This is a genomic window from Desulfuromonadaceae bacterium (assembly GCA_019429445.1).
Classification (GTDB): domain Bacteria; phylum Desulfobacterota; class Desulfuromonadia; order Desulfuromonadales; family JAHYIW01; genus JAHYIW01.
On sequence record JAHYIW010000018.1, the window covers coordinates 1 to 57,671 of the forward strand.

Consider the following 57,671-nt stretch of genomic DNA (forward strand, 5'->3'; position numbering starts at 1 on the left):
CGGCGGATGCGGCTTTTCACGCTGCTACACTCCGTTATTTTAATCCGGTTGGCGCCCATGCGAGCGGATTGATCGGCGAAGATCCGAGCGGCATACCGAATAACTTGATGCCCTTCATCTGTCAGGTGGCGGTCGGCCGGCGTCCGTATCTGAATGTTTTTGGCAACGACTACCCGACCCGCGACGGCACCGGGGTGCGTGACTATCTGCATGTGGTTGATTTGGCCCGCGCCCATGTGTCGGCCCTTGAATATTTATTTCGAGCGGAGCGCAGCCTTCTGGTGAATCTCGGGACCGGTCATGGCGCCAGCGTTTTGGAGCTTGTTCATGCCTTTGCACAGGCAAGCGGATGTGCGGTGCCATTCAAAATTGCCGATCGTCGCCCTGGCGACGTGGCAATGTGCTATGCTGACCCGACTTTGGCGCAAAAATTACTCGGCTGGCGGGCCGAATACGATGTCTTGCGTATGTGTACTGATGCCTGGCGCTGGCAGCAACAGAATCCGCATGGATACAGCAAAAGTTGATAATTTCTGCGAATATCCATATAAGGTTAAGAGTCTTAAAGAACCTATTGAGCAGGCTGTTTGCGCTTTGAAAGATCTGGGTATCTGTTCACCGAAATTTGACACTTTCAAAGACATGAATTATTTATTATCAGTAACTTAGCGCAACCGACAACCACTTTTTTATACTACAACGCTGTTGGTCGGGAACTGTCTTGAATCTTTTTGATTGGCCTAATCCGCTGTTGTCCTGTTGTTGATTTAGTGGTATCTTCCTCCCCCAGCTTTCTAACCTGGAGGGCATATTGATGCTAAGAGAACAGGCTAAAGTTTTTAATCGTCTCTCGGTTTTTTCCGATTCATGTACTGTCCTTTGTGCATTTATTGTTGCCTATTATCTGCGCAGTTACTTCATTGGCAGTGATCACAACACGCTCCGGGAAAACCTGTGGACCATCTCTATTATTGTGCCAGTCTGGTGCTTTCTGCTCTTTCATCATCATCTTTATTCATCGATCCGTCGTTTAAGTTATTTTGACATCCTGGCCAAGCTGGTCAATGTTCACATTTTTGGTGGCATCGCCGTTACTTCCATTTTTTATTTGTTAAATTACGATTTTTTTAGACGAGGTTTCTTTTTGCTGTTTATTGGAACAGCCTTTGTGTTTTGCGTGATTGAAAAATGTTCGCTTAAATTTGTACTTAATCGCCTGCGAAAGAAGGGGTTCAATTCCAGAAATTTACTGATTGTTGGTTCCGAGAAAAAAGCAGAGACATTTATCTCTTTGGTCAAAGAACACGAAGACTGGGGCCTGAAAATTGTCGGATTTGTTCAAGCACAAAACGCCGGAGCCAAAGAGTTTATGTGTGGCTATCCGGTTCTTGGGCAAATAGGTCAGCTGATGGATGTTTGTAAGAGTCAAACGGTTGACGAGGTTGTTTTTTGTTTGCCGCGACCCAAGGAACTGACCATCAATGTTGAAGAATATCTACGAGACTTAGAGGTGCTTGGGATAACGGTTCGTATGGTATTGGGTGACTATGACGTTTATAAAAGCCGTCGTGAACTCAGCCTTTTTCACGAGCGCATCCCGATTCTGACCTTCCATTCCAAGGCGTTCGACGCACAGCAACTGTTTTACAAGAGAGTGCTGGATATTGTTGGCGCGTTGGTCGGGCTGACGATCAATCTGGTCATTTTTCCTTTTCTTTACATTGCAATTAAACGGGATTCCCCCGGACCGATCTTCTTCAGTCAGGAGCGGGTCGGCGTAAACGGTCGGATCTTCATGTGCTGGAAGTATCGTTCGATGTATATCGACGCCGAGGAGCGTAAAAAAGATCTCCTCGACCAAAATGAGATGAACGGGGCGATTTTCAAGATTGAAAATGATCCCCGCATTACAAAAGTCGGACACCTTTTGCGTAAGACCAGTCTGGACGAGTTGCCGCAGTTTTGGAATGTGCTTAAAGGGGAAATGAGTCTGGTCGGGACGCGTCCGCCAACTCCCGCCGAAGTTGCCGAGTACGAGGACTGGCACCGTAAACGCATTGTCATCAAACCAGGAATTACCGGTATGTGGCAGGTTAACGGCCGCAATCAGATCACCGATTTTGACGACATTGTCCGTCTTGATCTTAAATATATCGATCACTGGAGTTTTTGGCTGGACATTAAGATTCTGTTGAAAACAGTCAAGGTCGTGTTGTTCCGTGAAGGAAGTTGTTAGCGAAGTATGAAGGGATATTTTCGATGAAAATTGCCATTGTCGGCACTGGCTATGTAGGGCTGGTGACGGGCACCTGTTTTGCCGAGATGGGCAACACGGTCTATTGTGTTGACTCTGACCAGATGAAGATTGCCAGCCTCTGTGCCGGGAAAATTCCGATTTACGAACCGGGGCTGGATGCGCTGGTGATCAATAATCATGCGAACGGGCGCCTGAAGTTCACTACCTCCCTGCCTGAGGCGATGGCTGATGCAGAGGTTTACTTTATCGCGGTCGGCACCCCGCCAGGGGCGGCAGGCGCAGCCGATTTGTCTTTTGTGCTCGGGGTTGCCGCCGAGATCGGTCGTCACCTGGCCGGTTATGCGGTAATCGTTGACAAGTCAACCGTTCCGGTCGGGACGGCGGATCAGGTGCGCGTCGCGATTCAGCAGGAACTGGATCAGCGCGCTGTCGACATCGATTTCGACGTGGTCAGTAATCCCGAGTTCCTCAAGGAGGGGGCCGCAGTTGACGATTTCATGAAGCCGGACCGGATCATTATCGGTTCTGCCAGTAACCGCGCAACCGAGATCATGCGGCGTCTTTACGCCGATTTCTGTCGCAGTCATGACCGCATTCTGGAGATGGGGCTCCGCGACGCGGAGATGACCAAATATGCTGCCAATGCCATGCTGGCGACCAAGATTTCCTTCATGAATGAAATTGCCGGGCTCTGCGACAGCATGGGGGTCGATGTCGAAATGGTGCGGCGCGGGATCGGTTCCGATAACCGCATCGGCTATTCATTTATCTACCCCGGTTGTGGTTATGGCGGTTCGTGCTTTCCCAAAGATGTGCAGGCGCTGATTCATATGGCACAGCAGCAGCAGTTGCAGCCGCAGTTGCTGCAGGCGGTGCATCAGCGGAACACGGTTCAGAAAATGGTGTTGGTGGACAAAATTCGCACGCATTTTGGAGATTGTCTGGACGGAAAAGTCTTCGGACTGTGGGGGCTGGCGTTCAAGCCGGGGACGGATGACCTGCGTGAGGCTCCGTCGCAGGTGGTCATTGCCGCACTGCTCGCGGCCGGAGCCAGGGTCAAGGCCTACGACCCGGTTGCCATGGACGCTGCGCGTCAGGAGTTGCCTGCCGACTGGTTTACTTCCGGGGCACTGGAATTGTGTAATCATCAATATGATGCCCTCAGGGAGGTCGATGCGCTGGTGCTGGTGACTGAGTGGAAACCGTTCCGGCACCCCGATTTCGGGGCGATGAAACGGCTGATGGCAAAGCCGGTGATATTCGATGGGCGCAATCAATACGATCCTGATCTGCTGGTTGCCGACGGGTTTACTTACTACGGCATCGGTCGTGCGGGGAAAGGGGGCAATAGCGATGGTCGCGCCTGACCGTCTGTTTACGGTGGGTGCGGAGTGGGTCGGCAGCTATGGACAGCGCGCGTAAATCCGCGCCAAAACGGGGCAAACCGGCAAAGAAGTACAGCCAGGCGGCGCGCCTCCATGATGTCATCCGGATTCTGGAAGCGCGTTTCGGTGCTACGGTCGACGATCTGGCGGAAGAATGTGCCGTCACCCGGCGGACGGTCTATCGTGATCTTGACGCCATTCGTGATGCCGGCTATCCCCTCGTTGCGCAACGTGAAGCAGACGGGCGGATGCTGTACCGCTTTATTACCGGCTTCAGAAAAATCCCGCCGATCACTTTTTCCCTTGATGAGTTAATGACCCTCTCCCTGTGCCGGGGGCAGCTGGATTTTCTGCACGGCACCCCCTTTGCCGATGAACTCAACGCGATCTTCGGTAAAATCCATTCCAGCCTGCCGCCGCGCAGCGTCGCGCATCTGGAGCGGATTGCCCACAGTGCCGCGCCGCGCTACCAGGGGGCGCGTGACTACAGTGGCCGGCGGGAGGTGATTACCGAACTGCGCCGTGCCTTGCTCTTCCAGTATCGCTGCACCCTGCATTACACTCCGCCGCATCGGGCCGGCAGCGCGTATCTGGTCGATCCCTACACGTTGCTGGTTTATGACACGGCGCTTTACGTTGTCGGCTACGTCCACAACCGGGGTGCCAACCGCCTGTTTTTACTCGATCGTCTCGACCGCATCGAGGTGAGCGATCAACGCTTCGAGGTTCCGGAAGATTTCAGCCCCGATGCCGTAACCGGGGACGCTTTCGGCCTCATTGATGATGAAAAAGCGCTGACCATTCGGGTGCGATTCGGTCGGCAGGTCGCCCATTTGATTCGTGAACGGCAGTGGCATCCGTCGCAGATCATTGACGAGCAAACCGACGGGGCGCTGATCCTGACCCTGACCGCCGCGGGCGAAAAAGAACTCCTTTCCTGGCTCTATTCCTACCTTCCCGATGTCGAGGTGCTGCAACCAGAGTCTTTGCGCCGGGCGTTTTGTGCCGCTCTTGAGCACGGCTTGAAGGGGGCGAGAAAAGTCCGCCCCGTTGCGTCACGGTGGCTAAATGTATCGAAAAATCCCTGACAGCCAACTTGCTTTCGAGGCAGCAACAGAATCCGCATGGCTTTGCCTGACCTCGTCTTGACAATCTGTTTTTTTGGGTTTACATAAAGATACATGATTTGTAACTTTATGTGAACCTGGATGGCCTATGCAACCGCTGAAGCAACTGGCAAAAATTCTCGCAGAACTCGCGGATAATGAACATTACCTGTTTTCTCTTGTCGATTTGAAGGGTGCAATGCCCGAACAAAGCCAGGGGGGATTCAAGGCGCTGGTCTGTCGCGGGGTCAAAGATGGACTGCTCAAGCGCATCTGCCGGGGGTTATATTTGTACCCGCAGGTGGAATTTGCCAGCGGCCTGGTTCTGTTTCATGCCGCTGCCAGATTGCGCGCCGATGCCTTTAATTATATCAGTCTTGAGACGGCGCTCAGCGATGCCGGGGTGATTTCGCAGATCCCTGTCAACTGGATCACCCTGATGTCTTCTGGGCGCAGCCACATTGTAAATTGTGGTGATTTTGGTCGTATTGAGTTTGTTCACACCAAGAAACGGCCGAAAAATTTAAGCGATCAGTTGGCCTATGATGTTGATTGCCGTTTGTGGCGTGCATCCGTTGCCTTGGCGCTGAAGGATATGCAGGCAACTAAACGGAGTACCGCTTTAATTGACTGGAATGCCGCCAATGAATTTATTTGATCAACTGGTTCTTCAGGCGATGAAAAATAAGGCTGAGCTTGCGCCGTTGCGGGCGGTGGTTGAGAAAGAACTTCTCCATCATGATATTATGCGTGAAATGAATGCCGCTGGCTGTCTCGACACCTTGACCTTTATCGGTGGAACCTGCTTGCGTGCCTGTTATGGTTCTCAGCTGTTGAGTGAAGATTTAGATTTTACCGGTGGCAAAACTTTTGATCGTGAGACGTTGGGCGATTTGGCGACTATTCTTGTTGACCGGCTGGAAGCGAAATATGGTTTGCAGGTGACGGTGGATGAGCCGAAGAGAGAGGTCGGGAATGTTGATACCTGGAAGATGAAAGTTAACACCCGACCGGAGCAAAAATCACTGCCTGCGCAAAGAATTAATATCGATATTTGCGCCTTGCCCAGCTATGATCGGCGCCCTGTGATGGTGCGCAACCATTATGGCGTCGAGATGGGAACTGCCGGCCTGATCATTCAGGCGCAAAGCCGCGAGGAAATCCTGGCTGATAAGCTTGTTGCCTTGGGTTTGCGGCCAAACCGGCTGAAAAATCGTGATCTTTGGGATATTGTCTGGCTTAAACAACTTGGGGTCGAACTGCCGCTGGATTTGCTACCAGACAAGATTCTTGATCGTCAGCGGAGTACGGCGGAATTTTTGATTTTGTTAAATGAGCGTAAGTCTCAATTGCAACTGGATCCGGAATTTCAGCGTGATTTTAGTCAAGAAATGAAACGATTTCTGCCCGTACACATTGTTGTGGAAACGATTGAGAATGAAGCGTTCTGGCCGTATCTTGTGGGGGTTATTTGTGCGGAATGTAATCAGGTTAATCGGTCGCTCACAAATCCGCCTAAAATATACACATTTAAAATGTGATCCAAAATCTTGATTCAAGCTTGATGCCCTCGTTCCGATTTGATGCCCAGCCGGTTAAGAATCTCTTTTTCAGGGCATAGTGGTTCAGTCCTGCAGATGTTTTGTATATAATACAAAATGCGCTTGCCACCGGTCACAGGGTACTCGTCTACTGAAGACCTCCCTCCCCGGAAAATCACAGGTTTTGGAGGACGAAATTTCAGCCTGGTCATCCACTCCGTGGATTGCGCGTGTGACTCATTCTGTCACAGTTGTCTGGTATGGTTGGTTAAACACGCAACGCTATCAGGAGGCAGTTATGGTATGGATGACAATGACGGATGGTGACGGCCACGCACTCTATCTGCAAATTTCCCGGATTGAACCGCGCCGCGCTAATGGCGGGACAATCCACGCCGTGCAGGCCATTGTCGGTGACGGAGTCGATGAAACTGCGCTGTTGCTGGAGGTCGGCGATGAGGTTACAGTGACCTTTATTGACCGGTGGCTGGATGTTGCAACCTTCCGGCGCTTTATCAATCACTACGATCAGTTTCAGCTTGAACAGATTTTGCGCGAAACGGTGCAGTCGTTGACATTTTGCACCCTGCACCCGCCGGGGGAGGGGGCGGCTCAGGTGCTCGGTTACCAGTGTGCGGGGCGTTGGCAGACATTGCCGGGGATGAGTCGACCACACCCGTTGTGTCTGCCGCAGTTGATTGCCGAAGAACCGCCAGCCTGGAGATCGGTGGCTTGATGAGGGCGACGCAATCGACCTGAAAAGCGTTTGCTTTTCAGCTGAGGCTACGGTAAAACTGGACGCAACAGCCCACCGCAATTCAGCCGTTATCAACCGGCTGAAGACAAAGGAGTCCCGTTCTTGCGCACCGTTGTCCTTGCCTCAACCAGCCCCTATCGCCGTGAATTGTTGCGTCAATTGCGCATTCCATATACGTGTGCCGCACCGCGTTTTAAGGAAGCGATTTTACAGGATGTCGCACCGGAACTGCTGGTCAAACATCAAGCGCAGCAAAAGGCACTGAGTCTGCGTGATGATTATCCCGATGCGCTGATTATCGGTTCCGATCAGGTCTTTGTCGATGCCCGAGGGCGCACCCTGGGCAAGGCCGGCACTCCGGCGCAGGCGATCAAGCAATTGGCGGCAATGAGCGGCAAGACCCATACGTTTTTTACCGGTCTGGCGGTTGTCGATGCCGCTACCGGCCGCTGCGAAACAGGATTCACCACCTTTGCCGTTACTTTGCGGACGCTTTCCGAATCCGCCATCGCTGACTATGTTGCTCGCGAGAATCCCGTCGATTGCGCCGGTTCATTCAAGATTGAAGGGCTGGGGATTGCGCTGATGGAAAAGCTGGCGGGGGACGATTATACGGCGTTGATCGGTTTGCCGTTGATCAAACTGGTCACCCTGTTGGCAGAGTTCGATTATCACCTGCTGGGAGGCTCCTAGTACCCTGTAACCGATAGGATTTCGAGGGATTGCGCAGGGCTTTGACGTGTCAGCAAGGCGCGATTTCTGTTGCCTGGCCGTAGCTAAGCAGCTGAAATCGGAACGTAGCTGACGCGGCAAAGAACCAGCAAGATGCGAAAGATTATGGGTGACAGGGTACTAGAGCGTCTTGACGTTGCCAGTGCCCCGCTGATCATGCGGCTGCGCTGAGCCGATGCCGCTGCTGATCGTCTCTGTAACTGAACTGAAACACCACGCATGAAAATGGATTTTATGGAACACGCTCCCTTTGTACACCTGCACCTGCATACCCAGTACAGTCTGCTTGACGGTGCCATCAAGATTGATGATCTGATCAAACGTAGCCACGATCTCAAGATGCCGGCGGTGGCGATTACCGACCACGGCAATATGTTTGGCGCGATTGAGTTTTATACCAAAGCCATGAAGGCGGGGATCAAGCCGATCATCGGTTGTGAACTGTACGTGGCCCCGGAATCACGGCACATCAAGAGCAGCGCGCGCGGTGCGGCTGATGCGTCGTTCCATCTTGTTTTGCTCTGTCAGAACCAGGTCGGTTATCGCAACCTCTGCCATCTGGTCTCAGCCGCCTACCGCGAGGGGTTCTATTACAAGCCGCGGATCGACTGGGAATTGCTGCGTGAATATAATCAGGGACTCATTGCCCTGACCGCCTGTCTGGGTGGCGAAGTTCCGGTTTTGCTCAGAACCGGCCATGAAGATGTCGCTTTGCAGCGGCTGCAGGCCATGAGTGCAATCTTTGATGATGATCGATTGTATCTTGAATTGCAGGAGAACGAAATCCCCGAACAGACCCCGGTGAATGAAGGCTTGATCCGCATCGGTCGGGAACGTGGTTTGCCGTTGGTGGCGACCAACGATTGTCATTATCTGACCCGCGAGGATGCTTACGCCCACGAAGTGCTGCTCTGTATCCAGACCGGCAAGACGATGGATGATCCGAACCGGATGCGTTTCCATAACGATCAGTTTTATGTCAAAACGCCGCAAGAGATGGCAGAAATGTTCAGCCATGTCCCGGAGGCGGTGGCCAACAGTGTGGTCATTGCCGAGCGCTGCAACCTTGAGCTTAATTTTGACACCTACCATTTTCCCCAGTATGACAAGCCGCCGGATAAAACCCTTGATGAAGTTCTGTCCGCAGACGCTCATGCCGGGTTGAGCAAACGTTTCGCCGAAATCCGCAAAGTGCGTCCGAACTTTTCCAGCGCCGACGAACAGGCGTACCGGGAGCGGCTGGAAATTGAACTTGAATGTATCAAGTCGATGGGGTTCCCCGGTTATTTCCTGATTGTCGCGGATTTTATTGTCTGGGCCAAAAATCAGCAGATCCCGGTCGGTCCCGGACGGGGGAGTGCGGCGGGGAGCCTGGTCGCTTATGCGTTGCGCATTACCGATCTTGATCCGCTCCCCTATAATCTGCTCTTCGAACGCTTTCTTAACCCGGAACGGGTCTCGATGCCGGATATCGATATCGATTTCTGTATCTACGGGCGGGAAGCGGTGATTGATTACGTGCGCCAAAAATACGGTATTGACAACGTTGCCCAGATCATCACCTTCGGGACGATGCAGGCCAAAGGGGTGTTGCGCGATGTCGGTCGCGCCCTGAACATGCCGTACAATGACGTTGACCGGATTGCCAAGATGGTCCCGGCGGTCCTCAATATCACCCTTAAGGAGGCGCTGCAACAGGAACCGAAACTCAAGGAGCTGGTGGACAAGGATGCCAGGGTTGGTGAGCTGGTCAAGGTGGCGCTGGCGCTGGAGGGATTGACCCGGCACGCTTCGACCCACGCCGCCGGGGTCGTTGTTACTCCCCGGCCGCTGCCGGAATATCTCCCCCTTTACACCGACCCGAAGTCGGGGGGGCAGATCACCCAGTACGCCATGAAGTACGTCGAGCAGATCGGTCTGGTCAAGTTTGACTTTCTCGGCTTGAAGACGCTGACGGTGCTTGACAAGGCGGTGCGTCTGATCCAACAGGAGAAGGCTCCCGATTTTGATCTCAATCTGGTGCGCGATGATGATCCACTGACCTATGAACTGCTCTCGGAGGGGAAAACGACCGGGGTGTTTCAGCTCGAATCTTCGGGGATGAAGGATTTGCTGGTCAAGCTGAAGCCGAGTTGTTTTGAGGATATCATTGCGGTTTGCGCGCTGTACCGTCCCGGTCCCCTTGGCTCCGGGATGGTCGATGATTTTATCCACCGCAAACATGGACGCAAAGAGATTACCTATCCCTTCCCGCAACTTGAGCCGATTCTCAATGACACCTACGGGGTGATTGTCTATCAGGAACAGGTTATGCTGATAGCCCAGGTGCTCGGGAACTACACCCTTGGTGGTGCTGACCTGTTGCGCCGGGCGATGGGGAAGAAGCAGCCGGAGGAAATGGCGAAGCAGAAGGGCTTGTTCCTGCAAGGGGCTAAAGAGAATAAGCTGGACACTAAAAAAGCCGAGGCGGTCTTCGATCTGATGGAGAAATTTGCCGCCTACGGTTTCAATAAATCACACTCGGCAGCCTATGCCCTGGTGGCTTATCATACCGCCTATCTCAAAACCCATTACCCGGTTGAGTTCATGGCTGCGCTGCTCACCGAGGATATGGAGAATACCGATAAAATTATCAAAAATATCAACGAAGTGCGTTCCATGGGGATCGAAATCCTGCCCCCCGACATTAATGCTTCGGAACGCACTTTCACGGTCCACGACAACGCCATTCGTTTCGGTCTGGGGGCGGTTAAAGGGGTGGGCGCGGCGGCTCTTGAGTCAATCATTGAGGATCGCCGCGATGAGCCGTTTTCCTCTTTGCACGATCTGTGCGAACGGGTTGATCTGCGCAAGGTCAATAAAAAGGTTCTTGAGGCGCTGATCAAATGCGGGGCTTTTGATTCCCTTGATGTCAAGCGGGCCCAGTGTCTGGCGGTTCTTGATGAAGCGGTCGAGATTGGACAAAAGGCCCAGAAAGAAAGGGCCTCGGGACAGGAGTCGCTGTTCGGCACGGAAGAGGTCATGTCACTGCGCGGGAGTTCCTCCCGGCAGTTGCCCGAAGTGTCCGAATGGGCGGAGAATATCCTGCTCGGGTTTGAAAAAGAGTCCCTCGGGTTTTTTATCTCCGGACACCCGCTCGCCCGGCACAGTGCAACGATCAAGCGTTTTGCAACCTGCGAGACGTCGGCACTGATTGAACGGGCGGACAAGGAAGAGGTCCGGGTTTGTGGTATTGTCTCAGGGATGAAAGAGTTGACGACCAAAAAAGGGGAGCGCATGGCGTTCGTGACCCTGGAGGATCTGACCGGCTTCGTCGAGATCGTGGTTTTCCCTGAAGTGTATGCCGCAGCGGTAGAGTTGCTCAAGGGGGAGCAGCCGCTTCTGGTTTCCGGCGAACTCGACATCAACGAAGAATCGTGTAAATTGTTGGCCAAGGAGATTCTGGCGTTGAATGACGTACAGAAACGGGAGACCCGGCGGGTGCACTTCCGGATTACCACGCCGGGGCTGGCGGCGCAACAATTGACCGAATTAAGGTCGATTATCGAGCGCCATCGGGGGGAATGCCAGCCCCTCATTCACTTAGTAATCCCCAACCGGAGTGAAACGTTGATCAGTATTGATGAGCGTTTTCGGGTGGCCGCGAGCGACCAATTAATGGATGACACGGAGCGTCTGTTCGGCTACAATGTCGTCACTTTTGAATAGGCAGATGGTCTGACCACGCTTGTTGCGATGTGTGGTGCGTCATCGTGACCGTCACGGGAGTTAAAAAATGCAAGTCATTCTCGATTTTGAAAAACCGCTGGCCGAACTTCGCCAGAAAATACGTGAGCTGAAAGACTATTCGACCGACAAGATCGATTTTTCCGGCGATATTGTCAAACTGGAAAAAAAGGCCGAAAAATTACGTGACGAAATTTTTTCCAATCTCAGTCGCTGGCAGCGCACCCAGCTGGCACGCCACGTCGATCGCCCCTTCACGCTCGATTTTGTCAACACGATTTTCACCGACTGGTTCGAGGTTCACGGTGATCGCAATTATCGCGATGATCCGGCAATCGTCTCCGGCTTCGCCCGCTTTGATGGCGAGCCGTGTGCGATTATCGGCCACCAGAAGGGGCGCGATACCAAGGAAAAAGTCTATCGCAATTTCGGCATGCCGAACCCTGAGGGGTACCGTAAGGCTTTGCGCGTCATGCAGCTGGCCGAGCAGTTCGGTCTGCCGATCTTCACCTTTGTCGACACCCCCGGTGCGTTCCCTGGTATCGGCGCCGAAGAGCGTGGACAGGCGGAGGCGATTGCCCGCAACTTGCGTGAGATGGCGGCACTCAAGGTGCCGGTGATCACCACCATTACCGGTGAAGGCGGCTCCGGCGGCGCGCTGGGGCTTGCGGTTGCAAACCGGGTGCTGATGATGCAATATTCAGTTTATGCGGTCATTTCTCCCGAAGGGTGTGCGGCGATTCTCTGGGGGGACGGCACGATGGGACCACAGGCGGCCGATGCCCTTAAATTAACCGCAACCGACGTTGACAGTCTCGGGGTGGTGATTGACGGCGTTATTCCCGAACCGGATGGCGGCGCACATACCGACCGCGACGCGGCGTGTAAAAATGTTGCACTGGTGCTGCGTCAGCATCTGGCTGAGTTGAAAAAACTCAGTCCCGATGAGCTGGTTGAGCAGCGCTACCAGAAGTTCCGGGCAATGACGATCGTCAAAGACTGACCCCTTTCTCACGCAGTATCTTCTCACCCTCTCCCCCCTGACGGAGGGGGTGTTTTGTTTCAAGATGCTGCGGATAATGCGGATCGTGTGGTATGAGCAAAAAGATGAATCAATTTGATGTGGTCGGTCTTGGTCAATGCTCCCTCGACATTATCGGGCGCATCGATGACTATCCGGAAATCGACACCAAAACCGAGCTGAATGAAACGCTGATTCAGGGGGGTGGTCCGGTCGCAACGGCATTGGTGACATTGGCCCGGCTGGGCGTGTCGACCGCTTTTGTCGGCAAGATTGGCGACGACAGCTTTGGCCCACGGATTCGCAGCGGGTTGATTTCAGAAGGGGTTGACTGTGAGGGGTTGGTCACCGAGGTCGGGGCGCGCAGCCAGTTCGCATTTGTTGCCGTCGACCAGGATGGGCATCGGAATATTTTCTGGAAGCGCGGCAGTTACCGGCCGTTGGTCAAAAGTGACATTGATCCCAACATGATCGTGAACAGTCGTATTTTGCATCTCGATGGACTCCAGGTGGAGATCTCGGTGCTGGCAGCGAAGCTGGCGCGCAAGCACAAAATTACGACGGTTCTTGACGGTGGCACGCTGCGCCCTTCAATGCTTGAACTGATGCGTTATATTGACCACGCGGTGGTCAGTGAAAAATTTGCCTGGCAGTTGGTCGGCGACGAGGGGCCGAAGGCGGCGCTGGAAAAGCTGCTCGAATACGGCTGCGCGGCCGCGACGGTCACCCTCGGCGTCAAAGGCAGCTGGACGCTGACCGGCGCCGGGGAGTTCTTTCATCAGCCGATTTACAATGTCAAAGTGGTTGATACCACCGGCTGCGGAGATGTTTTTCACGGCGGATATATCTACGGTTTGTTACGCCAGTGGCCGGTGCAGGCGGTGGTGCGTTTCGCGACCGCCTGTGCGGCCATCAAGACCCGCAAACTTGGGGGGCGAACCGCCATTCCGACGCTCAAGGAAGTTGAAGCCTTTCTCCATCGCGGTGACTGATCCCGCTGCTATCGAAAGTCGTGATGTTGCGTAACCGTTGCTTTGTTATCCTCGTTCTCTGTTTGTTCTGTGGCGCCTGTGGCGCCCCGCAATATTCTTCCCGCGTGTTACATAATCCAACGAATCAGCATCTTAAAGGGCATCAAAAACCGTATAAGGTCAATGGCGAGCGTTATGTGCCATTACTCGATCATACCGGGTTTGTTGATGAGGGACGCGCGAGCTGGTACGGCAAGGATTTTCACGGCAAGCAGACCAGCAACGGTGAAACGTACGATATGCACGCGATGACCGCTGCACATAAAACTCTGCCGCTGGGGGTTTTTGTGCGCGTCAAGAATCTCGACAATGGCAAGGAAACAGTGGTGCGGGTGAATGATCGCGGCCCATTTGTGGTTGGCCGGATCATCGATTTGTCGTACGCTGCTGCCCGGCAGCTCGATGTGGTTGGGCCCGGCACCGCCCCGGTGAGGATTGAAGCGCTCGGGTATCAGATCAAGGGAGCGAGCGGCAAGGTCAGTTATCAGCAACCGAAGAGTTACGATTCCGGGGTTTTTGCCGTGCAGGTGGGCGCTTTTAGTGTCGAAGCGAATGCCCGGCGTCTGGCCGATGATCTGGGGCGACGTTACGGGCATTCCGGGTTGCGACGTGGGGTGGTTAACGGGAAGACGTTCTTTCGCGTTCATGCCGGGAAATATGAGTCGTTGGAGGAGGCACAGTCAGCGTTAATGGAGTTCGCTATTGACGGCTTTGAAGGGTTTGTGGTGGCGGTGGATTGAAATCTTTATCGGGTGCAAGGTAAACTGGTAGCTATTGGCCGGAAATTCGATAAACTTGCACATGTCGTATGCCAGTCGTTCGGTCATGGGTGCCGGGTCGCGGACAAGCGCAAAAAAAATTAACGAATGAGACAAATTTGATGCACGCGCGGGGGCAATATACGATTTTCCGGGAGGCTCGATGGATTTTTATCGATTATCGATTGACGAAATTTTTGCCAAGTTAGGCGTGACGCCAACCGGGCTGTCTTCCGCAGAGGTCAAGGCGCGGCTTGACCTTCACGGGACGAATGAGCTGGAAACCAAAACGGCGATCAATCCGCTGGTCATATTCGTCAATCAATTCAAAAGCTTTATTATTTACATCCTGCTCTTTGCAACGGTTTTTTCCCTGCTGATCGGCGAATACGTCGATACCGCCATTATCCTTGCCATCCTCATCGCCAATGCCGTGATCGGGTTTTTTCAGGAGCTGGGTGCGCATCGTTCCCTGGAAGCTTTGAAGATGATCAGTACGGTTCGGGCGACGGTACTGCGTGACGGCAAGCTGCGCACCATTGAAGCAAAAAACCTGGTTCCCGGTGATATTGTCCAGCTTGATGCCGGTGATAAAGTTCCGGCCGATCTGCGGATCATTGAGGCGGTGCGGCTCAAGGCTGAAGAATCAGCCCTTACCGGGGAAAGTGTTCCCACCGAAAAGAATTCCCTCCTTATTGCCGGGGAGGTTTCCCTTGGCGATCGCCGTAACATGCTTTTTTCCGCGACTTCGATTGTCACCGGTCATGCCCGGGCGATTGTTGTAAACACCGGCATGCAAACCGAACTGGGGCGCATTACCGCCTTGATCAGGGAGGCGGTTGAGGAGATGACCCCCTTGCAACGGCGCCTTGATCGATTTGGGAAAAAACTTGGTTACGCCATCATTGTGATCTGCGCGATTGTTTTTGCGCTGTGTTTTTCCAAGGCATATTGGTCTGCCACCTTGACGGTCGATGCTGTCGTGGCTTTTGCTTTTATCGCCATCAGCCTCGCGGTGGCCGCGGTGCCGACAGCTCTGCCCGCGGTGGTGACGATTGCCCTGAGCATCGGCGTTAAACGCCTCCTGGCAAAAAAAGCGTTGGTGCGCAATCTATCTTCGGTTGAAACGTTGGGCAGCTGTGACGTCATCTGCACGGACAAAACCGGCACGTTGACTGAAAACCAGATGACGGTGCGTCAGGCATGGACCATCGACAGTGAAATGACATTTTCCGGCACCGGTTACGCGCCGGTAGGTGACGTGACCGGGGCTGTTTCTGCGGAACTTTTGCGTTGCGGGTTGCTCTGCAATAACGCTTCTTTATTTGAAGAAAATGGCTGGCAGATTGCTGGTGATCCGACCGAGGTGGCACTGCTAACCAGTGCCGCCAAGGCCGGGATCCGCAGCGAGGCGCACAGACTTGACGAAATCCCCTTTGATTCAGAACGCAAATTGATGAGTGTGCGCTGTTCAGCCCCGCAAGGGGAAACCATCTATAGCAAGGGGGCGCTGGATATGGTCATTGCTCGCTGTCAACGGATTCAACGGGGTGACAGCGAGATGCCCCTGACAGCGGAGCAGGTGGCGATTATTGAACGTCAAAATGCGCTTTATGCCTCAAGGTCAATGCGGGTGCTGGCTTTTGCCAAAAAAAGTCTTGCCGCGACCGATGATTTTCGTGAGGATGACCTTTGTTTCCTTGGCCTGCAAGCGATGATCGATCCTCCACGTCCGGATGTGGTCGCGGCGATAGCCAAGACCACACAGGCCAAGATCCGGGTGGTGATGATTACCGGGGACTATGGCGAGACGGCGCGGGCGATTGGTCGGGAGGTCGGCATCAAGGGGGAGCTGTTAACCGGTGCGGATGTAGAGCAGATGGACGATGCCGCGCTCCAGCTGGCGCTGGAGGAGGGCACCAATATTTTTTCCCGCGTGGCTCCCGAGCATAAATATCGTATTGTCGACATGTTGCAGCAGATGGGGCACACTGTGGCGATGACCGGAGACGGAGTCAACGATGCTCCGGCGCTGAAAAAGGCGAATATCGGTGTGGCGGTTGGCAGTGGCACTGCCGTGGCGAAGGACGCAGCCGATTTTGTGCTGCTTGACGACAGCTTTTCCCATATTGTCAACGCCATCGAAGAGGGACGCGGCATCTACGACAATATTCAGAAGTCAATCATGCTCTTGCTTTCGGGGAACCTTGGTGAGGTATTGATCATCTTTCTGGCCGTGTTATTCGGCATGAATCTTCCTTTGACCGCCATCCTGTTATTGTGGGTCAATATGGTGACCGATGGTGCCCCGGCTCTGGCCTACAGCGTCGATCCCTACGGTCGGGATATTATGCAGCGGCAGCCGAAGTCCCGCGCCGAGGGGATTTTGCCGCGCCCAAAACTTGTTTTGCTCGGGGTGCTCGGCAGTGTCGGCACCGCCCTTGCTCTCACTCTGTTTCAGGCGTTTGGCGGTAATTCAGATTCACCGGTTGACTTGCTGCGCGCCCAGACCATGGTGTTCAATTTCGTTGTTCTCTATGAGGTGGTGCTGATTTTCGTCATCCGCAGTGATTATCAGGTTCCTTTTCTGGCTAACAAATGGGTATGGGCGGCAGCTGTGCTGTCCGTTGTCCTGCAGGCGATTCTCATGTATACCCCTCTGGCGGGAGTATTCAAGATCATCCCCCTGGGTCTTGCGGATGTCTCGATTCTGCTTGGTAGTGGCTTGCTGTTCATGCTCATCGCAATGACCTATCAGTGGGTCATGCGGAGAATGCTCCAGGAGCCTGCTCCCTGAATCCACTCCACATCAGATTGTCACATCGGGCTTGCGCAGACCTGTTTTGACATTGCAGTGAGTGACGGTATTGTCGGATATGTCTGTTCGTTTGCCTGAATAGGAGATTGTCCAATGAGTAATCCATTGATTCAGATCGACACCTCACGTGGAGAAATTATCCTTGAACTGTATGCGGATAAAGCGCCGTTATCCGTTGAAAACTTTGTCACCTATGCCCGCGACGGACACTACGATGGCACTGTTTTTCACCGGGTGATCAAGGGATTTATGATACAGGGCGGGGGGCTGACTCTTGACCTTGAAGAAAAACCGACCCGGGCACCCATCGTCAACGAAGCGAACAACCGGTTGAAGAATAAAGTTGGTGCTGTGGCCATGGCTCGTACTGCGGAGATCGACAGTGCCAGCGCACAATTTTTTATCAATACCGAAGTGAATAAATTTCTGGATTACAGCGGCAATAATCCCCAGGATTTCGGTTATGCCGTCTTCGGTGAGGTGGTTGACGGAATGAATGTGGTTTATACCATCGAACAACAGGCGACGACATGTGTTGGCGGATACGACGATGTTCCCGTTACGCCAATCGTGATCGAGTCGGTGACGGTTCTGGAATAAATATCATCCAGCGAAAAAAAAACGAAAAAAACACTTGCCAAAAAATGGATACTGATTATACTTCCTCTCGAACCTCACCCCTCGAGGTTCACCCATTGCGCCCAAGCCACCCCCTCCGGCTTGGGCGATTTTTTTTATTTTTGTCGTGTCAGGCGTGATTTGTTATAGTTCTCCCCTGCTCACTGCCGGAGACCGTTCGCCATGAAATTTAGTCTTGTCTTATCGTCTTTTGTCATGGTGTTTCTCCTGCATCCCGCCGGGGCTGTCGCGAAAGTGGATTTCGAACTGGGGTTGAGTGAAAGCTTGCGCGTCGATCAACTTGACTGGAACATCGGCGGGCGGAGCAACCCCGGAAATTATGTCAACATCCTGTCCGAACTGGTCTGGGACGATCTGCAAATCTGGCAGCTGGGTCTGCACGCGGAGGTGACGGAGCGCAGTGCAGACTGGCCGTTTCTGACCAGCGTGCTGCGTGCAGATATCGCGAGCGGCTTGATCTACGACGGGTCCAACCGTGACTCCGACTACGCCGGCAACGATCGCACGCTGGAATTCTCACGCTCGGAAAATAGCGCGGATAACGGGGAAACTTTTGATGCGTCGGTGGCCGCCGGAGTTTTGTTCGCGCTGGGGAAAAGCAACTTCAGCCTCGGCCCGTTCTGCGGATATTCGCGGCATGAACAAGAATTGCATATGACCGACGGGTGGCAGACCGTGAGTAATCAGTTTTATGCCGATCTGGCTTTTGGTTCGCAGGTGATTGAAGTGCCGGACACCGGTCCTTTTGCCGGTCTTGACAGCAGCTACGCCACAGTATGGAGGGGACCCTGGGCCGGTGTTGAAGCGAGTTGGCAGGTGTCACGACGCTGGCAACTGCGCGTCGCCAATGAATATCATTCTGTCGACTACAAAGCTGTCGCTGACTGGAATTTGCGCAGTGATTTTGCACACCCGCAAAGCTTTAAGCACACCGGTGACGGTTATGGCGTGGTGACCAGGGTGGAGATAAACGTGCAGTTCTGGCAACGACTCAGCCTGAGCGCGGGGGTGACCCATGGTTCATGGAAGATTGAAAACGGCCGTGATCGGACGTTCTTTGCCGATGGCTCGATCGCTGATACGCAGCTGAATGAAGTCAACTGGGACTCGACGGCTTTTCGTCTCGGGCTGGCCGGACGTTTTTGACACCGCTCTCCAGCGGATAGCCCGCTCTACAGTTGCTGCTAAATTACGTTGCTCCTGACACCGCTCCGTGGTAAAGTACGATCCGTCAATCTTATGACGTTTCATTTCACGGAGTGGACTTGTGCCTGCCAAGTATTCTGCAAAAATTCTCCTGGTCGATGATGATGATGGCAACCGTAAGGCGCTGACGCTACTGTTGCGCACCGCCGGTTACCGGGTCACAACGGTGGACAGTGGTGAGGCGGCTCTTGAATTGCTGGCTGAATCGACTTACGGCGTGGTGCTGACCGACCTCTTCCTTCCCGGTGTCAGCGGCATTGATATTCTCAAACGGATCAAGGAAGATTCCCCCGCGACGAATGTCATCCTGATTACCGGACACGCGTCGGCGGAAACAGCGGTAGAGGCGATGAAGGAGGGCGCCTTCGATTACATCACCAAACCGGTCGATTTCGAAAAGCTCAAGATTCTGGTCTCCAAGGCGGTGGATAAAAGTCGTCTGATGGCAGAGAACCTTTATCTGCGTCAGCAACTGCGCGGTAAATACAAATTTGACAACATGATCGGCAACAGTCTGGCGATGCAGCAGGTCTTTTCGCGGCTGGAAAAAATTCTCCATACCGATTCGACCATTATGATTCTTGGCGAATCGGGCACCGGTAAAGAGCTGGTCGCGCGCGCGATTCACTATAATGGACCGCGTAAGGAAAAACCATTTGTGGCGATTAACTGTGGCGCGATTCCGGCGGATTTGCTTGAATCGGAACTGTTTGGTCATGTTCGTGGTTCCTTCACCGGGGCGATTGCGGACAAATATGGCAAGTTTGAGGCCGCTGACGGGGGAACGATACTGCTTGACGAAATTGGGACGATGCCATTGCATCTGCAAATGAAACTGTTGCGGGTGCTTCAGGAACACGAAATTGAACGGGTCGGATCGAGTCACAAGATGAAACTCAATGTGCGGGTGATCTCAGCGACGAATGCTGACCTTGAACAACAGGTGGCCAGTGGACAATTTCGTGAAGATCTCTACTATCGACTAAATGTCATCCCGGTCGTGTTGCCGCCGTTACGTGAGCGTCGAGAGGATATCGCGTTACTGGCAAAACATTTTTTGCATAAGCAGCAGGTTGGAATGAACCGACCAGAGATGGTTCTTGAAGCCGACGCTCTGGAGGTTCTGGAAGAATATGACTGGCCGGGGAATGTGCGTGAGATGGAGAACATCATTGAACGGACCGTTGCATTAACCGATGGTGACCGAATTACTGCGGAAGATTTACCGTTGGCATTACGCCGCTGCAGACGTCGCCCGACGCAATCACCCGTTTGGCCAAAACTGGGGGAGAAGGGGATCGATTTGCCGCAAATGGTTGCTGAACTGGAACGCGACATGATTATCCAGGCCCTTGATTCTGGCAATGGCGTCAAGGCCCGCGCGGCCGCGTTGCTCGGCTTGAACCGCACCACGCTGGTGGAAAAAATCAGACGCCTGGGGATGGCTCGCGATATGGAAAAAGAGGCTTGATCATGTCCTGTATTGATATGCGTTCCCCGCTGGTGGCCCGGTTGCTGGTTTGGCTGGTCGTTGTTTTGCTGGCGGCGGGGCAAGCGGTGGCCGCTCAGACTGAACTTGATCCGTCGGTGCTCGACCCGTCAATCCTCAATCAGTACGAAAAGGTTCCGCGTTCAACTTCAGCCCCGCAGGCGACTGCGGCGGATGTCGAACGAGGCATTTTTGAACAGACGCAAAAGAGTTGGATGGTCGGCCTGGTTGATGCCTGCGGCTGGTCATTTGGTCTGCCCGACCAGCCGCGAACTGAAGATTATCTGGCGATTCTCAGCGGCACCCGGTTGTTGCGTGTCGAGGCGGAAGAGGCGAAACAGCAACTGGATTCCGTGTCGGTTAAAAATTTTCGTAACTATGGACGGTTCAGTGGCTCGGGCTGGGTCAGCGGGATCGCTGCCCCAACCAAGGTTCATTTGAATTTTCTGCTACCGTTAGCCGGAAAGTATCAATTGACGGCGAATCTGCGTCTGGCCGGGTTTCGCTTTCATATCGGCGCCAAGGTGTTGACCGCTGATGGCTCGCAAATGTTCAGCCGCGTGCCCCTTGGTGCGGTTGCATTGATGTCCGGGCCGCTGGAGGTGGTGGTTGATATCCCGCCGAATGCCTCGCTTGATTATCTGGAACTGGAAGGGGAGCATGCCCGGCGGATTGCTCCGCCACAAGGGTGGCAGGCAGACGCGCCGCTGACCGTCGGGGTTATCGCGCGCACCGCGGTACAGGTGGTGGGCCTTGAACAGCTGCTGCCCCTCAGTGATGAAACAATTCTGGTTGAGGCCGAGGTTATTGGCAATACGGATCGCGCAAAGATCGTTGACGCACGACACCTCGGTGCCCCGAGTGGTGGCAAATGGTTACGGATGGGCGCCGGAACGGCGCGGCTGGAATTGCCGCTGACGATTGAACGGGAGGGGCTCTATCAAGTCACCATGCGTGCCGCCGCGAATCGCCCCGTCAAGGTGACGGTGAATGGACGGGTGGAGCAAATGGTTGAGTTCCCGGCATATCTTGATTCGCGGGTGGTCGGGACATTTCGCTTCAACGCGGGGACCAACCGGTTGTCCGTTGACTTGCCGCCACGTGCCGGGATCGATCTTGTCACTCTTCAACGGCGTTCCGATAGCGACCGGGATTATCGCCAGCTGGCCGGACTGGCCGACGATGATCTGCCCTTGATCGACGCGGCCAACGGCACGTTAAAGATCCTTGCGGCGCTCGGCGTATCGCGCTGAGTCGCGCAATGTAACCGGCGATGAAGGGAGGTGGCCTCTGCCTTGCAGCTTATTGTTCAGGGCTTCTCCTGGGTGCCTGGGTTGAACCCCCTGCGCTGAGCTATCTGCTTCCGCTAGCGCCACTGCTCATTGGCTGGCCGTTGTTCTTGTGGCGGTCGCTGCGTTCCCATGCCTTGCTCGTGCTCCCCGCAATCACCCTGATACTGCTCGGAATTGTTCAATATCAGCTGTTTACCACCCCTTCTTCAGCAGATCATTTGCTCCTGGAACGCACCGGGCAGGTGATTGTTGTAGAAGGTGTCGTGACCAATGTCGACATACGCCACGACGGTCGCGTCCGTTGCGACCTGACGGTGTCCCGTTACTTTGCAGAGCGGTGGATGAAAGAGCTGGAGGGGGTCATTGTCCGTTTGCACATCTGGGACAACCCCCCATTGTTGCGGGTCGGGCAAACGCTACGCACGACGGCAAAATTACGCTCGCCGCGCAATTTTGGCATCCCCGGTGAGTTCGATTATGTCAGATATCTTGCCCGCCGCGATATTTTCGTCACTGGTTCCGTCGCTAACGGTGACGCGGTTGCCATATTAAGCGAGCCGCCAAAAAGCGGCCTTTCCTTTATTGCGCGGTGGCGTGAATTAACCGCTGCGTGTGTTGATAGCGCACTTCCACAGCCGGTTGCAGCGCTCACGCGGGCACTGGTCCTTGGCGACCGTGGTCAGGTAACACCGCAAGAGCAGAAACTTTTAGCCCGAAGTGGTGTTGCTCACCTGTTTGCGGTATCAGGTTTACATCTGGGACTGGTCTCCGGGTGGCTTTATGTCCTGTTGCTATTTTTCTGGCGCCGCTCCACATATCTGTTGCAGATGGTGCCACCGCGCCGCTATTTGCCCGTGGCAATGATCCCCTTCCTGGGCATCTATCTCATACTGGCGGGTTCCGGGATGTCTTTGCAGCGGGCATTTCTGATGTTTTCCGGCGCGGCTCTGCTCCTCGCGATGTACCGCCGGACCGCGCCGCTGCAACTGTTGATAGCCGCTGTTTTGCTGTTGTTGCTGATCGACCCGCTGGCACTCTTTGAACCATCGTTGCAGTTGTCTGTGGCTGGTGTTGCGGGGATTGTTGTAGCAATCCCCCGCTGGCGATCACGTTTTTCCTGCCGTTTGAAACTGGTGCGGTTGATGACTGATCTGGTGCTGGTGACGCTGGCCGCGACGTTGGCCACTGCTCCTGTGGTGCTCTGGCAGTTCCATCAGTTGTCATTCCTTGGCATCGTTGCGAATCTTGTTGCCGTCCCCTTGATCGGTGGAGTGGCGATTCCATTGGCGTTGATCGGCGTGTTGGCCGTTCCGGTTGCACCGTCCCTTGCCGCGGTCGCTGTTACCGGCTGTGGGGTGATGCTGACCGCCATGCTGGTGATCGTCGAGGGGCTATTAAATATCTTTCCCGCAGGCGCGTTTTCCTGTCAGGTCGCTGCATGGCACGTTGTGCTCGTTGCCATTTTTTGCTGGGGCTGGTTTTTGCCAGCCAGCCTGCGCATTAAAGGTATTGTGGTCGGGGTGCTGATCGCTGCTGTGCTGTATGCCAACCCGATATTACCTGCTGGAGATTTAAATCTGACCGCATTCAGTGTCGGGCAAGGGGAGTCGCTGCTCTTGTCGCTTCCGGACGGGACGCATTATCTGATTGATGGCGGCGGTCTTTACGGAGATACCTTCGATGTCGGTGAGCGTCTGCTCGCCCCGGCTCTCGGGCGGCTCGGGGTTCAAAAGTTAAGCGCGGTGATTTTGACACATAATCATCCAGATCATTACAAGGGCCTGTTTTATGTGCTGGAAAACTTTCCGGTTGAAGAATTCTGGCACGGCGGTGTTACCAGCCAACTTCCTCGAGGTTTGGCTGAAATATTAGGACAGAAAAATATTCCCCGACGTATCTTCGGTTCCGGCTGGGATTGGTTGACAGTTCACCAAGACCTCCGCTTTGGTATCTGGGGGCCGCCTTTTATTGCTGAAGATGAAAACGATCGTTCACTGGTGGTGTATGCAGCGTTCGGCGCTGACGGGGTGTTGCTGACCGGTGATCTTGGTTCATCGGGGGTTACCGCCTTGATGCAGGGAGGGATTGACGGGCCGGTAACGCTGCTGCAGTTGCCCCATCATGGAAGTCGTTATTCCCGACCGCTCGATCTGATCTCTTTTTTATCTCCGCACATGGTCTTTGCCTCGGCCGGTTTTGGTAATCGTTACGGACTGCCTCATCCGGAAATTGTGCGGGCGGTGGCAGAACGTGGTCTGCTCCTCTATCAAACAGACCAGCATGGAACAACGATCTTTTCTTCACAAGGGCGAAAATGGCAGGTGAAATACTCGAAAAAACAGGCTTTTTATTGACAAAATATAGATCTCCTTGCTAATGTCGTCAATTATGAAGGTAAGCTTCGGACAAGCAGCAAAGGCTGCGGTTTTAGTCGTCGATGACGAAATATTTTTTCGGCGCCTCTTTAGTGAGGTTCTGAGTGAGGACGACTATTGGGTGGAGACCGCAGCTTCAGGCTCTGCAGCGCTCAAACGAATTAACGAAGGGGGAATATCCGTGGTTGTGACCGACATGGTCATGCCCGGATTGAGCGGCCTGGATCTGCTGAAACGTATTCGTTCTCTGGAAACCCCCCCTGACGTCATCTTTGCAACCGGGCATGCTACCCTCGATACGGCCATCGAAGCGCTCAAAAATGGCGCCCGCGATTATCTGATCAAACCATTCAACCCCGACGAACTCCGCCACCTCGTTCGCACCTGTTTCGAACAACAGCGACTGGTGAGTGAAAACAGCCTGTTGCGTTCACAGCTGGAACTTTTTCGCAAGGGGCAGAATCTGGCCTCGTTGCTCGAAATTGATCGCCTGTTGCCGATGGCAATGAAAGTCCTTCTTGCTGAGGCAACGAGTCAGCGCGGCTTTGTTTTTATGTACGAAGACGGCGCGATTTATCGTCTCAACGCTGTCGTCGGTCTTGAAGAGGCTGACGCCATGGTTGTGGCCCAGGCACTTGTGCCGCGCTTGCCTGAACTGATTGATATGCATTTTTTTGATGCCGCTGAATTGACCCTGAAAAGACCGTTGACGGAGGCATTCCAGCGGCTCTGTGTTTGCCCCCTTTATTGTGAAAAGACCTTGCGCGGCAGTCTGGTGCTGTTTAATCCGCCAGGCGCTGATTTTTCTTCATCATCCTTCGATAATATATTGTTTCTTGCCGAACAGGCCGGTCTCGGTTTTGAAAATGCCTACCGCTTTCAGGGCGCCCGTGATCTGATGTATGCGGATGATCTTACCGGTCTCCATAATTACCGTTTTCAGCAAATTGCTCTTGATCGTGAGATCAGTCGGTCTGATCGTTATGGGCTGAACTTCTCCCTGATTTTTATCGACCTTGATCATTTTAAAGAGGTTAACGATACCTACGGCCATCTCACCGGCAGTAACACGCTGGTCGTCGTTGCCGAGCAGCTGCGGCAGAGTGTTCGTGAGGTCGATTCGCTGTTTCGTTACGGGGGGGATGAGTTTACGGCCCTTCTCGTGGAAACAGATGCCAAGGGAGCGGCGGTTGTTGCCGAGCGGATTCGGGCGGCGATCGAAAGTCATGTTTTCACCTCTGATTGCGGCAGTCCCTTCCGTGTGACCGCTACCGTTGGTTATGCCACCTATCCGGAAAATGCTACCGATATGCAGATGATTATTGAGCTGGCTGACCGGGCCATGTATGACGGAAAAAAAGAGCGTAACGTTATTCGCGGTGCCTGGGAGATTGCTGGTTGATAGTGTCAAAAACCATTCTTCTGGCCTGTTTTTTACTTTTTCTGGCTGTTCCTGGACTTCAATCCCCTTCTTCTGCCAACACTGCTGAACAACCGGTCATCTCTTTGGTGGATCGCTATCGGCGCGCGCTGGAGGTTGACCCTGACAATCTCAAATTACGCTATTATCTGGGGGTTGCTCTGCTCGGCCGGGGGCAGACTGCCGACGCTTTGATCGAATTGCGTCTTGCCTATCCGGCATTTCAGGATTCGGTGGAGGCCAACTACAACCTCGGGATTGCCTGTTTGCAGGCTGGTGACAACGACAGTGCGGTGCTCCACCTGGAGCAGGCTGAGGCCCTCGGGGCGACAGAAAATCCGGATATCTACCCCCTGGTTGATGCCTACTATAATCTGGCCGTGATCAACTTTGAACAGGATAAACGGGAAGAGGCCATCCGCTTGTTCAAGCGCGTTCTCGCGATGAACCCGGAACGGCGTGAAGTTGAGCGATTACTCGGTGACATGTACGCCCGTAACGGGCAAGACGACCTGGCGCTGGCAGCCTTTAACCGCTATCTGGGGGCATTCCCCGATGATGTTTCGATACGGGAGTACGTCTTTTCCCTGCACTTCAATTACGCTATGAAAATGCTCGAAAAAGAGGATCTGGTTGCTTCGCGAGAGGCGTTGCGTCACGCACTGGGAACTTCACCTGAGAGCCCTCTGGCCCAGTATTATCTTGGTTATATCGATTATCGTGAAGCACGTCTGGACGCTGCTGTGACGATATTGCACCGTGCCTATCGTTGGGCTGAGGGGGATGTTCGTCAAGGCGTCCGCGAGCTGTTGTATAACGTTGCCCTGCAACTTCTTGAACAGCGCAAGGCAAAGTCTGCTCTTGATGCCTTGAGAGTAATTCTGGTTGCATCTGATGTTACCGCAGAAGAGTTGTTCCTGGCGGGGAATATCCATCTGTTGCTGAGTGAGTTCGTTGCCGCGCGTGACAGCTATGAGGCGGTTTTGCGTAAAGACCCTGTGCATCAGGGGGCGATATTGAATCTGGTAACCGCAGAGGCCGGTGCGCTTGACGCATTGTTTGCTGACGGCCGCCGTTGTTATGACCAGCAGGACTATCGGGCCGCCTTGAGCCGCTTTGAAGAGATGTTGAAAATCAATCCCGCCGACCCCCGGGCGAGGAACTATAGCGAAGACTGCCGTTCTGTACTGACACGTCAGGCGGAAAGTTTCTTTGCTGCGGCAACGGCGTTGATTGCGCAGAATAAACCGTTACCGGCACTTGAAGAAGTGCGTCAGGGGCTGCGGTTGATTCCCGCCCATCCGACCGGTTCAGGACTTGAAAAGGAAGCCTTGGTCGCCTTGCGGGCGCAAATTGAGGCGACCCTGGCCAATGCGGATGCGGCGTTAGCCGACCAGCGCTTTGCTGACGCTGAAGCGGCATATCTCCAGGCGCTGCAACTGGAACCGGAGAATGTGCGGGGCAAGGAAGGTCGACAAGCGGTGGCACGCTTGCGATTGGCTTACGCTGAAGAGCAGGTCAGGCAGGGCGAATCCGCTTTGGGGGAGGGCAAGCTTGACCTGGCGCGGCTGGCTTTTGTCGCGGCGCAACTTCTTGAGCCTGCCCTGCGCGGCGCCGAGGAGGGGTTGGCCAAGACCGATGCCCTGGTGTCATCGCTGGTCATCGAAGAGCTGCGCTGGGCACGTCGTGCTGGAGAAGCCGGTCGGTTGACCGAGGCTCGGAAGCATTTCCACAAAGCGCTGCAATTGCGTGAAGATCCGGAGATTCGCGCGGAACTTGCGGAACTTGATGCAGGGTTTAATCGTAAAATCACCGCTTTGGTGCGCACGGCAGGGCGTTATGCCGATCAACAGGAATTTCAGCGCGCGCGAAATATCTACCGCCAGGTCTTGACCCAGGTTCCCGATCACACCGAAGCAACGTTGGGGCTGGCGCAGCTTGAACAAAGAGCGACGCAGATGGTCACCGAAAAGCTCGCCGTTGCCAGGGAGCTGTTGCGCGACAATCAGTTCCGCCAGGCGATGGAGTCTTATCGTCAGGTGGTTGATATTGAACCGGGGAATACTCAGGCGATCAGCGGTCTTGAAGAGTGCCGGACACGCAGTCAGGCGCAACTGCAAGGGCTGCTGACAAGTGCCGATACAGCCTTGCAAGGGCAGGACTGGTCGCGCGCCGAAAATTATTATCAGCAGGTTCTCAAGCTTGATCCTTATCAGCGCCAGGCAAAGGCGGGAATCGAAAAACTTGACGTGTTACGTCGCAAAGGGTTGCAGGCGGTTGACCTTGACACACTTTACCTTGACGGAATTAAATATTATACCGGTGGTCAATATGCCGAGGCCATCACCGCCTGGCAGCAAGTTTTGCAACTGAACCCGGAGCACGAAAAAGCGCGCCGCAACCTGGAAAAAGCGCAGCGCAAACAACAATTCATCAAGGACCGTCACGATGGCTGAAATCAGGATATTTTCCAGTTTGCGCTTCAAGTTTGCGGTGTTGCTGGCTCTTTTCAGTACCTTGATGATGCTCGGTGCGATGGTCCTGCTCGAAAAGGATATCCGTTCATCATTGATCGATGAGAACATTCGCAAAGGGGTCGGTATTGCCCGCGGAGTGGCGTTCAATGTCGAGGACCCGCTGCTGACCGGTGACGATATCTACCTCTTTTCGGCGGTAAAAACGGCTATCAAGTCAGCCGGTATTCGTTATGCGTTGATCCTTGATGAAAAGGGTGTGGTCAAGGCTGCCGACAATATCGACCGGGTCGGTGAACATTTTCTGTTGCCCCCCGGCAGCCGTCCGGAGTTCATTGCCGATGATGATTATCGCGTCTTTCGGATCCCCGGCAAGGGGGTGGACGTCCTTGACCTGAGCGTACCGATTGTTACGCTGGCTGACCGGGATATCATCAAGCTGGGTGAAATCCATCTCGGACTTTCCGAGGAGATCATCATTCAGGCGATCAATGCGATGCGGACGCGGATGGGGTTTTTTATCGCTATTGTCCTTCTGTTAGGCGGTTTCTCGGCGTATTTTCTGGCGGCCATTTCGGTGCGGCCCGTTGATGCTCTGGTTGCCGGGGCCCGCGCTATTGGCGAGGGCAACTTTGACCAGCGGATTGAGCTGCGGCGGCGCGATGAGTTCGGCCTGTTGACTGACGCATTCAACGAGATGGCGACCAGCCTGCGAGAGAAGGAGTTTATTAAAAACACCTTCGAGCGCTATGTCAGCAAGCCGTTGGCGGAACAGATTCTTCAGCATAAAGATGAGCTGAAACTGGGCGGGGAGGAAAAAGAGGTTACTATCCTCTTCAGTGACATTCGTGGTTTTACCTCACTGGCCGAAGATTTATCCCCGCCTGAAGTGGTTGAGTTTCTAAATCGTTATTTCAGCGATGTTGTGCGGGTTGTCGGGGAATACGATGGTATGGTGGACAAATTCATGGGGGACGCGGTCATGGTGCTCTTCGGCGCGCCGTTGTCGATCGGTTCGGAGCCGGAGCGGGCGGTCAGGTGCGCGCTTGAGATTCAGTTGATTGTGGATGAAATTAACCATGAATTGACGCTGCAAGGGAAAGCACCGTTGTCGGTGGGGATCGGCATCAATAGCGGGCCGGTCGTTGCCGGGAATATCGGTTCACAGAACCGGATGGAATACACGGTTATTGGTGACAATGTCAACCTCGCCTCCCGGCTGGAAGGGTTGAACAAGGCGTATGGCACCAAAATTATCGTCAGTGAATCAACGCGCCGCGCGGTGGGTGATCATTTCACTTTCCGCGAACTGGATTTTGTGCGCGTCAAGGGGAAGAAACGACCGGTGCCTATTTTTGAACTCATTGAAGGGCAGGGTGCGTTGCAGGCATGCTACGAAGAAGCCCTGATGCTCTATCGGCGCAAGGAATTTTCTGCCGCGCGGGAGCGGTTCGAATCAGCGGCGCTCACATATAACGATCAGGCGTCACGTGTTCTGGCCCGGCGCTGTGATATTCTTATCGAAAACCATCCCGCCGCAGATTGGCAGGGGGACTTTGTGTCACAAGTTAAATAGCTTCTTGCTCATCCAGTTTCAACGATGATGGCGTCGCAAAAAGTCCGCCCTACTGCGTTACGCTGATTTTTCAGGACCTCGACCTACCTGATGTAGGTCTTCGCCCCTGAAAAACCACCAGGCCTTGGAGGACGAAATTTTTGCTTAGCCATCCCATGAGTTTTTGCGAGAGCATCAAGGATGGTACACTCGCAAAAAAAAAAGACTCAGATGGCCAGGCCATCAAGGATGATCTGTAACGTTCCGTGTGCGGAGCGTGCGGGCGTCCTTTTTTATTGAAAGGAACCAGTGCACCGTGGCAATCACCGGTATTAAAGGAATGAATGATATTTTGCCCGCTGAAATAGCGGTCTGGCAATATCTTGAAGCAAGCGCACGGCGGGTTTTTGGCTGCTACGGATTCAATGAAATTCGGGTTCCGGTGGTTGAAAAAACCGAATTGTTCAAACGTTCGATTGGTGAAACGACAGATATCGTTGAAAAGGAGATGTACACCTTTGCTGATCGCAGCGATCATTCATTGACCCTGCGCCCCGAGGGGACCGCACCGGTGATGCGCTCATTGATTCAACATAAACTGTTCAACCTTGATCCGTTGACCAAACTCTATTACATGGGACCGATGTTTCGCTATGAACGTCCGCAAAAAGGACGTTACCGTCAATTTCATCAGATCGGTGCCGAGGTTGTCGGCGAGGATGATCCCCGGATTGATGCCCAGGTGCTGGTCATGTTGTGCCATTACTTTGCTGAAGTCGGGATCACCGATGTCTCTTTGCAGATCAATTCCTTGGGCTGCAAGGAGTGTCGCCCGGCTTACCGTGAAGCATTGATCAGCTATCTTGCGACCCGAATTGACGCGCTTTGCGAGGACTGTCGACGGCGTTTTCTGACCAACCCGCTGCGGGTTATCGACTGCAAGGCGGTCGGCTGCAACAGCGCGACCGCAGACGCTCCGGCAATGATTGACCACCTCTGTGATCATTGTGATAACCATTTCCATGCCGTGCGGCGGGCGCTGGATGATCTGGAGGTCGATTATGAGATCAATCCCCGGATGGTGCGCGGACTCGACTATTACACCAAAACCACGTTCGAGATGGTCACCAATAATCTGGGTGCCCAGAACGCCGTCGCGGCCGGAGGGCGTTACGACGGGCTGATTCAGGAACTCGGCGGGCCAGCGTTGCCGGGGATTGGCTTCGCCATGGGGGTCGAACGTCTGGCGCTGCTGAAAGGGGAGGACCGCCAGCTGGTCGAGAAACCGGCGCTCTTTATTGCGGCCCTTGGTGAAGGCGCTCAACGGGCCGCATTTATATTAATGACCCGTTTGCAGCGGCGGGGGGTAAGGGTCGAGATGGACTATGCCGGGCGCAGCTTGAAAGCCCAGATCAAGCGCGCCGACAAGTTGAGCGCAGCCTATACCTTGATCATCGGCGAGACCGAACTGGCCGCTGGTGCCGGGGTGTTGCGCGACATGACAAGCGGAGACCAGGAACCTCTTGCGCTGTCCGCTGCGGAAGATTTGTTGGTACAACGATTGGTTTGCTCACGGATTGCCCTTGACGGCGCTTTGACGACGCGTCTATAATTCGCGGCTACGAAGCGAACCGATCCCATTTTATTGATTATAAAAGGAGACCTCTCTTGAACGATATCCTTGGAGACTGGAAACGAACACATTATTGTGGTGATTTGCGCGCCGCCAATGTTGGGCAGGAGGCCTGTCTGATGGGCTGGGTGCATCGCCGTCGTGACCACGGTGGTCTGATCTTTATCGACCTGCGTGATCGTGAAGGCATTACCCAGCTGGCACTTGATCCCGATCGTGATCCCGCCGCGCACTTAAAGGCAGAGCGCGTGCGTGGCGAATTTGTCATCGCGGCCAAAGGCGTCGTTTCACACCGCCCCGAGGGGACGGTCAACGCCAATATGTCGACCGGAGAAGTCGAAGTCGAGATTCGTGAATTGCGCATTCTGAGTGTTGCGCAGACACCCCCTTTTATGCTCGATGAATTTACCGATGTCGCGGAAAACCTGCGTCTTAAATATCGCTATCTCGATCTGCGCCGCGAATCGATACAGAAGAACCTGATAATGCGCCACAAGGTTGCACAAACGGTGCGTAACTACCTGACAGTGAATAATTTCCTCGAAATTGAAACCCCGATTCTGACCAAAAGCACCCCCGAAGGGGCGCGTGATTATCTGGTGCCGAGCCGGGTCAATCCGGGGAACTTTTATGCGCTCCCCCAGTCCCCGCAAATCTTCAAGCAGTTGTTGATGGTTGCCGGATTTGATCGTTACTTCCAGATTGTCAAATGCTTTCGTGATGAGGATCTGCGTGCCGATCGGCAACCTGAGTTTACCCAGATCGATTGCGAACTGAGTTTTGTTGATCGTAATGACATCATGGATATCATGGAGGGGATGATCGCGGAAATTTTTAGGTCAGCACTCAATATCGAGCTTGAACTGCCGATGCCGCGAATGAGTTATGCCGAGGCGCTTGATCGCTATGGCGTAGATAACCCCGACCTGCGTTTTGATCTCGAACTCAAGGAAATTACCACTATCGTCAAGGGCTGCGGTTTCAAGGTCTTTGCCGATGTTGCCGGACGTGGTGGTATGGTCAAGGGCCTTAACGTCAAGGGAGGCGCAACCTTCTCCCGCAAAGAGCTCGATGACTTGACTGCTTTTGCTGCGATCTATGGGGCCAAAGGCATGGCCTGGGTCAAGATTCAAAACGACGGAACCTGGCAGTCCCCGATCGCTAAATTCTTTACCGCCGAGGAACTGGAGCAAATCGCAGCACGCTTAGCTGCCGCGCCGGGAGATCTGTTGCTGTTCGTGGCGGATACCGCATCAGTTGCCAACGAATCGCTGGGCCGGGTGCGCGGGCATCTGGGGCGCAAGCTGGGGTTGGCCGATCCGAACGTGTTCAAGTTTTCCTGGGTGACCGATTTCCCGCTGTTCGAATGGGATGCAGAAGCAAAACGGCACATGGCGGTACATCACCCCTTTACCGCGCCGCTCGACGAAGATGTTGTGTTGCTCGATACTGATCCGGGGAAGGCGCGCGCCAAAGCCTATGACCTGGTTCTGAATGGTTCCGAGATCGGTGGTGGCAGTATCCGTATTCACGACCAGACGGTGCAAAGCCGCATGTTTGAGCTGCTCGGTATCGGTGCCGAAGAAGCGGAAGAAAAGTTTGGATTTTTGTTGAGCGCGCTGAAATACGGTGCGCCCCCCCATGGCGGAATCGCTTTTGGCCTTGACCGGATCATGATGATCCTGACCGGCGCTGAATCAATTCGTGATGTCATCGCCTTTCCGAAGACTCAAAAGGCAACCTGTCTGATGTCTGAAGCGCCGAATGCGGTTGACCAGAAGCAGCTTCAGGAACTGGCAATTCGCTCTACGGTTAAACCAAAAACTGCTGACTCAACGAATTAATGAGATTTCCTGTGCCGGGTTTTAAGGTTGATGCACTCGCCAAAACTCAAAGGATGGCTCAACAAAAATTTCGTCCTCCAAGGCTTGGTGGTTTTTCCGGGGCGAAGACCTAGATCAGGTAGGTCGAGGTCATGAAAAACCAGCGTAACGCAGTAGGGCGGACTTTTTGCGATGCCAGTAAGGTTAAAGTGAAAATTATTTTCTCTAGTATATTTTTGTTTCTGCTTTCACTTTGCGCCGGTTGCTCGGGTACCGTTGCACCTCCACCGCAGCCGCGTGATACCACCCCGGTTGCTGCACCCTCTGCTGAAGAGGGCTCGCCGGTTGTTGCGTCGCTCGACCCTGCTTCGCAGCAGCCCCCTCCCTCATTACCGGAGATGGAGATGTCAGCAGATCGGGAGGTGGCGACAGCTGCTCCCCCCCGAACCGGGGCCGTGACTCAATTGCCCGTTGACACGAGTCCGGCTTCATCCGTTGTCGAACGCCGCACTGAACTGCTCACCAAAGCCTATGTTGTCAAGGCGGGCGAAACGTTGTGGACGATTGCTGCCGAGCCTGAACTGTACGGTGATGCCCTGCTCTGGTCATTACTGTATCAGGCAAACCGCGATCAAATCAAAGATCCTCGCACCATCTATCCCGGACAAGTTCTCAGCGTGCCACGCAACCTTTCGGTTGAAGAACTCGAAGCGGCGCGCGAGTGGGCACGTAAATCTGAAGTTTTCCCGGTTCATAACGGCACGACCAGATCCCCTTGAGCGTCTTCTTGCGCGAGCTTTTCCCTTGACAGCTTTTGGGCGCTTGTATACTGTATACAATCTTTGGCGCGGTGCACGGTGACACCAGCGCCAGGGGATTCAGACTCTGACAGGGCGAATTGATGTTCGTCTTTTGTTTATGTATCTGGTCATACCGAAACTATCGAAGGAGAGAAAAATGGCAAAAATTATCTGGACCAAAATTGATGAAGCACCAGCCTTGGCGACTTACGCTTTACTGCCGATCGTTCAGGCGTTCTGCAAAGGCACCGGCGTAGATGTCGAGACCATGGACATTTCGCTGCCAAGTCGGATCCTGGCGAACTTTCCGGAGAATTTGACCGCAGCGCAGAAGGTTGCCGATAACCTGGCGGCTCTGGGTGAGCTGGTGCAGAAGTCGGAAGCCAACATTATTAAATTGCCGAACATCAGTGCGTCGGTTCCTCAATTGCAAGCAGCAATCGCCGAGCTTCAGGCAAAGGGGTACAAAATCCCTGATTATCCCGAAGAACCGAAAAATGATGCAGAAAAAGCACTGCAAGCGCGTTTTGCCAAGTGTCTTGGCTCCGCTGTTAACCCGGTTCTGCGTGAGGGTAACTCTGATCGTCGCGCGGCGGCTTCGGTTAAAAAATTCGCCCAGAAGAACCCGCACCGCATGATGCAACCGTGGCCCGCGCCCGGCACCTCCAAGTGTCGCGTTGCCCACATGGACGCTGACGATTTTTATGGGACTGAGACATCAGTTACACTGGACAAAGCAACTGACGTGAAATTCGAATTCGTCGGTGCTGATGGTGCTGTTACTGTTCTTAAAGACAAGCTGTCCTTGCAAACAGGTGAAGTTCTTGATTCATCTGTCATGCATGTTGCTGCTCTGCGTGATTTCTACCGCGCAACAATCGCAGAAGCCAAAGAGAAAGGCGTTCTTCTTTCTCTGCACCTTAAAGCAACAATGATGAAAATTTCTGATCCAATCATGTTTGGTCATGCCGTTTCAATCTATTTCAAGACCGCTCTCGATAAGCACGCAGAATCTATTAAAGAAATTGGTGCTAACATCAACTTCGGTATCGGCGATGTGTTGTCAAAGCTGAATCGGCTTCCGGCCGCCAAACAGGCTGAAATTGAAGCAGATATCAATGCCTGTTACGTTGAGATGCCCGCTCTGGCGATGGTTGACTCGCGTAAGAACATCACCAACCTGCATGTTCCTAATGACGTTATTATCGATGCTTCGATGCCGAACGTTGTGCGTGATGGGGGACGGATGTGGAATCGGCAGGACGAACTGCAAGATACCATCGCGATGATTCCTGACCGTTGTTATGCAACTATTTATCGTGAAATTATTAAAGACTGTAACATTAACGGCCAGTTTGATCCCTCCACCATGGGGAGTGTTGCCAACGTTGGTCTGATGGCTCAAAAAGCTGAAGAGTACGGATCCCATGACAAAACCTTCCAGGCCCCTGCCGCAGGTACGATTCGTATCGTCACCTTCGCTGGTGAGACATTGCTTGAGCAGCAAGTTGCTGAAGGCGATATTTTCCGCGCTTGTCAGGCGAAAGACGCACCGATCAAGGACTGGGTCAAGTTGGCAGTAACCCGTGCGAAAGCTTCCGGTGAGCCGGTCGTTTTCTGGCTCGATGAAAACCGTGCACATGATGCACAAATCATCAAGAAGGTTAACAAGTATCTCCCTGAGTTTGATGTTGCCGGTTTGGATATCAGCATTATGGCACCACAAGATGCGATGAACTTCTCCATTAAGCGGGTTCGTAGGGGTGAGAACACTATTTCGGCAACCGGCAACGCGCTACGGGATTACCTGACCGACCTGTTCCCGATCCTCGAACTGGGGACCTCGGCCCGCATGCTCTCCATCGTTCCTTTGCTGGCTGGTGGTGGTCTGTTCGAGACCGGTGCAGGTGGTTCTGCTCCGAAGCATGTTGAGCAGTTCCTCAGAGAAGGCCACATCCGCTGGGACTCTCTCGGCGAGTACTGCGCCCTGGTTCCGTCTCTGGAACAGGCTGCTGCAGCCGACAATAACCCGAAGGCTGCAATCCTCGCCGAGACCCTCGACGCCGGAATTGGCCAGTATCTTGAGAACCAGAAACTGCCGTCGCGTAAGGTCAGGGAAATTGACAATCGCGGAGCCAGTTTCTACCTGGCTCTCTACTGGGCAGAGGCTCTCGCTGCCCAAAACAAGGACGCTGATCTTAAGTCCCGTTTCACCGGAGTTGCCGCTGAGCTCAGAAAGAACGTCAAAAAGATCGATGCTGAACTGATCGACTGCCAGGGTTCCCCGGTTGACATCGGCGGGTACTTCTATCCCGATCCTGTTAAAGCTGACAAGGCGATGCGCCCGAGCGCGACCTTGAACGCAATAATCGACGCCATGTAATCCATTGCTGTGTCAAAAAAAGGGCTTGGGCGTTCACGTCTTGGCCCTTTTTTTCTGATTTTTCAATTGAGGAGAACAGTTGTTTAAAACGCAAATGGATAAAATTATTGCAAGGCGCAAAGGGTCTTGACAGCCAAAAGTTGTTTGTATACTGTATGCAATGTTATGAGGTTTTGATAATCTGGGATCGTTTGAGGTTCCGTCGCAGCCGGCAATTGTAATTCCGGCAAAATTTATTCCGTATAAAAGGAGAGAGAAATGGCTAGATCTAAAATTGCTCTGATCGGTGGTGGACAGATTGGTGGCGTTCTTGCTCAACTGGCGGCTCTGCGCGAGTTGGGAGACGTTGTTTTATTCGATATCGTCGAGGATATGCCGCAGGGCAAAACTCTCGACATCGCCGAGGCGTCTCCGGTCGACGGTTTTGATGTCAGTGTGACCGGAACCAACAGCTACAAAGACATCGCCGGAGCTGATGTTGTTATCGTCACCGCCGGACTGCCGCGTAAACCGGGGATGAGCCGTGATGACCTGATCGAGGTCAATTCCAAGATCATGACTTCCGTCGCCGAAGGAATTCGTGACAATGCACCGAATGCTTTCGTCATTGTTATTTCCAATCCGCTTGATGCCATGGTGACCCTGTGTCAGAAGGTCACCGGCTTTCCGCCGGAGCGGGTCATGGGGCAGGCCGGGGTGCTTGATTCCGCCCGTTTTGTTTCCTTTATTGCGTGGGAACTCGGTGTTTCCATTAAAGACGTGACGGCAATGACCCTTGGTGGTCACGGCGATACCATGGTGCCGCTGGTGCGTTATGCCAGTGTGCAGGGGATCCCGGTCATGGAACTCCTTGAGCAGAAGTACGGCAGTGCCGCCAAGGCTCAGGAAGTGATGGACGCCATGGTTGCCCGGACCAAAGATGCCGGTGGCGAGGTTGTGCGTCTGCTCAAGACGGGCAGCGCTTTCTACAGCCCGGCTTCATCGGCGATTGCCATGGCGAGCGCGATCCTCAAAGATCAAAAACGCGTACTGCCGGTTTGTGCACTGCTGCAAGGCGAATTCGGGGTTAACGGTTTTTACGTTGGAGTCCCCTGTGTGCTGGGTGCCGGTGGCGTTGAGAAGATCCTTGAGTTCAAACTCGATGCGACCGAGCAGGCTCAATTTGATCATTCGGTTGCCGCAGTTAAAGAGCTTGTTGGAAGCATGAATTTGTGATGTTTTAAGGTTCGCCAAATGACTAGAAGGGCAATGGTGACATTGCCCTTCTTTCTTGGCTGAAATCATTTATTTTTCTTCTCCTGATCGTTTAAATATTATCCGAGGTTAAGTTTTTTAAGGTTTTTTTAGCTCGACTGTAAATAGCGAAGTTCTGCATTAATTAACTTGATTAAAATTCACCGGTTATGTTACCACTTCAACGTTTATTCATGTCATCTTTGACGAAATATATACAGTAAAGGAGAAAACCCGGAATGAGCAGTCCTAAAGCTAAACTGGAAATTATTGAACGCTACTGTAAAGGGTGCAGCATTTGTGTTGAATTCTGCCCCACTAAGGTGTTGGCAATGGATGCTTTCGTGGTCAAGGTTGAGAACCCCGAAGCGTGTATCGCTTGCATGCAGTGCGAACTGCGGTGTCCCGATTTTGCCATTAAAGTCCACAAGCTGTAATTGAAACAGGAGGTTAATTCGTGGCTAAAAAAGTAGCTCTTATGCAGGGCAACGAGGCGTGTGCTCAAGGCGCACTCTATGCTGGCTGTAGTTTCTTTGCTGGTTATCCGATAACCCCGTCAACCGAGGTTGCCGAGGTTATGTCGATTGAGCTCCCGAAGATCGGCGGTAAATTTATTCAGATGGAAGACGAAATTGCCGCAATCGCTGCCCTGATCGGTGCTTCATTGACCGGGGCCAAGGTGCTTGATTCAACGTCCGGCCCAGGGATGTCCCTTAAGCAGGAACTCATCGGCTATGCCTGCATTGCCGAAGTCCCTTGTGTCATTGTCAATGTTCAGCGTGGTGGCCCGTCAACCGGGATGCCGACTGGTCCTGGCCAGTCTGATATGCAGCAGGCCATGTGGGGCACGCACGGTGATCATGCCGCAATTGTTCTGACTCCGGCTTCTTGTCAGGAAATTTACGAAGAGACAGTCCGAGCCTTTAATCTGGCTGAAAAATATCGTATGCCTGTACAGATTCAGATCGATGAAATTTGCGCGCATATGCGCGAGCGTGTTCAATTCGCCGAGCCTGGCGAAATGGAAGTTATCAATCGCGAAGCCCCATCCGTTGCTGTCGAAGACTACAAGCCCTATGACGCCAGTAAAGGGCTGATTCCCCCTTTAGCCGCTTTTGGTAGCGGCTATCGTTATCATGTGACCGGCCTGAATAAAGCAGAAGATGGCTTCCCGACGACCAAGGCTGAGTTGGTTGATGCTGAAGAACGTCGTCAGATCGACAAGGTCATGTTGAATTTAGCTGATATTCTGAAAAATGAAGAGTATTTGCTTGAAGATGCAGAGATCGTGCTCTTTGCCTATGGCTCAACAAGCCGCAGTGCGCGTTATGCCGTCAACGAACTACGGAAGGAAGGTGTCAAGGCCGGAATGTTTCGTCCGCTGACCATGTGGCCTTTCCCCGATGCACGGGTTGCCGAGCTGGCGGTACAAGCCAAGGCGATTATCTGCCCGGAAATGAATCTGGGACAGATGGTGCGTGAAGTTGAGCGTGTCGCCAAAGGAAATTGTGAAGTGGCCCATATCGGGCGTGTCGATGGTGAGCCGATTAATCCCGGCCAGATCATCGACAAGGTCAAGGAGGTTCTCTAATGGCTTACGATTACGAAAAATCTATCCGCCCCGGCAAGTTGCCTCATATCTGGTGCCCAGGCTGTGGCCATGGAATCGTTATGAAAGGTCTGATCCGGGCCATGGATACCTGTGAACTTGACCGAGATAATACGGCAATTGTCTCCGGTATCGGTTGCGCCAGCCGCCTTCCCGGTTATCTCGATTGCTGTACCCTGCACACCGCACACGGTCGTGCTGCCGCATTTGCGACCGGTGTTAAAATGGCCAAACCTGACATGAATGTTATTGTCTGCGGCGGTGATGGTGACGGTACCGCTATTGGCGGCAACCACTTTATCCACGCCTGTCGCCGTAACATCGACCTGACCTATGTCATAATGAACAATTTAATCTACGGCATGACCGGTGGTCAGTTTTCGCCGTGTACCCCGACCGGTGCCATGGCTTCGACCACCCCCTATGGTAACCCTGATCCGGTCTTCGATATCAGTAAGTTGGCAATCGGTGCCGGTGCAACATTTGTTGCCCGGACTACGGCGTTCCATGCGACCCAGATCGATAAGCTGATTGCTGAAGGGATTAAACATAAGGGGATGGCGATCATTGAAGTCCTTGATGATTGTCCGACCACCTATGGTCGTCGTAACAAGTTTCGCTCTGTTACGGACATGATGAAGCGTCTTAAGGACATGGCGGTTCCTGTTGCTGCAGCCTCAAAAATGACAGCTGAGCAACTTGAAGGCAAGGTATTGACTGGCGTTCTTTATAAAGAAGAGCGTCCTGAGTACACTGCCCAGTACGCCAACGTCATCAAAAAGGCGCAAGGCGCCTGATCTCACTTAAGGAGAATTGAAATGGCTGAAAGATACGAAATTCGATTTTCCGGTGCGGGTGGTCAGGGTCTGATTACCGCCGGAATCATTCTTGCTGAGGCTGCTTCGATCATTGAGTCGAAATATGCGGTCCAATCGCAAAGCTACGGTCCTGAGGCCCGTGGTGGCGCATCAAAGTCGGAAGTTATCATTTCTGATAGTCCGATTGATTATCCGAAGGCGACGATTGTCGATGCCTGTCTGGCAATGACCCAAGTAGCTGCTGACAAGTATGCTAACGGGATTAAATCCGGCGGTCTGTTGCTGATTGACGAGGATTTTGTTAAAAATATTCCGCAAGGCGACTTCAAAGTCTTGAAGATGGCAATTGTTCGGACGGCTAAAGAAGAAATTGGTCGTGAAATCGTCGCCAACGTCGTTGCGTTGGGTGCGATGATTGCCCTGACCGACGTTGTTTCCCGCGAATCGGGAGAAAAAGCGGTTCTTGCCAAGGTTCCGGAAGCATTTCTCGACCTGAACAAAAAAGCCTACAATCTCGGCTATGACAAGATCAAAACGCTGATGAACTGATTTTTCCTGAAGTCAGTATTAAAGGCCCGGTGGATTTCCATCGGGCCTTTTCTCGTGGTGCGCGATCCCCCGTTTGTCAGCCTGTTTTCATTTCTGACCGGATACATTTGCGGTTGTAAGCAGTCGCACGATGCCCTTATAATCTGATTCTAAAAATATTTTCACAAGTTTGTCGCGGTCGAAGCCGGGATGTGGATTGATGGTGGATCAACGGGAACGCATGCAGCGCTGAGAGATGAAATTCTTCGGCGCTTTTTTTGTTGGGATGGGGTGGGTGTGACTTATTATGTCATGATTAGGCGATAGAATTTGCAATAATTCATTGCCATCAGGAGGTGTGTTTGTGGAGGATTTATTAAAAGTGAAGTCGTTTTATAGCTACTGGGGCAAGACAGCAGAGGACGGGAGTTATCATCTGCTGCCCTATCACTGCCTGGACGTGGCGGCGGTTGGTCGTGTACTCCTATCGAAGGATGCTGTATTGCGACGCAAATTTGCGACCATTATGGGTCTCGATGAATTAATGTGCACTCGCTGGATGGTTCTGTTCCTGGCTTTTCACGACGTAGGTAAATTCTCTGAAAGTTTTCAAAATCTTCAACCAGCCCTATTGAAGAAACTACAAACTATTACCAGCACTAAGCAATACACAGCACGCCATGACAGCCTCGGTAATCTTTTTCTTAAATCTGCCTTTGAGAACGAAAACCTCGCATTCCCCTTAAATGAGTCATTCGACAATTGGCAAGATGTCACTATGTCAATTGTTAGAGCATATACCGGTCATCACGGCGTACCGCCGCAGATGAGAGGGATAAACGGCTTGCCCTTGAATTTTTCCAGTTACTTTGGCGAAAGTGATTCCGCCGTCGCAGAACAGTTTGCTCGCGAAGTTGGCTTACTGATTTGCGGCCCCCCCGAAGAATATATACTTCCATCACCGGTTGAACTTGAAGAACGGATGAAAAAAGCATCATGGCTGATGGCCGGTTTTGCTGTACTCTGCGACTGGATCGGATCGAACAACACTTGGTTCCCATTCTGCGAAGAAATGATGCCACTTAGTGATTACTGGATAACTCGCGCCATTCCGCAAGCCGAGCAGGCTATTCGTGAAGCGGGGATCAATACCGGAATGCCAATATCTGAACTGTCCGGGTTTTCGGGACTATTCCCGAAAATAGCTGTTCCAACACCATTGCAGACGTTTGTCGACCACTGTCCGATTGGAAATTCGCCTCAACTTTTCATCCTTGAAGATGTCACCGGTTCCGGCAAGACAGAGGCGGCGCTGCTTCTGTCTGGGCGGTTGATGACTGCCGGGTGCGGGAACGGCTTTTTTGTAGCGCTGCCGACCATGGCAACTTCCAATGCCATGTATGACCGCATGATCGAAGTCTACCAGCGGCTGTTTACCAAGGGGACATCTCCCTCGATTGTGCTGGCCCACGGCGCACGCCATCTCTCAGAAACCTTCATGACCTCGGTTGCCGGACACAGTGCTGCTTCATTAGATGAAGAATCAGCTTCCGCTCAATGCTCAGCATGGTTGGCGGACAATCGTAAAAAGGCACTCTTAGCGGAGGTGGGTGTGGGCACACTTGATCAGGCACTGCTGGCGGTGTTACCGGCCCGTTTCCAGTCCTTGCGGCTCTTCGGTCTGGCGAGCCATATCCTGATCGTAGACGAGGTCCATGCCTACGACCCGTACATGAACAAGTTGCTGCAAAACTTGCTGGCCTTCCATGCCGCCCTTGGTGGTAGCGCAATTTTGCTTTCGGCGACATTGCCGACACATATCAGACGTGATTTCATTGCTGCCTTTGCCCGTGGTTGTGATGTCCAACAGAAACCAGTGCTATCAAGCTGTGCTTATCCTCTGGCAACCGCCTATAGCAAGGAAGCTGGGATACAGGAAAGACCGATTGAAGCCACACCTCAACGCCGCTGTCGTGTGGCGGTAGACCTTGTTGCTGATGAATCAGGAGTGATATGTCAGATTGTGGAAGCGGCAAACAAGGGCTGGTGCGTCTGCTGGATTAGAAACACCGTGCATGACGCGCTGCACGGCTATACACAGTTAAAGGATCGGCTGGCGAAAGATAGTTTGATGCTGTTCCATGCCCGTTTTGCTATGGGTGATCGTCTGGATATTGAGAGTGCCGTTACCTCGGCTTTTGGCAGGACGAGTTCAGCACACGAGCGAAGCGGCAAGGTGCTGATCGCGACACAAGTCGTTGAACAATCACTTGATTTGGACTTCGACTTGTTGGTTACTGATTTGGCTCCTATGGATCTGCTGATTCAGCGTGCCGGTCGGCTTCATCGACACCCGCGTGATGCACAAGGAAATCAGTTGGCAGAAGGACCAGACAGACGGGAGTCTCCCCGCCTGATTATTCATGGCCCGCTTCCCGATGATAATGTTGCTGACCACTGGTATAAAGCGGCGTTTCCTAAGGCAGCTTTCGTCTATCCAAGCCATGGTTGTCTTTGGTTGACAGCTAAACTTTTGGCAGAAAAAAAAGAGCTAAAGATGCCGGATGATGCACGGGAGTTGATTGAGGCGGCATTTTTAGAGAGCGCAGATAGAATTCCCGTGCCGCTACAGCAACGTGATATTCAAGCTGATTCTAAATGGCAGGCGGATAAGTCCCTCGCTCATATCAACATGCTCAAGCTGGAGGAGGGATACGAAGCTACCGTAAACCAGTGGCGGGAAGACATGAAAACCCCGACTCGGTTGGGCGAGATGGTCACCACAGTACGCTTGGCTCGATGGGATGGCACGTGTTTGACCCCTTGGTATTCTCACGGAAGATTTTCGTGGGACATGAGTCAGGTGAGTATCCGATGTGGTTTGGTTAATGAAGAAATTACGCATGTTGGTGGTCTGGGCGACGCTGTTGCTCGTTTAAAAGAGCAGTTACCGGACAAAGGTAAGTGGACGGTTTTTGTTCCACTTCAACGCGGTGATGATGGGCGTTGGCATGGTGTGGCAATGAACAAAAGCCAGGAAATTATGACCCTGGAATATGACCCCCTGACTGGAGTCACGGTCACAAAGAAGGAGGGATAGATGCAATTCAATCTGATTGATGAACAATGGATACCGGTAATCCGCCGGGATGGAACAAAAACCATGATTGCCCCCTGGGAGGTGACGAAGGACTTTAGCGAAAATCCGGCAGTTTTTCTCGATGCTCCCCGTCCGGATTTCAATGGTGCACTGATCCAGTTTCTGATTGGGTTGGTTCAGACGGTTTCCGCGCCACAGAATAGGTCGGAATGGCACAAGAGGCTAACAGACCCGTACGCGCCGAGTGAACTGAAAGAGAAGTTTTCGTCGGTGCGACATGCCTTTGAGCTAGGAGGGGATGGGCCAAGGTTCATGCAGGATTTTGAAAAACTTATCGTCAACCAAGGCGAAATCGATGGTCTTTTGATCGACATGCCAGGGGAAAGCACAACCAAGAAGAACACGGATCATTTTGTAAAACGTAATACTGTGGTTGGAATGTGTCCGTCATGCACTACTACAGCCCTTTATGCTATGCAGACTAATGCACCAGCTGGTGGACAAGGGAATCGAACTTCATTGAGAGGTGGCGGGCCACTTACAACGCTAGTTACCGGAGATAAGCGGCACGAAACCTTATGGCAACTTGCGTGGCTGAATGTTCTGGAGTTCGGGACATTTTCTAATATTTGCGGTAACGCTGGCCTAGCCACAGATTCAAGTAAGTTTCCTTGGATGGTAACAACCCTGACAAGTGAGAAAAAAGAAAGTGTCTCTCAACCGACCGACTTTCATCCATCAGTAATGTATTGGGGTATGCCACGACGTATAAGGCTGAACCTAGAAGATTTAATGTCAGGCAATTGTGACATGTGTGGCAAGTCATCCGAGGCTCTGATTAACAAGTATCAGCAAAAAAACTTTGGGATGAATTTCACCGGAGCTTGGTTACATCCGTTGTCGCCGTACAATGCAAGTAACGGTAGCGAACCAATTCCAGCACACCCTCAACCTGGTGGAATAAGTTATCGGCACTGGCTTGGTCTTGTTCAGCAAGACAATAGCGATAACAAGATGCCAGCTCGTGTTGTTCATGAATTTATCAACCACCGCCAACGAGATGGTTGGCAGTTCCGCATTTGGGCCTTTGGTTATGATATGAAAAACATGAATGCTCGTTGTTGGTATGAGTCGTCAATGCCGCTGTTATACATTGATTCCTCTATCAGATCAGAATATGAAAATATCGTGGCAAACATGATCAAGGCGGCAGTTCTTGTAGGGGGCAATCTGAGGATTGGTCTTAAGAATTCGATACATGGCCGAGCTGTTGTTGACCCGATTACTCGAAAGATCAAATGGGAATACAAGGATATAAAGAAACTCCCTATTGATGAAGATAAGCGGCGAGCGAAAGTTCTTTTCGAAACAAAAGAGGATACCTCTTTGGTCTCAGTAGAATCCTCTTTCTGGCAAAACACAGAGCCTAAATTTTATGCACTACTGATAGATATTTCGAAAGACTTAGTGAGAGGAACAGTACCGAATCCTTATCTGAAAGAATGGCATAACTCTCTTTGTTTTGAGGCTGAAAAAATGTTTGATGCATATTCTTGGGAGTTAACCATTGAGGATTCTGATCCAAAACGGATAGTTCTGTCTCGTAGCGAACTGCAGAAATTCAATAGGAGCAATATGATCACAAATCTTCTCAAATTATAGGGGCAGCTGAATCACAAAAAGGAGGTTGCATGAGTACGAAGTATTTAAATTTCGAAAAAAATTCACCTGAGATGCAGGCGCTTGCTGCTTGGTGGCAGGCGTTGAACGACAACAGAGGAGATCGGGCCGAACTGCGACGATGCGCAACCTTGGCCGAGGTGGCATTTACTCCGGCCTATCACCGATTGCGTCTGGCTGTTGGCCGATTTGGTGCGCCACATGATGATGGTCTGGCCCTTGTCGCAGGCCTGGCAGCTCGTGTGAAAAATGATATTGCCAATAGTCCGTTTGCAGAGCAGATGGCAACCGGCAAGGCAGACGGCTCTGCCAGGGTAAGCGGCCTGCGCTTCCGGAGACTGCTCAAGGTAAAGGAGCCTGATGAGCTGTTTACTGCCATGGGGCGCGTGGTGGCCCTTTTGGGAAACGCAGTCAATCTGCAAAACCTTGCCAAAAGTGTTTATTTCTGGAACGACAGAACCCGCAAACAGTGGGCTTTTGAATACTATTCGAAATCACCGTCAGAACAATAACTCATATCGCCCAAAGGAGAACTTGAACATGAGTACATTTATCCAACTGCATCTGCTGACTTCGTACCCCCCTTCTAACCTCAACCGCGATGATCTGGGGCGTCCCAAGACTGCTATCATGGGAGGCAAAACCCGCTTGCGTGTTTCGTCCCAGAGTCTCAAGCGGGCTTGGCGAACATCGGATCTGTTTACCGAAGCGATGAAGGGACACATTGGCACCCGTACCAAGACGATGGGAGTCGAGATATATAATGCACTGAGGGCAAAAGGGGTTGCCGAAGGTAATGCTAAAACATGGGCTAAACAGATTGCCGAAGTCTTCGGAAAAGCCAAAAAAACAAATGCTGCCAAACCACTGGAAGAGCTAGAAATTGAGCAACTTGCTCACTTTAGCCCGGAGGAGAACATCGCAATGTTTGTCCTTGCTGACAAACTTGCGGCAAGCAACACGGCCCCTTCTGCTGATGATCTCAAGCTGTTAATGAAGAACCATTCTGCCGTTGATATCGCCATGTTTGGCCGGATGTTGGCCAGTTCACCCGCTTTCAATACTGAAGCCGCTGTGCAGGTTGCTCACGCCGTAACCGTTCACGACGTGGCGGTCGAAGACGATTACTTTACTGCTGTCGATGACCTGAATAATGGCGAGGATGACTTGGGGGCAGCTCACATCGGCGAAACCGAATTTGGCGCCGGGGTGTTCTATCTCTATCTCTGTATCAATCGTGATCTGTTGGAGGCGAACCTCGGAGATAAAACGCTAGCAAAGAAGTCGCTTGCTGCACTGGTTGAGGCCGCAGCCAAAGTAGCACCAAACGGAAAGCAGAACAGTTTTGCTTCTCGCGCTTATTCTTCCTACATACTGGTTGAAAAGGGCGACCAGCAGCCCCGTTCACTCTCGGTTGCATTCCTCAAGCCGGTGCGCGGAGAAGATGTCCTGGGTAAGGCTATTACAGAAATTGAGAGCAAGCGGGCGAACATGGAAAAGGTTTACGGCAAATGTGCAGAGGCTACGAAAACCATGAATGCTGAAACTGGAGCAGGCAGTCTGGACGAAATCATTACTTTTGTAACGGAGTAGACCATGCGCGATTATTTGCTTTTCCGCCTGTATGGGCCGCTGGCCGCGTGGGGTGATATTGCCGTGGGTGAGTATCGCCCCAGCTTCGCCCATCCCAGCAAATCGGCCATTATCGGGCTTTTAGCTGCTGCTCTTGGTATCCGCCGTGATGAGGAAGACCGCCAGAGAGCTCTGGCCGAATCCTGTTCCTTTGCCGTCAGGGTTGATTCCATGGGAGTGCTTTTGCGTGACTATCACACAACTCAGGTCCCTTCTGTCAAGAAAGGAGTTGTGCACTACACCCGGCGTTCCGAGTTGGCAGCGGATAAACTCAATACTATTCTTTCCAGTCGCGATTACCGTTGTGACGCTGCCTATACGGTGGCCATTACAGTAACAGAGGGTTCACTTCACACTGTCCAACAATTGGCAATTGCTCTGGGAAAACCGGTCTTTGCCCTTTATCTGGGACGCAAGTCATGTCCGCTTGCCCTGCCATTACAGCCACAGGTTGTCAACGCGGCAACATTGCGCGAGGCTCTAGAGTCAATACCCACGGCCGAAGAGTTCTCGGAAATAATTCAGAAAGGTGCTGTCACAGTTTTCTGGGAAGATGACAAGTCGAGCGGGCTTGAACGGCAGCAATCTATAACCCGGCGTGACGAACTGCGATCACGCAAGCGCTGGCAGTTTAGTGAGCGACAAGAAAACTGCGGTATTCTGCGGAAGGGGGAAGAACCATGTACTTCAGTATGATCAAGCTCCGGCGGGATGTTTCCCCGCGTGACATAACTGAGCTGACTAGAATGAACGGATACCAGGCGCATCAAATGATCTGGAATCTGTTTGCCGACCGGCCCGATCGGCAACGGGATTTTATCTATCGCTATGAAGCGGTCAATGGCTGGCCAACCTTCTATACGGTTTCAAAACGCGAGCCGGTTGATGCTTCCGGGATGTGGGAAATACTGCCAAAGGAATACACGCCCCAACTTCGGGCCGGTCTGCGCCTTGGTTTTACCGCATGCGTTAATCCAATCCGCTCACGTCGAGATGAAAACGGCAGACAACAGCGTCATGACGTGGTGATGGAGGAGAAGCTGCAACTAAAGAGCGATGGGAAGGACTTTGATCTGCCAGAAATTGTTCAGAATATCGGCATGCGGTGGCTGGATGAAAGATCTGCCACCTATGGATTCAATATTTCAAAGGAAGGAATCAGGGTTGATGGCTACCGGCAGCACAAGTTGTTCAAAGGAAGGAACGACAAACCCATAACTTTCAGTACGCTGGATTTTAACGGCATTTTGACGGTCACCGATCCGGCTGTTTTTGTGGAGAAGTGTTTGTTTGACGGCATAGGCCCGGCCAAAGGTTTTGGCTGTGGGTTGATGCTAGTTCGGCGGGTTTAATGCTGCCATCGGCCCTGCCAAAGCCTTTGGCTGCAGATTGGAAGAGCAGTTGTATCCTAACCAGAAGTTTTCATACGGCAAGGATGGTAACAATATGACGGAAAAGCTGGCAGTTTTTAAGGGCAATGAAATTCGCCGCATCATTCACAACAATGAATGGTGGTTCGTGATAACAGATGTCGTTTCTGCTTTGACAGATTCGGTGAATCCATCCGACTATATCAAGAAAATGCGGAGTCGTGACAAGGAGTTAACCAAAGGGTGGGGACAAATTGTCACCCCCCTTTCAATTGAAACACCTGGCGGTAATCAGAAGCTCAACTGCGCCAACACTGAAGGCATCTTCCGTATCATCCAGTCGATCCCTTCCCCCAAGGCCGAACCCTTCAAACGCTGGCTGGCCAAGGTCGGCTATGAGCGCGTACAGGAAATCTAAGATCCCGAACTCGGCACCGCCCGTACCCGTGAGCTGTACCGCGCCAAGGGGTACTCGGAGGCCTGGATCGAAAAGCGCATGCGCGGCATCGCTGTCCGCGCTGAACTGACTGAAGAATGGAAGAATCGTGCCGTCGGTGAATCGGCTGAATACGCCATTTTGACAGCTGAAATCTCCAAGGCGACCTTCGGCGTGACCCCATCCGAGTACAGGGAAATGAAGCAGCTCGACCGCGAAAACCTGCGCGACCATATGACTGATCTGGAATTAATCTTCTCCATGCTCGGTGAGGCGGCTACTACAGAAATTACTCGCACTCAGGATGCGCGAGGTTTTGGCGAAAACAAAGTTGCGGCCAAAAAGGGGGGTTCGATCGCCGGTGAAGCACGCGAAAAATTGGAAGTGGAATCGGGGCGCAAGGTGGTGACAAAGGAAAACTACCTGGATGCGCCGGAAAGTCAAAAAAGACTGAAGAAGGAACAACCAAAATAATCAGAAACGTGGGGGGAGCTCATGGCCGAACCGATATTGCCACCACTCAAGCCGATCCCGATGAAAGACCGGGTGTCAGTAATGTTTGTCGAAAAAGGGCAGCACGATGTACTCGACGGGGCTTTTGTGCTGGTTGACAAGACCGGCGTGCGTACTCACATTCCCGTTGGTGGGGTCGCCTGTCTGATGCTGGAGCCTGGCACCAGAGTTTCGCACGCAGCCGCAGTCTTGGCATCCCGGGTTGGGTGTTTGCTAGTCTGGGTTGGTGAGGGCGGGGTGCGGCTTTATGCCGCCGGTCAGCCGGGCGGCGCACGCGCTGATCGTTTGCTTTATCAGGCCAAATTGGCACTGGATGATGCTGCGCGCCTGAAGGTCGTGCGCAAAATGTACGCTATTCGTTTTCGCGAAGAACCGCCCGCACGGCGCAGTGTCGAGCAGTTACGCGGCATTGAGGGGGTGCGGGTGCGTAAGATGTACGAACTGCTCGCGCGGCAGTATGGTGTGGTCTGGAAACGGCGCAATTATGACCATTCGACCTGGGAGAGCGGCGATATCCCCAATCGCTGTCTGTCATCGGCGACCGCCTGCCTCTATGGCATCACCGAGGCCGCCATTTTAGCCGCAGGCTATGCCCCGGCGATTGGCTTTATCCACACCGGCAAGCCACAGTCCTTTGTTTACGATATTGCCGACATCTTCAAATTCGATACGGTCGTGCCTGTTGCCTTCCGGATTGCCGCGAAAAATCCGTATAACCCGGAACGGGAAGTGCGGATTGCCTGTCGGGACGCCTTTCGGCAGACTAAATTGCTCAAGCAGATTATTCCGAAGATTGAAGAGGTTTTGGCGGCGGGAGAAATTGAGAGACCCAGTGCCCATAGCGAGGCCGTTAATATCGCCATTCCCAACAAGGAAGGAGTTGGTGATGCTGGTCATCGTGGTTGAGAACGCGCCGCCGCGATTACGCGGCCGACTGGCTCTTTGGATGCTGGAAGTACGCGCAGGGGTTTATGTCGGCAAGGTTTCGCGGCGGATCAGGGAGATGATTTGGGATACGATTGAAAAAGGTCTTGACGAAGGTAATGCCGTGATGGTTTGGGATTCGAATACAGAATCCGGTTTCGACTTCTTAACCTTGGGGACAAACCGGCGGATTCCGAAAGAAATGGATGGTCTAAAACTTGTTTCTTTTCTCCCAGAAGGTGGGATGGTAGAAAAGGGAAATACTGATTAAAATTGAGTAAAAAAGCTGGTAGAATTTAACGCTCATTGAAAAGTGAATAATTTCAGAGAGATAGAAGAAGTGAGTTCCCCGCACCCGCGGGGATGAACCGATCGAGCTGCTGCCCGTATTGCAGCACCTGAAGAGTTCCCCGCACCCGCGGGGATGAACCGCGTCCGTGCAGGCGCAGCTATAAAAACACATGGAGTTCCCCGCACCCGCGGGGATGAACCGTTCCATGCTGGCCGCCATCACCGCCGCCGCCGGAGTTCCCCGCACCCGCGGGGATGAACCGTCAATCAAGCCTCACGTTAAGGACTCTACAGCGAGTTCCCCGCACCCGCGGGGATGAACCGGTATGCCAGATTGAGCAATGCCCCTGCATCTGGAGTTCCCCGCACCCGCGGGGATGAACCGTCCTTAAAATTGATCGGCGTGAGTTTGTTGAGGAGTTCCCCGCACCCGCGGGGATGAACCGACCGCCTGTGGATGCTCGTGTCCGACGCCGAAGAGTTCCCCGCACCCGCGGGGATGAACCGTCACCAAGGGCGCTGCCACTGCCGCCGCCGCCGAGTTCCCCGCACCCGCGGGGATGAACCGGTTCTTAAAATTGATCGGCGTGAGTTTGTTGAGAGTTCCCCGCACCCGCGGGGATGAACCGGCTTGGGCGCGGGTATATTCGTTCCATAGACTGAGTTCCCCGCACCCGCGGGGATGAACCGCCGATTATTCCTCCCATCAACCGCTCAGTGACGAGTTCCCCGCACCCGCGGGGATGAACCGGTCGGTGATTATACCCTGACCATCATCGAGCCGAGTTCCCCGCACCCGCGGGGATGAACCGACATACACAATGCAATACTAGAAGCCGGGGATGAGTTCCCCGCACCCGCGGGGATGAACCGGCCCGATAGGTCGCCTCCGGAGGGCAAAAAACGACTATTTCAGGGTAAAAACGAGTAAACAAGAGACAACCAAAAAGAACAAAAACCACTTGATAAATTAAATGGTTAAGTTTACTATCTTGTTTATTGGTGTTTTCTGAATATACACCGTTTTTTATTCTCTCCGGAACACATAGGGAATTTTTTTTTGAAGGGAATAGCCTTGATATGAAAGCGAAAATTGACAAAAAACTGTTAAAAAACCTGTCTCCAAATGCCACTTTGATCGATATTTACGACACAGGACACCCCGGATTAGTATTGCGGGTACTCCCAAGCGGCACCATGACTTATTTTTTAGTTTACCATATTGATGGCCGTAAACGCCGAATGAAGATCGGGAACGCGGCAACGATGACCCCCACGCAAGCGCGTGACGTTTGCCGAATCAAGGCCGCAGAAGTAGCCTTTGGCGGTGACCCCGGAAAAGACCTCCTCCTGAAACGCACAGAACGCGTTGAAGCAAAAGGAAAGACCGTTGGCGGATACTTTGAGCTGACATATAAACCAATGATCGAAGAGCGAGACAAAAGCGGAAAAGCAACCGCCGCAAGAATCAAGGCTTGCTTTGAACAGGATTTTTTCAATAAAGCACTCTCGGAAGTTACGCCACTTATGATTCATGCGTGGAGAAAAAAACGCTTGGCCTCCGTGACCCCGCACACAGTGAACCGCGACGAAAACGCATTTAAAGCGATGCTGGCCAACGCCGCTGAAATGGGCAAGATCGCCAAGTCACCGTTGGCGGGAATGAAAAAAATAAAGTGCGCCGACAATAGCCGCGTGCGGTACCTGTCCAAAGATGAACAAGACCGCCTTCACGCTGCCCTTGATCAACGCGAGCGAAACGCAATAGACGCCCGCCACCGGCTGAACGAATGGCGACGGCAGCGCAACCTTGACCCGTTGCCCGCGTTCCCCGAAGCAGGGTTTATTGACCACCTGCAACCAATAATTATTTTGGCGATGAATACCGGCCTCCGCCGGGGGGAATTGTTCAGCCTGCTATGGTCTGACCTCGACCTGATCAATAATAGTTTGACTGTACGTGCCGCCGCTGCAAAAGGCGCAAGAAAGCGCCATGTTCCTCTAAACAAAACCGCCCGCGCCATGTTGAAACGCTGGGGGAAAGACAAAGACACCTCCGGCCTTGTGTTCCCCGGCAAAGGGGGCAAGCGTCTTGATAATATTTCGACATCATGGAGCAATCTTCTGACCGCTGCACAGATCGATGGGTTTAACTTCCACGACCTGCGCCACCATTTCGCCACCATGACACTAAAGGCCGGTTGTGACATTGTCACCCTCTCAAAGTTACTTGGTCACAAAACGCTTGAAATGACCCTGCGTTACGCCCACGTCACCGACGAAGCAGCGGTTTCCGCCGTTGACCGACTGGCCGAGGGTGGAGTATGAAGCAGCGAACTTATAAAGCGCACCACCTGACCGCTGAGTCAAGGGCGAATCTTTACGAGCTGGCACTTGATGCTGGCGACCGTTTTAACCGGAAACACTTTAAATGCCCACACCGCGTTAAAAATTCAATCAAGGCCGGGGAGCCGCGCGGCTGGGGGCCGAATTGTAAGGGCGAAAAGTGTTCAGGGAGTCTAGTCGGAAGAATTGACCTTGCAAGCAAAATTCAAGAGGCAATGAATCTTGCCGAGATCGAAAAGGCCGGACTGCTTCATTCAAGAACAACGTGGGCCGGGGAGTATAGCCCGGCACGCGGCTTAAAACGGATTGAGGCGGCAATCAGGCGCGCCGAAGCAGCGGGCAGGGATACAACCATAATGCGCCGCAACGCTGAGCGGTTCCGGCAAGCAATCGACACCCGACCGGGCCGCAAAGGTGGCCGCAAGGGAAACCGCCGCATTGATGGACAAGAAACAAGGCTGGCGATTGCGGTTGCAGAGATATTGAAACAAGTTGGCGCCCCCGTCCATGATTATGCAGGCGACTCCGTGGGCCAACAGGTTATATTTGAGGCCGTGGCGGCTGTTTTCGGGCCACTGTCTGAAGAAAAAAAAGAGACAATCCGCAACGCTATCAAAAGATAACCCCCCCCCGCAAAAAAAAATGCAAAAAGACAATTAAGCGGGATTTTTTCCCGCCCTTCCACGCTGTAACCTCCAAGAAACAATGAGACATAGGAGGCTACCCCATGCAACCCACCACACCCGAATCAGCAGTCTTAAACGAATGCGCCGCAGCAACTTATGTTGGCGTAAGTACGCAGTTCTTGCGGCAGTCGCGACACTATGGAACCCGACCCGGTCACGCTGAAGGGCCGCCGTTCGTCCGCCTTGGCGGTGGGCGGGCGATTCGATATTTAAAAGCCGACCTTGACGCGTGGTTGCAAAATCACCGCTGCGAGCCAACCCCGTTACCGGCAGAATTCAAGAGGGGTAATTAACGATGACCGGAAACACAAAAGCCGCGGGAGGGACCGCGGCAATTGCGAAACAAAAAACTAACTTCGATGACTCAAACCATACCGCACCCCGCCGCTCACGTCAAGCGCAAACCGCTGACCTTCCACGCCGGCACCCGGAATTCGTCGTTGAATATGGAATTTACTTCTATCACCTCCGCCGTGCGGCAGTCGCCGGGAACGATCAAGCCCGCCGGATTCTTTGCCGCTTCGAGACCGCCGCACGTTTGGCCGACCGTGCCGAAGGATGGAAAATATGACATATCTACCGCCGGGCTACACCCCAGACTTCGAGACCGACCCTGAAGGGTTCGCCGTTCATCAGGCCATGCAACTATCAGCACCGCCAGACGATCACGCCGCACCGGTCAAATCTGAGCGCCGAAAATTAGCCTTCACCGATCTTGCCGAGACAATCGACAGCCCGGTTATTTTTGACTGGTTAATCGACGAACTCATTGAGGCAGAAACCACCGGCGCGATATTCGGAGCCAGCACAGCCGGAAAATCTTTTTTCGCCGTTGACCTCGCGGCTGCAGTGGCAACCGGCGGTGAATTTCTCGGCCACCGTGTCATGAAACAAGGGCCGGTCATTTATCTGGCCCTTGAGGGCGCAAGAGGGATTCCGCGCCGATTTAAAGCTTGCTATGCCCACCGTGGCGAAGACTACCAAACAGGGCAAGTTTTTTGTTGTTCCGGGCCGTTAACCTTTGACCGGGCAAGTACCGCCGAGCTGATCGGCGCAATTGAGGCCGCAAGTATTCCGCCGGTGCTGATCGTTATCGACACTTTGGCGCGATCGTTTGCCGGCAACGAGAACGACGCCGGAGACATGATGCGCTTCATCAATTCGGTCGACGAAATCCGCAACCACTTCACGGCGACGATGTTGATTATTCATCACACGGGGCACGGCGCTGAAACATCTGGACGCGCACGCGGTTCAAGTACGTTTCGTGCCGCCATGGATTTTGAAATTTTGATCGACAAGAACGCCAACACCGTGACCTTCACAAAAATGAAAGACGCCGAGACACCGCCGCCGATGAGCTACCGCCTTGAGAGCCACGAAGATTCAGCAGTTTTTGTTTGTGACGGAACCGCCTCACCTCATGCCGGAGGGCCACGGTTATCAGCTGGCGAGCAGTTGGGTATCGATACGCTGGCGAGCATTCCACAACCGGCCCACCTTGATGACTGGCGACAAGCGTTTTATGCGAGAAGCACCGCCGACAGTTTGGACGGAAAGCGACAAGCATTTCACCGAGCAAGAACAGGTCTACAGCACAAGGGAACGATCACCGTCAACGACGATCATTATTCATTATCAGAGCGTGACAACCGTGACACCCCTATACCCCCTGTCACGCTGTCACGCTACGATTCAGACCGTGACGCCGTGACTTGTCACGCTCCTGTCACGGTTGTCACGCATGATGATGACCTTCTAAACGTCGATTTTGAGAGGTGAGCCAATGGACTTTTATATCACTGTGAAACCTTTCCGGTGCCGGGGCGAACTGGTCAAACCCGGTGAAGTTCTGGAAATCCCGGATGACATTGTTGGTCAACTCGGAGATCGTGTTGAGCGTGCCGACTGTTACCGAATGCTTCAAGCAACCACCGAGCGCCTGAACGCGCAATCGTGTTGGCCAGAAGATTTTCGGCAGCGGATGCCGCCCGACGTACGGAGGCAGATTGTGGAGCTGGAGCGTCAGCTTGATGATTCAATTTCCGACGGCGACGTTGAAACGACCGTCAAAAAATTGACGGAATGGGAGATAGTTCTACTTGAGCAACTGAAGCGGCAGCAGCACTGAAAGGGCAAAAAAATGACCACAAAAAAACCAGCAATTATCAACGATCCAGAATACTTACCGGACAAGGTACCCCGCATTGCTTTATCAAAAGTCGGGCATGTGCGGAGCGAGCTGGCCAGCGTCTACCGACAAGCCAGAAACGGCAAGGTCGACCTGAGCGACGCGACAAAGCTTGCATATATCTTGGTGGCAATCGGCAGGTTAATTACCGACCACGAACTTGAAAAACGGATTGAAGCACTGGAGGACCGGAACGATGAATCTTGAAAAACGACTGGCAAAACTTGAGCAGCGCCACGGCAGCGACGTTCCAGAAAGCTTGTTCATGTTGGAGTGTTGGCAGCATTGGAACATGTGTCCGCGCCTGCCATTTGAGACCGCCGAACAGGCCGAAGAGTTGCGCGGCTGGGGGCACCCGGAAAATAGTTATCAGCGACCTGAGCCGCCCCAAGATGATGCCGATTTGCTCTTGTCCGTCGCCTATTCGAACGCCAGCAGAATCGGGCTGACCACCGCGCCGGATGCCGATGCCTACCGCCGTGAACGACTCGCATACTACCGCGCCGGGCACCTCGACCTGATCCACACGGCCATTATTAAATCATTTTATGACCGCAAAGACCCGGCCTAACGGCCACCAACCGGGCATGACGCCCAAAACGAAAGGAACACCATTATGTGGAACGCACTGAATTCAAGACTCCAACCGGCAGTTGACAAAATCACCGACGATGGATTGCGGTACTCTACCACCCAAAAAATGAAAGAGATTGTCGCCGCCGAACAGACTTTCAGGCAGGAGGAACGGCGGTTAACAAACGACCGGAATCTTTCCGCCCAAGGGAAGTCCGAGAAAATCCGGGCCGCCGCCAAGGAAGCACGTGAGAAAATCGAAGCTATCGTCGCCCGCGACCTGTACAAGTCGGATGCTGAAACAATTCTTGCGGAACTTCCGAAAAACGAGTACGGCGACCCAATTTTGCTCCAACTTCAGGGCCAAGAATTCCGCCGGTCGCTGGAAAACACAAACCCGGAATTGGTCAAGGTAAACTACTTGGCCGAAATTTTGGAGGGCGACACCCCGCTGGTTAGATACCTTGAAACGTCGCCTTGTCCGCCGGATTATGTGACGGACGACACCCGAGCTACGTCACGCCTTGTACGGTTGGCCCTCAATCACCCAACAAAAGCCAAAAAACTGAAAGACTTGCAGACCGCCGCTGAGGCATGGAAAATCTACTCCAATGCCGCAATTCAGTTGCTATCGCGGTACGTTTAAGAGACAGTCACGCAGCACGCAAAGCGGTTCACTTCTAACGAGGTGGGCCGCTTTTTTTTGCGCCGGTTTCGTTTTATTTTCCGTCAATCAATTTCACACAGTGAAATCATGTTACAGAAACTATGCGGAACGGTTCTTGCCGATATCTTGACGTTCTGCCAGATAGAACGAAACCCGCGCACCTCTTTTCAGCATAAGCCGCCGGAACCTGATCACCCCCTTGAAGTTTTTTGGAGCGGTGTTTGTCTGTTTCACCGGAACACATAGGGAATTTTTTTAAAATCACATCAAAAAAGGGGCAGCCAAAAACTGGCTAACCCCTTGATTTTATTGGCGCGCGATGCAGGATTCGAACCTGCGACCTCTGCCTCCGGAGTGCGGTAGTCGAGTTCCCCGCACCCGCGGGGATGAACCGTCTCAACCCGTTCGTCAACCAGGGCGGGGATGGAGTTCCCCGCACCCGCGGGGATGAACCGAATATCGTGGCAGCGTCAATGGTGTCGATTTTGAGTTCCCCGCACCCGCGGGGATGAACCGTCGCTCCCGCCCCACCTGATCTTGCGCCATCAGAGTTCCCCGCACCCGCGGGGATGAACCGATGAGTAGGGGGGTGGTGCTGTCACCGTATTTGAGTTCCCCGCACCCGCGGGGATGAACCGTTTTTTGACCGATAACGGTATATGGCCGGGGCGAGTTCCCCGCACCCGCGGGGATGAACCGCCCGGCACGAATCCGCTGGTTGATTTCTTCGCGAGTTCCCCGCACCCGCGGGGATGAACCGCGTTATCACGGCTGGAGGGGCACAACAAACGAGAGTTCCCCGCACCCGCGGGGATGAACCGATGGTAGCCCCCCTTCTTGTTCACCGACGGGG

46 protein-coding genes, 1 pseudogene and 2 CRISPR repeat arrays are annotated in these 57,671 nt (G+C 53.1%); of the genes and pseudogenes, 46 read left to right on the forward strand and 1 reads right to left on the reverse strand.

Annotated features, from left to right (window positions below; translation table 11 throughout):
- The 41 genes and pseudogenes from K0A93_08600 to K0A93_08800 all read left to right on the forward strand — a co-directional run.
- On the forward strand, positions 1-527 hold a 527-nt coding region (locus K0A93_08600), incomplete at its 5' end, for a GDP-mannose 4,6-dehydratase (protein ID MBW6512152.1).
- A 287-nt stretch (positions 528-814) separates the two neighbouring features.
- Entirely contained in the window at positions 815-2,236 is a 1,422-nt protein-coding gene (locus K0A93_08605) for a sugar transferase (GenBank protein MBW6512153.1), read from the forward strand.
- A 23-nt stretch (positions 2,237-2,259) separates the two neighbouring features.
- Positions 2,260-3,624, forward strand: a complete 1,365-nt coding sequence (locus tag K0A93_08610) for a UDP-glucose/GDP-mannose dehydrogenase family protein (GenBank protein MBW6512154.1) — start codon at positions 2,260-2,262, stop codon at positions 3,622-3,624.
- A gap of 38 nt (positions 3,625-3,662) precedes the next feature.
- Complete coding sequence (locus K0A93_08615) at positions 3,663-4,730, forward strand: transcriptional regulator (GenBank protein MBW6512155.1); 1,068 nt, start codon at positions 3,663-3,665, stop codon at positions 4,728-4,730.
- Positions 4,731-4,857: 127 nt separating this feature from the next.
- Positions 4,858-5,406, forward strand: coding sequence for a hypothetical protein (locus K0A93_08620; protein MBW6512156.1), 549 nt, complete (start codon positions 4,858-4,860; stop codon positions 5,404-5,406).
- Complete coding sequence (locus K0A93_08625; GenBank protein ID MBW6512157.1) at positions 5,393-6,289, forward strand: nucleotidyl transferase AbiEii/AbiGii toxin family protein; 897 nt, start codon at positions 5,393-5,395, stop codon at positions 6,287-6,289. Before K0A93_08620 ends, K0A93_08625 begins: the two co-directional genes overlap by 14 nt.
- Positions 6,290-6,587: 298 nt before the next feature.
- Entirely contained in the window at positions 6,588-7,025 is a 438-nt protein-coding gene (locus K0A93_08630; GenBank protein MBW6512158.1) for a hypothetical protein, read from the forward strand.
- Positions 7,026-7,148: 123 nt separating this feature from the next.
- The gene (locus K0A93_08635; GenBank protein MBW6512159.1) at positions 7,149-7,739 is read left to right on the forward strand and encodes a Maf family nucleotide pyrophosphatase; all 591 of its coding nucleotides are present in this window, start codon (positions 7,149-7,151) and stop codon (positions 7,737-7,739) included.
- Between the two features lie 273 nt (positions 7,740-8,012).
- The gene (dnaE, locus tag K0A93_08640) at positions 8,013-11,486 is read left to right on the forward strand and encodes a DNA polymerase III subunit alpha (protein MBW6512160.1); all 3,474 of its coding nucleotides are present in this window, start codon (positions 8,013-8,015) and stop codon (positions 11,484-11,486) included.
- Positions 11,487-11,553: 67 nt separating this feature from the next.
- The gene (locus tag K0A93_08645) at positions 11,554-12,507 is read left to right on the forward strand and encodes an acetyl-CoA carboxylase carboxyltransferase subunit alpha (GenBank protein MBW6512161.1); all 954 of its coding nucleotides are present in this window, start codon (positions 11,554-11,556) and stop codon (positions 12,505-12,507) included.
- Between the two features lie 104 nt (positions 12,508-12,611).
- Positions 12,612-13,517, forward strand: coding sequence for a hypothetical protein (locus tag K0A93_08650; GenBank protein MBW6512162.1), 906 nt, complete (start codon positions 12,612-12,614; stop codon positions 13,515-13,517).
- 23 nt (positions 13,518-13,540) lie between these two features.
- On the forward strand, positions 13,541-14,296 hold the full coding sequence (locus K0A93_08655) for a septal ring lytic transglycosylase RlpA family protein (protein MBW6512163.1): 756 nt from the start codon (positions 13,541-13,543) through the stop codon (positions 14,294-14,296).
- Between the two features lie 181 nt (positions 14,297-14,477).
- Positions 14,478-17,111, forward strand: coding sequence for a cation-translocating P-type ATPase (locus K0A93_08660; GenBank protein MBW6512164.1), 2,634 nt, complete (start codon positions 14,478-14,480; stop codon positions 17,109-17,111).
- 114 nt (positions 17,112-17,225) lie between these two features.
- On the forward strand, positions 17,226-17,732 hold the full coding sequence (locus K0A93_08665) for a peptidylprolyl isomerase (GenBank protein MBW6512165.1): 507 nt from the start codon (positions 17,226-17,228) through the stop codon (positions 17,730-17,732).
- Positions 17,733-17,933: 201 nt separating this feature from the next.
- Positions 17,934-18,917 carry a hypothetical protein gene (locus K0A93_08670; GenBank protein ID MBW6512166.1) on the forward strand — a complete coding sequence of 328 codons (984 nt, stop codon included), beginning with the start codon at positions 17,934-17,936 and terminating at the stop codon, positions 18,915-18,917.
- Positions 18,918-19,038: 121 nt separating this feature from the next.
- Positions 19,039-20,448: a sigma-54 dependent transcriptional regulator gene (locus K0A93_08675; GenBank protein ID MBW6512167.1), complete on the forward strand. Its 1,410-nt coding sequence runs from the start codon at positions 19,039-19,041 to the stop codon at positions 20,446-20,448.
- Positions 20,449-20,450: 2 nt separating this feature from the next.
- Positions 20,451-21,719 (forward strand): hypothetical protein, encoded by a 1,269-nt coding sequence (locus K0A93_08680; GenBank protein ID MBW6512168.1) that lies wholly within the window; start codon positions 20,451-20,453, stop codon positions 21,717-21,719.
- A 20-nt stretch (positions 21,720-21,739) separates the two neighbouring features.
- Positions 21,740-24,112, forward strand: coding sequence for a DNA internalization-related competence protein ComEC/Rec2 (locus tag K0A93_08685; GenBank protein MBW6512169.1), 2,373 nt, complete (start codon positions 21,740-21,742; stop codon positions 24,110-24,112).
- A gap of 34 nt (positions 24,113-24,146) precedes the next feature.
- A complete protein-coding gene (locus tag K0A93_08690; GenBank protein MBW6512170.1) occupies positions 24,147-25,535 on the forward strand; it encodes a diguanylate cyclase in 1,389 nt (462 codons plus the stop codon).
- Positions 25,532-28,009, forward strand: a complete 2,478-nt coding sequence (locus K0A93_08695; protein MBW6512171.1) for a tetratricopeptide repeat protein — start codon at positions 25,532-25,534, stop codon at positions 28,007-28,009. The genes K0A93_08690 and K0A93_08695 overlap by 4 nt, the downstream gene beginning before the upstream one ends.
- Positions 28,002-29,603: a HAMP domain-containing protein gene (locus K0A93_08700; GenBank protein ID MBW6512172.1), complete on the forward strand. Its 1,602-nt coding sequence runs from the start codon at positions 28,002-28,004 to the stop codon at positions 29,601-29,603. The genes K0A93_08695 and K0A93_08700 overlap by 8 nt, the downstream gene beginning before the upstream one ends.
- 319 nt (positions 29,604-29,922) lie before the next feature.
- A complete protein-coding gene (gene hisS, locus K0A93_08705; protein MBW6512173.1) occupies positions 29,923-31,194 on the forward strand; it encodes a histidine--tRNA ligase in 1,272 nt (423 codons plus the stop codon).
- A 56-nt stretch (positions 31,195-31,250) separates the two neighbouring features.
- A complete protein-coding gene (gene aspS, locus K0A93_08710) occupies positions 31,251-33,059 on the forward strand; it encodes an aspartate--tRNA ligase (protein MBW6512174.1) in 1,809 nt (602 codons plus the stop codon).
- A 131-nt stretch (positions 33,060-33,190) separates the two neighbouring features.
- The gene (locus K0A93_08715) at positions 33,191-33,817 is read left to right on the forward strand and encodes a LysM peptidoglycan-binding domain-containing protein (protein ID MBW6512175.1); all 627 of its coding nucleotides are present in this window, start codon (positions 33,191-33,193) and stop codon (positions 33,815-33,817) included.
- Between the two features lie 178 nt (positions 33,818-33,995).
- Positions 33,996-36,221, forward strand: a complete 2,226-nt coding sequence (locus K0A93_08720; GenBank protein ID MBW6512176.1) for an NADP-dependent isocitrate dehydrogenase — start codon at positions 33,996-33,998, stop codon at positions 36,219-36,221.
- Between the two features lie 258 nt (positions 36,222-36,479).
- Positions 36,480-37,436 carry a malate dehydrogenase gene (gene mdh / locus K0A93_08725; protein ID MBW6512177.1) on the forward strand — a complete coding sequence of 319 codons (957 nt, stop codon included), beginning with the start codon at positions 36,480-36,482 and terminating at the stop codon, positions 37,434-37,436.
- 257 nt (positions 37,437-37,693) lie between these two features.
- Complete coding sequence (locus tag K0A93_08730; protein ID MBW6512178.1) at positions 37,694-37,891, forward strand: 4Fe-4S binding protein; 198 nt, start codon at positions 37,694-37,696, stop codon at positions 37,889-37,891.
- Positions 37,892-37,911: 20 nt separating this feature from the next.
- The gene (locus K0A93_08735) at positions 37,912-39,045 is read left to right on the forward strand and encodes a 2-oxoacid:acceptor oxidoreductase subunit alpha (GenBank protein ID MBW6512179.1); all 1,134 of its coding nucleotides are present in this window, start codon (positions 37,912-37,914) and stop codon (positions 39,043-39,045) included.
- Entirely contained in the window at positions 39,045-39,860 is an 816-nt protein-coding gene (locus K0A93_08740) for a 2-oxoacid:ferredoxin oxidoreductase subunit beta (protein ID MBW6512180.1), read from the forward strand. The genes K0A93_08735 and K0A93_08740 overlap by 1 nt, the downstream gene beginning before the upstream one ends.
- Before the next feature lie 21 nt (positions 39,861-39,881).
- The gene (locus tag K0A93_08745; GenBank protein MBW6512181.1) at positions 39,882-40,430 is read left to right on the forward strand and encodes a 2-oxoacid:acceptor oxidoreductase family protein; all 549 of its coding nucleotides are present in this window, start codon (positions 39,882-39,884) and stop codon (positions 40,428-40,430) included.
- 343 nt (positions 40,431-40,773) lie between these two features.
- Complete coding sequence (cas3, locus tag K0A93_08750) at positions 40,774-43,509, forward strand: CRISPR-associated helicase Cas3' (protein ID MBW6512182.1); 2,736 nt, start codon at positions 40,774-40,776, stop codon at positions 43,507-43,509.
- Positions 43,510-45,171, forward strand: coding sequence for a type I-E CRISPR-associated protein Cse1/CasA (gene casA, locus K0A93_08755; GenBank protein MBW6512183.1), 1,662 nt, complete (start codon positions 43,510-43,512; stop codon positions 45,169-45,171).
- Between the two features lie 29 nt (positions 45,172-45,200).
- Positions 45,201-45,701 (forward strand): type I-E CRISPR-associated protein Cse2/CasB, encoded by a 501-nt coding sequence (casB, locus tag K0A93_08760; protein MBW6512184.1) that lies wholly within the window; start codon positions 45,201-45,203, stop codon positions 45,699-45,701.
- Positions 45,702-45,729: 28 nt separating this feature from the next.
- A complete protein-coding gene (cas7e, locus tag K0A93_08765) occupies positions 45,730-46,782 on the forward strand; it encodes a type I-E CRISPR-associated protein Cas7/Cse4/CasC (GenBank protein ID MBW6512185.1) in 1,053 nt (350 codons plus the stop codon).
- A 3-nt stretch (positions 46,783-46,785) separates the two neighbouring features.
- Positions 46,786-47,517 carry a type I-E CRISPR-associated protein Cas5/CasD gene (gene cas5e / locus K0A93_08770; GenBank protein ID MBW6512186.1) on the forward strand — a complete coding sequence of 244 codons (732 nt, stop codon included), beginning with the start codon at positions 46,786-46,788 and terminating at the stop codon, positions 47,515-47,517.
- On the forward strand, positions 47,502-48,173 hold the full coding sequence (gene cas6e, locus K0A93_08775; protein ID MBW6512187.1) for a type I-E CRISPR-associated protein Cas6/Cse3/CasE: 672 nt from the start codon (positions 47,502-47,504) through the stop codon (positions 48,171-48,173). The genes cas5e and cas6e overlap by 16 nt, the downstream gene beginning before the upstream one ends.
- A 94-nt stretch (positions 48,174-48,267) precedes the next feature.
- Positions 48,268-49,101, forward strand: a pseudogene (locus tag K0A93_08780) (Bro-N domain-containing protein).
- A gap of 21 nt (positions 49,102-49,122) precedes the next feature.
- Positions 49,123-50,046 (forward strand): type I-E CRISPR-associated endonuclease Cas1e, encoded by a 924-nt coding sequence (gene cas1e / locus K0A93_08785; protein ID MBW6512188.1) that lies wholly within the window; start codon positions 49,123-49,125, stop codon positions 50,044-50,046.
- Positions 50,027-50,335: a type I-E CRISPR-associated endoribonuclease Cas2 gene (cas2, locus tag K0A93_08790; GenBank protein ID MBW6512189.1), complete on the forward strand. Its 309-nt coding sequence runs from the start codon at positions 50,027-50,029 to the stop codon at positions 50,333-50,335. The genes cas1e and cas2 overlap by 20 nt, the downstream gene beginning before the upstream one ends.
- 71 nt (positions 50,336-50,406) lie before the next feature.
- Positions 50,407-51,228: a CRISPR direct-repeat array (repeat unit 29 nt; unit sequence GAGTTCCCCGCACCCGCGGGGATGAACCG).
- A 126-nt stretch (positions 51,229-51,354) separates the two neighbouring features.
- Complete coding sequence (locus K0A93_08795) at positions 51,355-52,683, forward strand: site-specific integrase (GenBank protein ID MBW6512190.1); 1,329 nt, start codon at positions 51,355-51,357, stop codon at positions 52,681-52,683.
- Positions 52,680-53,324: a hypothetical protein gene (locus K0A93_08800; GenBank protein MBW6512191.1), complete on the forward strand. Its 645-nt coding sequence runs from the start codon at positions 52,680-52,682 to the stop codon at positions 53,322-53,324. Before K0A93_08795 ends, K0A93_08800 begins: the two co-directional genes overlap by 4 nt.
- A gap of 451 nt (positions 53,325-53,775) precedes the next feature.
- Here K0A93_08800 and K0A93_08805 read toward each other — a convergent pair whose 3' ends face one another.
- Complete coding sequence (locus tag K0A93_08805) at positions 53,776-53,961, reverse strand: hypothetical protein (GenBank protein MBW6512192.1); 186 nt, start codon at positions 53,959-53,961, stop codon at positions 53,776-53,778.
- Here K0A93_08805 and K0A93_08810 point away from each other — a divergent pair.
- From K0A93_08810 to K0A93_08830, 5 genes are read left to right on the forward strand one after another with little or no spacing between them, the layout of a single operon-like run.
- Complete coding sequence (locus K0A93_08810) at positions 53,955-55,169, forward strand: helicase RepA family protein (protein MBW6512193.1); 1,215 nt, start codon at positions 53,955-53,957, stop codon at positions 55,167-55,169. The two genes, K0A93_08805 and K0A93_08810, sit on opposite strands and share 7 nt — an antisense overlap.
- Positions 55,170-55,173: 4 nt before the next feature.
- Positions 55,174-55,518, forward strand: coding sequence for a hypothetical protein (locus K0A93_08815; protein MBW6512194.1), 345 nt, complete (start codon positions 55,174-55,176; stop codon positions 55,516-55,518).
- A 12-nt stretch (positions 55,519-55,530) separates the two neighbouring features.
- Positions 55,531-55,785: a hypothetical protein gene (locus K0A93_08820; GenBank protein ID MBW6512195.1), complete on the forward strand. Its 255-nt coding sequence runs from the start codon at positions 55,531-55,533 to the stop codon at positions 55,783-55,785.
- On the forward strand, positions 55,775-56,149 hold the full coding sequence (locus tag K0A93_08825) for a hypothetical protein (GenBank protein ID MBW6512196.1): 375 nt from the start codon (positions 55,775-55,777) through the stop codon (positions 56,147-56,149). The genes K0A93_08820 and K0A93_08825 overlap by 11 nt, the downstream gene beginning before the upstream one ends.
- Positions 56,150-56,194: 45 nt before the next feature.
- Complete coding sequence (locus tag K0A93_08830) at positions 56,195-56,797, forward strand: hypothetical protein (protein ID MBW6512197.1); 603 nt, start codon at positions 56,195-56,197, stop codon at positions 56,795-56,797.
- Positions 56,798-57,183: 386 nt separating this feature from the next.
- Positions 57,184-57,639: a CRISPR direct-repeat array (repeat unit 29 nt; unit sequence GAGTTCCCCGCACCCGCGGGGATGAACCG).
- The last annotated feature ends 32 nt before the right edge of the window (positions 57,640-57,671 follow it).

What these genes read in the sequence shown, in the direction of transcription:
- K0A93_08605 (MBW6512153.1), top strand. Translation starts at nt 815, where the DNA reads ATGCTAAGAGAACAGGCTAAAGTTTTTAATCGTCTCTCGGTTTTTTCC.
- K0A93_08610 (MBW6512154.1), top strand. Translation starts at nt 2,260, where the DNA reads ATGAAAATTGCCATTGTCGGCACTGGCTATGTAGGGCTGGTGACGGGC.
- K0A93_08615 (MBW6512155.1), top strand. Translation starts at nt 3,663, where the DNA reads ATGGACAGCGCGCGTAAATCCGCGCCAAAACGGGGCAAACCGGCAAAG.
- K0A93_08620 (MBW6512156.1), top strand. Translation starts at nt 4,858, where the DNA reads ATGCAACCGCTGAAGCAACTGGCAAAAATTCTCGCAGAACTCGCGGAT.
- K0A93_08625 (MBW6512157.1), top strand. Translation starts at nt 5,393, where the DNA reads ATGAATTTATTTGATCAACTGGTTCTTCAGGCGATGAAAAATAAGGCT.
- K0A93_08630 (MBW6512158.1), top strand. Translation starts at nt 6,588, where the DNA reads ATGGTATGGATGACAATGACGGATGGTGACGGCCACGCACTCTATCTG.
- dnaE (MBW6512160.1), top strand. Translation starts at nt 8,013, where the DNA reads ATGGAACACGCTCCCTTTGTACACCTGCACCTGCATACCCAGTACAGT.
- K0A93_08645 (MBW6512161.1), top strand. Translation starts at nt 11,554, where the DNA reads ATGCAAGTCATTCTCGATTTTGAAAAACCGCTGGCCGAACTTCGCCAG.
- K0A93_08650 (MBW6512162.1), top strand. Translation starts at nt 12,612, where the DNA reads ATGAATCAATTTGATGTGGTCGGTCTTGGTCAATGCTCCCTCGACATT.
- K0A93_08655 (MBW6512163.1), top strand. Translation starts at nt 13,541, where the DNA reads ATGTTGCGTAACCGTTGCTTTGTTATCCTCGTTCTCTGTTTGTTCTGT.
- K0A93_08660 (MBW6512164.1), top strand. Translation starts at nt 14,478, where the DNA reads ATGGATTTTTATCGATTATCGATTGACGAAATTTTTGCCAAGTTAGGC.
- K0A93_08665 (MBW6512165.1), top strand. Translation starts at nt 17,226, where the DNA reads ATGAGTAATCCATTGATTCAGATCGACACCTCACGTGGAGAAATTATC.
- K0A93_08670 (MBW6512166.1), top strand. Translation starts at nt 17,934, where the DNA reads ATGAAATTTAGTCTTGTCTTATCGTCTTTTGTCATGGTGTTTCTCCTG.
- K0A93_08680 (MBW6512168.1), top strand. Translation starts at nt 20,451, where the DNA reads ATGTCCTGTATTGATATGCGTTCCCCGCTGGTGGCCCGGTTGCTGGTT.
- K0A93_08685 (MBW6512169.1), top strand. Translation starts at nt 21,740, where the DNA reads ATGAAGGGAGGTGGCCTCTGCCTTGCAGCTTATTGTTCAGGGCTTCTC.
- K0A93_08690 (MBW6512170.1), top strand. Translation starts at nt 24,147, where the DNA reads ATGAAGGTAAGCTTCGGACAAGCAGCAAAGGCTGCGGTTTTAGTCGTC.
- K0A93_08700 (MBW6512172.1), top strand. Translation starts at nt 28,002, where the DNA reads ATGGCTGAAATCAGGATATTTTCCAGTTTGCGCTTCAAGTTTGCGGTG.
- hisS (MBW6512173.1), top strand. Translation starts at nt 29,923, where the DNA reads ATGAATGATATTTTGCCCGCTGAAATAGCGGTCTGGCAATATCTTGAA.
- K0A93_08715 (MBW6512175.1), top strand. Translation starts at nt 33,191, where the DNA reads ATGAAAAACCAGCGTAACGCAGTAGGGCGGACTTTTTGCGATGCCAGT.
- K0A93_08720 (MBW6512176.1), top strand. Translation starts at nt 33,996, where the DNA reads ATGGCAAAAATTATCTGGACCAAAATTGATGAAGCACCAGCCTTGGCG.
- mdh (MBW6512177.1), top strand. Translation starts at nt 36,480, where the DNA reads ATGGCTAGATCTAAAATTGCTCTGATCGGTGGTGGACAGATTGGTGGC.
- K0A93_08730 (MBW6512178.1), top strand. Translation starts at nt 37,694, where the DNA reads ATGAGCAGTCCTAAAGCTAAACTGGAAATTATTGAACGCTACTGTAAA.
- K0A93_08740 (MBW6512180.1), top strand. Translation starts at nt 39,045, where the DNA reads ATGGCTTACGATTACGAAAAATCTATCCGCCCCGGCAAGTTGCCTCAT.
- K0A93_08745 (MBW6512181.1), top strand. Translation starts at nt 39,882, where the DNA reads ATGGCTGAAAGATACGAAATTCGATTTTCCGGTGCGGGTGGTCAGGGT.
- casA (MBW6512183.1), top strand. Translation starts at nt 43,510, where the DNA reads ATGCAATTCAATCTGATTGATGAACAATGGATACCGGTAATCCGCCGG.
- casB (MBW6512184.1), top strand. Translation starts at nt 45,201, where the DNA reads ATGAGTACGAAGTATTTAAATTTCGAAAAAAATTCACCTGAGATGCAG.
- cas7e (MBW6512185.1), top strand. Translation starts at nt 45,730, where the DNA reads ATGAGTACATTTATCCAACTGCATCTGCTGACTTCGTACCCCCCTTCT.
- cas5e (MBW6512186.1), top strand. Translation starts at nt 46,786, where the DNA reads ATGCGCGATTATTTGCTTTTCCGCCTGTATGGGCCGCTGGCCGCGTGG.
- cas6e (MBW6512187.1), top strand. Translation starts at nt 47,502, where the DNA reads ATGTACTTCAGTATGATCAAGCTCCGGCGGGATGTTTCCCCGCGTGAC.
- cas1e (MBW6512188.1), top strand. Translation starts at nt 49,123, where the DNA reads ATGGCCGAACCGATATTGCCACCACTCAAGCCGATCCCGATGAAAGAC.
- cas2 (MBW6512189.1), top strand. Translation starts at nt 50,027, where the DNA reads ATGCTGGTCATCGTGGTTGAGAACGCGCCGCCGCGATTACGCGGCCGA.
- K0A93_08800 (MBW6512191.1), top strand. Translation starts at nt 52,680, where the DNA reads ATGAAGCAGCGAACTTATAAAGCGCACCACCTGACCGCTGAGTCAAGG.
- K0A93_08810 (MBW6512193.1), top strand. Translation starts at nt 53,955, where the DNA reads ATGACATATCTACCGCCGGGCTACACCCCAGACTTCGAGACCGACCCT.
- K0A93_08805 (MBW6512192.1), bottom strand. Translation starts at nt 53,961, where the DNA reads ATGTCATATTTTCCATCCTTCGGCACGGTCGGCCAAACGTGCGGCGGT.
- K0A93_08815 (MBW6512194.1), top strand. Translation starts at nt 55,174, where the DNA reads ATGGACTTTTATATCACTGTGAAACCTTTCCGGTGCCGGGGCGAACTG.
- K0A93_08820 (MBW6512195.1), top strand. Translation starts at nt 55,531, where the DNA reads ATGACCACAAAAAAACCAGCAATTATCAACGATCCAGAATACTTACCG.
- K0A93_08825 (MBW6512196.1), top strand. Translation starts at nt 55,775, where the DNA reads ATGAATCTTGAAAAACGACTGGCAAAACTTGAGCAGCGCCACGGCAGC.
- K0A93_08830 (MBW6512197.1), top strand. Translation starts at nt 56,195, where the DNA reads ATGTGGAACGCACTGAATTCAAGACTCCAACCGGCAGTTGACAAAATC.